The 57671-nt window shown below is 31.2% G+C and carries 54 protein-coding genes (1 of these 54 running past the window's edge); 14 read left to right on the top strand and 40 right to left on the bottom strand.

What is annotated here, in order from left to right:
* Together O3802_RS04670 and O3802_RS04665 are read right to left on the bottom strand one after the other, a co-directional pair.
* Positions 1-349, bottom strand: the 5' end (the start) of a protein-coding gene (locus tag O3802_RS04670; RefSeq protein ID WP_371458501.1) for a GH32 C-terminal domain-containing protein. Its footprint begins 962 nt before the window's first position; only the first 349 of its 1311 coding nucleotides appear in the window; its start codon is at positions 347-349; the stop codon falls past the left edge of the window.
* A complete protein-coding gene (locus O3802_RS04665; protein WP_371458500.1) occupies positions 339-1838 on the bottom strand; it encodes a sucrose-specific PTS transporter subunit IIBC in 1500 nt (499 codons plus the stop codon). The genes O3802_RS04670 and O3802_RS04665 overlap by 11 nt, the downstream gene beginning before the upstream one ends.
* A 253-nt stretch (positions 1839-2091) precedes the next feature.
* Between O3802_RS04665 and O3802_RS04660 the strand changes: the two genes are divergently transcribed.
* The gene (locus tag O3802_RS04660; RefSeq protein ID WP_371458499.1) at positions 2092-3861 is read left to right on the top strand and encodes a glycerophosphoryl diester phosphodiesterase membrane domain-containing protein; all 1770 of its coding nucleotides are present in this window, start codon (positions 2092-2094) and stop codon (positions 3859-3861) included.
* A gap of 146 nt (positions 3862-4007) precedes the next feature.
* Here O3802_RS04660 and O3802_RS04655 read toward each other — a convergent pair whose 3' ends face one another.
* Both O3802_RS04655 and gap read right to left on the bottom strand, forming a co-directional pair.
* Positions 4008-6977, bottom strand: a complete 2970-nt coding sequence (locus O3802_RS04655; protein WP_371458498.1) for a MucBP domain-containing protein — start codon at positions 6975-6977, stop codon at positions 4008-4010.
* A 347-nt stretch (positions 6978-7324) separates the two neighbouring features.
* Positions 7325-8344 (bottom strand): type I glyceraldehyde-3-phosphate dehydrogenase, encoded by a 1020-nt coding sequence (gene gap / locus O3802_RS04650; RefSeq protein WP_111742767.1) that lies wholly within the window; start codon positions 8342-8344, stop codon positions 7325-7327.
* A 461-nt stretch (positions 8345-8805) separates the two neighbouring features.
* On the opposite strand from gap, the gene O3802_RS04645 reads away from it, so the two are divergent.
* Complete coding sequence (locus tag O3802_RS04645; protein ID WP_371458497.1) at positions 8806-11205, top strand: amidase family protein; 2400 nt, start codon at positions 8806-8808, stop codon at positions 11203-11205.
* 63 nt (positions 11206-11268) lie between these two features.
* On the opposite strand, the gene O3802_RS04640 is transcribed toward O3802_RS04645, so the two are convergent.
* The 9 genes from O3802_RS04640 to upp all read right to left on the bottom strand — a co-directional run bounded on the left by O3802_RS04640 (position 11269) and on the right by upp (position 18514).
* A complete protein-coding gene (locus tag O3802_RS04640; protein ID WP_004633123.1) occupies positions 11269-11673 on the bottom strand; it encodes a F0F1 ATP synthase subunit epsilon in 405 nt (134 codons plus the stop codon).
* 19 nt (positions 11674-11692) lie between these two features.
* Positions 11693-13108, bottom strand: a complete 1416-nt coding sequence (gene atpD, locus O3802_RS04635; protein WP_004633124.1) for a F0F1 ATP synthase subunit beta — start codon at positions 13106-13108, stop codon at positions 11693-11695.
* 40 nt (positions 13109-13148) lie between these two features.
* Positions 13149-14018 (bottom strand): ATP synthase F1 subunit gamma, encoded by an 870-nt coding sequence (gene atpG / locus O3802_RS04630; RefSeq protein WP_004633125.1) that lies wholly within the window; start codon positions 14016-14018, stop codon positions 13149-13151.
* 31 nt (positions 14019-14049) lie between these two features.
* Positions 14050-15552, bottom strand: a complete 1503-nt coding sequence (gene atpA / locus O3802_RS04625) for a F0F1 ATP synthase subunit alpha (protein WP_004633126.1) — start codon at positions 15550-15552, stop codon at positions 14050-14052.
* 27 nt (positions 15553-15579) lie between these two features.
* Positions 15580-16119 (bottom strand): ATP synthase F1 subunit delta, encoded by a 540-nt coding sequence (atpH, locus tag O3802_RS04620; protein ID WP_371458496.1) that lies wholly within the window; start codon positions 16117-16119, stop codon positions 15580-15582.
* Positions 16119-16643, bottom strand: coding sequence for a F0F1 ATP synthase subunit B (gene atpF / locus O3802_RS04615; protein WP_004633129.1), 525 nt, complete (start codon positions 16641-16643; stop codon positions 16119-16121). Before atpF ends, atpH begins: the two co-directional genes overlap by 1 nt.
* A gap of 52 nt (positions 16644-16695) precedes the next feature.
* Complete coding sequence (atpE, locus tag O3802_RS04610; protein WP_371458495.1) at positions 16696-16911, bottom strand: F0F1 ATP synthase subunit C; 216 nt, start codon at positions 16909-16911, stop codon at positions 16696-16698.
* 83 nt (positions 16912-16994) lie between these two features.
* Positions 16995-17723, bottom strand: a complete 729-nt coding sequence (gene atpB / locus O3802_RS04605) for a F0F1 ATP synthase subunit A (RefSeq protein WP_371458494.1) — start codon at positions 17721-17723, stop codon at positions 16995-16997.
* Between the two features lie 161 nt (positions 17724-17884).
* Positions 17885-18514: a uracil phosphoribosyltransferase gene (gene upp, locus O3802_RS04600; protein ID WP_371458493.1), complete on the bottom strand. Its 630-nt coding sequence runs from the start codon at positions 18512-18514 to the stop codon at positions 17885-17887.
* A 523-nt stretch (positions 18515-19037) separates the two neighbouring features.
* On the opposite strand from upp, the gene O3802_RS04595 reads away from it, so the two are divergent.
* Positions 19038-19565 (top strand): hypothetical protein, encoded by a 528-nt coding sequence (locus tag O3802_RS04595; RefSeq protein WP_371458492.1) that lies wholly within the window; start codon positions 19038-19040, stop codon positions 19563-19565.
* 51 nt (positions 19566-19616) lie between these two features.
* Here O3802_RS04595 and O3802_RS04590 read toward each other — a convergent pair whose 3' ends face one another.
* The 4 genes from O3802_RS04590 to trpX all read right to left on the bottom strand — a co-directional run bounded on the left by O3802_RS04590 (position 19617) and on the right by trpX (position 22997).
* A complete protein-coding gene (locus tag O3802_RS04590) occupies positions 19617-20096 on the bottom strand; it encodes a response regulator transcription factor (RefSeq protein WP_371458590.1) in 480 nt (159 codons plus the stop codon).
* Positions 20097-20264: 168 nt separating this feature from the next.
* A complete protein-coding gene (locus tag O3802_RS04585) occupies positions 20265-21038 on the bottom strand; it encodes an ABC transporter ATP-binding protein (RefSeq protein WP_371458491.1) in 774 nt (257 codons plus the stop codon).
* Entirely contained in the window at positions 21039-21917 is an 879-nt protein-coding gene (locus O3802_RS04580) for an ABC transporter permease (protein ID WP_371458490.1), read from the bottom strand.
* 78 nt (positions 21918-21995) lie between these two features.
* On the bottom strand, positions 21996-22997 hold the full coding sequence (gene trpX, locus O3802_RS04575; RefSeq protein WP_371458489.1) for a tryptophan ABC transporter substrate-binding protein: 1002 nt from the start codon (positions 22995-22997) through the stop codon (positions 21996-21998).
* A 785-nt stretch (positions 22998-23782) separates the two neighbouring features.
* Here trpX and O3802_RS04570 point away from each other — a divergent pair.
* Complete coding sequence (locus tag O3802_RS04570; RefSeq protein WP_371458488.1) at positions 23783-25000, top strand: MFS transporter; 1218 nt, start codon at positions 23783-23785, stop codon at positions 24998-25000.
* A 42-nt stretch (positions 25001-25042) separates the two neighbouring features.
* On the opposite strand, the gene O3802_RS04565 is transcribed toward O3802_RS04570, so the two are convergent.
* From O3802_RS04565 to mutM, 6 genes are all read right to left on the bottom strand, one after another.
* A complete protein-coding gene (locus O3802_RS04565) occupies positions 25043-25327 on the bottom strand; it encodes a nucleotide pyrophosphohydrolase (protein ID WP_004633160.1) in 285 nt (94 codons plus the stop codon).
* Positions 25328-25342: 15 nt separating this feature from the next.
* On the bottom strand, positions 25343-26203 hold the full coding sequence (gene rsmA / locus O3802_RS04560; protein WP_276766992.1) for a 16S rRNA (adenine(1518)-N(6)/adenine(1519)-N(6))-dimethyltransferase RsmA: 861 nt from the start codon (positions 26201-26203) through the stop codon (positions 25343-25345).
* Complete coding sequence (gene rnmV, locus O3802_RS04555) at positions 26200-26754, bottom strand: ribonuclease M5 (RefSeq protein WP_371458487.1); 555 nt, start codon at positions 26752-26754, stop codon at positions 26200-26202. The genes rsmA and rnmV overlap by 4 nt, the downstream gene beginning before the upstream one ends.
* Positions 26755-26990: 236 nt before the next feature.
* Positions 26991-27152, bottom strand: coding sequence for a hypothetical protein (locus O3802_RS04550; protein ID WP_371458486.1), 162 nt, complete (start codon positions 27150-27152; stop codon positions 26991-26993).
* Between the two features lie 74 nt (positions 27153-27226).
* Entirely contained in the window at positions 27227-28075 is an 849-nt protein-coding gene (locus tag O3802_RS04545; protein WP_371458485.1) for a YitT family protein, read from the bottom strand.
* Between the two features lie 19 nt (positions 28076-28094).
* Positions 28095-28955, bottom strand: a complete 861-nt coding sequence (gene mutM / locus O3802_RS04540; protein ID WP_371458484.1) for a bifunctional DNA-formamidopyrimidine glycosylase/DNA-(apurinic or apyrimidinic site) lyase — start codon at positions 28953-28955, stop codon at positions 28095-28097.
* 192 nt (positions 28956-29147) lie between these two features.
* On the opposite strand from mutM, the gene O3802_RS04535 reads away from it, so the two are divergent.
* Entirely contained in the window at positions 29148-30440 is a 1293-nt protein-coding gene (locus O3802_RS04535; protein ID WP_371458483.1) for an LCP family protein, read from the top strand.
* Between the two features lie 112 nt (positions 30441-30552).
* Positions 30553-31188: a YigZ family protein gene (locus O3802_RS04530; protein WP_371458482.1), complete on the top strand. Its 636-nt coding sequence runs from the start codon at positions 30553-30555 to the stop codon at positions 31186-31188.
* 164 nt (positions 31189-31352) lie between these two features.
* Here the strand turns inward: O3802_RS04530 and O3802_RS04525 are convergent, their stop codons facing one another.
* The 3 genes from O3802_RS04525 to O3802_RS04515 form a co-directional block, all read right to left on the bottom strand.
* Complete coding sequence (locus O3802_RS04525) at positions 31353-31988, bottom strand: NAD(P)H-dependent oxidoreductase (protein WP_371458481.1); 636 nt, start codon at positions 31986-31988, stop codon at positions 31353-31355.
* Positions 31989-32096: 108 nt separating this feature from the next.
* Entirely contained in the window at positions 32097-33404 is a 1308-nt protein-coding gene (locus tag O3802_RS04520; RefSeq protein WP_276766975.1) for an aspartate kinase, read from the bottom strand.
* 68 nt (positions 33405-33472) lie between these two features.
* Positions 33473-34624 (bottom strand): homoserine dehydrogenase, encoded by a 1152-nt coding sequence (locus O3802_RS04515; protein ID WP_371458480.1) that lies wholly within the window; start codon positions 34622-34624, stop codon positions 33473-33475.
* A 294-nt stretch (positions 34625-34918) separates the two neighbouring features.
* Here O3802_RS04515 and thrC point away from each other — a divergent pair, with 294 nt between their 5' ends.
* From thrC to asd, 3 genes are read left to right on the top strand one after another with little or no spacing between them, the layout of a single operon-like run.
* A complete protein-coding gene (gene thrC, locus O3802_RS04510; protein WP_371458479.1) occupies positions 34919-36391 on the top strand; it encodes a threonine synthase in 1473 nt (490 codons plus the stop codon).
* The gene (thrB, locus tag O3802_RS04505) at positions 36391-37272 is read left to right on the top strand and encodes a homoserine kinase (RefSeq protein ID WP_371458478.1); all 882 of its coding nucleotides are present in this window, start codon (positions 36391-36393) and stop codon (positions 37270-37272) included. The genes thrC and thrB overlap by 1 nt, the downstream gene beginning before the upstream one ends.
* 53 nt (positions 37273-37325) lie before the next feature.
* Positions 37326-38402, top strand: a complete 1077-nt coding sequence (gene asd, locus O3802_RS04500; RefSeq protein WP_371458477.1) for an aspartate-semialdehyde dehydrogenase — start codon at positions 37326-37328, stop codon at positions 38400-38402.
* A gap of 65 nt (positions 38403-38467) precedes the next feature.
* Here asd and O3802_RS04495 read toward each other — a convergent pair whose 3' ends face one another.
* From O3802_RS04495 to O3802_RS04480, 4 genes are all read right to left on the bottom strand, one after another.
* Positions 38468-39574 carry a Gfo/Idh/MocA family protein gene (locus tag O3802_RS04495; RefSeq protein ID WP_371458476.1) on the bottom strand — a complete coding sequence of 369 codons (1107 nt, stop codon included), beginning with the start codon at positions 39572-39574 and terminating at the stop codon, positions 38468-38470.
* A 224-nt stretch (positions 39575-39798) separates the two neighbouring features.
* Positions 39799-39975 carry a 50S ribosomal protein L32 gene (gene rpmF, locus O3802_RS04490; protein WP_004633176.1) on the bottom strand — a complete coding sequence of 59 codons (177 nt, stop codon included), beginning with the start codon at positions 39973-39975 and terminating at the stop codon, positions 39799-39801.
* 35 nt (positions 39976-40010) lie between these two features.
* Positions 40011-40520: a YceD family protein gene (locus O3802_RS04485; RefSeq protein WP_371458475.1), complete on the bottom strand. Its 510-nt coding sequence runs from the start codon at positions 40518-40520 to the stop codon at positions 40011-40013.
* A gap of 87 nt (positions 40521-40607) precedes the next feature.
* Positions 40608-41510: a 1,4-dihydroxy-2-naphthoate polyprenyltransferase gene (locus tag O3802_RS04480; protein ID WP_371458474.1), complete on the bottom strand. Its 903-nt coding sequence runs from the start codon at positions 41508-41510 to the stop codon at positions 40608-40610.
* A 174-nt stretch (positions 41511-41684) separates the two neighbouring features.
* On the opposite strand from O3802_RS04480, the gene O3802_RS04475 reads away from it, so the two are divergent.
* The gene (locus O3802_RS04475) at positions 41685-42548 is read left to right on the top strand and encodes an NAD(P)-dependent oxidoreductase (protein WP_276684990.1); all 864 of its coding nucleotides are present in this window, start codon (positions 41685-41687) and stop codon (positions 42546-42548) included.
* An 87-nt stretch (positions 42549-42635) separates the two neighbouring features.
* Here O3802_RS04475 and O3802_RS04470 read toward each other — a convergent pair whose 3' ends face one another.
* The 6 genes from O3802_RS04470 to hrcA form a co-directional block, all read right to left on the bottom strand.
* The gene (locus O3802_RS04470) at positions 42636-43478 is read right to left on the bottom strand and encodes a S66 family peptidase (protein ID WP_371458473.1); all 843 of its coding nucleotides are present in this window, start codon (positions 43476-43478) and stop codon (positions 42636-42638) included.
* A 46-nt stretch (positions 43479-43524) separates the two neighbouring features.
* On the bottom strand, positions 43525-44469 hold the full coding sequence (locus O3802_RS04465) for an HD domain-containing protein (protein WP_281665421.1): 945 nt from the start codon (positions 44467-44469) through the stop codon (positions 43525-43527).
* Between the two features lie 184 nt (positions 44470-44653).
* A complete protein-coding gene (dnaJ, locus tag O3802_RS04460; protein ID WP_371458472.1) occupies positions 44654-45811 on the bottom strand; it encodes a molecular chaperone DnaJ in 1158 nt (385 codons plus the stop codon).
* 72 nt (positions 45812-45883) lie between these two features.
* A complete protein-coding gene (dnaK, locus tag O3802_RS04455; RefSeq protein ID WP_371458471.1) occupies positions 45884-47707 on the bottom strand; it encodes a molecular chaperone DnaK in 1824 nt (607 codons plus the stop codon).
* A gap of 112 nt (positions 47708-47819) precedes the next feature.
* Positions 47820-48383: a nucleotide exchange factor GrpE gene (grpE, locus tag O3802_RS04450; protein ID WP_371458470.1), complete on the bottom strand. Its 564-nt coding sequence runs from the start codon at positions 48381-48383 to the stop codon at positions 47820-47822.
* Positions 48384-48397: 14 nt separating this feature from the next.
* Positions 48398-49411 carry a heat-inducible transcriptional repressor HrcA gene (gene hrcA, locus O3802_RS04445; RefSeq protein WP_371458469.1) on the bottom strand — a complete coding sequence of 338 codons (1014 nt, stop codon included), beginning with the start codon at positions 49409-49411 and terminating at the stop codon, positions 48398-48400.
* A gap of 296 nt (positions 49412-49707) precedes the next feature.
* Here hrcA and O3802_RS04440 point away from each other — a divergent pair, with 296 nt between their 5' ends.
* Entirely contained in the window at positions 49708-50151 is a 444-nt protein-coding gene (locus tag O3802_RS04440) for a DUF1307 domain-containing protein (protein WP_371458468.1), read from the top strand.
* A 158-nt stretch (positions 50152-50309) separates the two neighbouring features.
* Positions 50310-51428 (top strand): peptide chain release factor 2, encoded by a 1119-nt coding sequence (gene prfB / locus O3802_RS04435; RefSeq protein ID WP_371458467.1) that lies wholly within the window; start codon positions 50310-50312, stop codon positions 51426-51428.
* Between the two features lie 203 nt (positions 51429-51631).
* On the opposite strand, the gene def is transcribed toward prfB, so the two are convergent.
* Positions 51632-52186 (bottom strand): peptide deformylase, encoded by a 555-nt coding sequence (def, locus tag O3802_RS04430; protein WP_371458466.1) that lies wholly within the window; start codon positions 52184-52186, stop codon positions 51632-51634.
* A gap of 230 nt (positions 52187-52416) precedes the next feature.
* Complete coding sequence (gene fic / locus O3802_RS04425) at positions 52417-53037, bottom strand: protein adenylyltransferase Fic (RefSeq protein WP_371458465.1); 621 nt, start codon at positions 53035-53037, stop codon at positions 52417-52419.
* Between the two features lie 265 nt (positions 53038-53302).
* Between fic and O3802_RS04420 the strand changes: the two genes are divergently transcribed.
* Both O3802_RS04420 and O3802_RS04415 read left to right on the top strand, forming a co-directional pair.
* A complete protein-coding gene (locus tag O3802_RS04420; protein ID WP_371458464.1) occupies positions 53303-54994 on the top strand; it encodes a M3 family oligoendopeptidase in 1692 nt (563 codons plus the stop codon).
* Between the two features lie 127 nt (positions 54995-55121).
* Positions 55122-55856 carry an HAD family hydrolase gene (locus O3802_RS04415; protein ID WP_371458463.1) on the top strand — a complete coding sequence of 245 codons (735 nt, stop codon included), beginning with the start codon at positions 55122-55124 and terminating at the stop codon, positions 55854-55856.
* 34 nt (positions 55857-55890) lie between these two features.
* Here the strand turns inward: O3802_RS04415 and O3802_RS04410 are convergent, their stop codons facing one another.
* Together O3802_RS04410 and O3802_RS04405 are read right to left on the bottom strand one after the other, a co-directional pair.
* Positions 55891-56817, bottom strand: a complete 927-nt coding sequence (locus tag O3802_RS04410) for a hypothetical protein (RefSeq protein ID WP_371458462.1) — start codon at positions 56815-56817, stop codon at positions 55891-55893.
* 266 nt (positions 56818-57083) lie between these two features.
* On the bottom strand, positions 57084-57671 hold a 588-nt coding region (locus O3802_RS04405), incomplete at its 5' end, for an Ig-like domain-containing protein (RefSeq protein WP_371458461.1).

The raw sequence follows: 57671 nt of genomic DNA, 5'->3' as shown, positions 1-57671 counted from the left end.
TTATAGTATTATGGCCACGTCCAGCATGAACGTAGTCATAATCTCCTTTATATTTCACATTTCCTGTATAGTAGAAAACTAATTTCCCGTTTTCTACATTGGCGCTTCCTGAGTAAACACCATGCGTTTCTTCCGCAATTGTTGGTGATACGGAAACACCTTTATCTTCATAGTTTACTAAATCACTGCTAGTATAATAATACCAATGTTTTAAACCACCGTTTACTTCGTATGAATATTGATGAAAAATATGATATTTCCCATTAAAGTAAGCTAAACCATTTGGATCATTTAACCAACCATGTCTAGGTTCTAAATGAAGATTTTGTTTCCAGTTATTAACTAGCATTGACTAACTCCTTCTTAGTTTTGAAGAAGTATGCTGTTACTGAGAATGCTACGATGAATGATAATGCTAAACCAATTGCAAATGTTGACCAGTGGTTCGCAGGAATTGATATAAATCCTGGAATACCTGCTGCACCTAGTGCTGATGCAAATACTTTGTTAAATCCAATCCATGCACTTCCAACCGCACTTCCTGCAATTGCTCCATAGAATGGGTATTTAAGTCTTAAGTTAACCCCAAACATCGCCGGTTCTGTAATACCTAGTAATGCAGAAATACCTGATGCTGAAGAAATTGATTTCATTTTTGTATTTTTAGAGAATACTAATACTGCAAGAACAGCTGCACCTTGAGCTACGTTTGACATAGATGCTATTGGGAAAATAAATGTAAGACCTGTTGCTGCAAGTAATTGAGTTTCGATAGCTGCGAAGCTTTGGTGAAGACCAGTAATAACGATTGGTGCATATAATAGACCAAAAATACCAGCTCCTACAAATCCACCATTAGTGTATAACCACTGTAATCCTTCTCCAAGAAGAGTACCAGCTTCACGAAGTACAGGTCCCATCCAAGCGAATGTTACAAATCCTGTTACAAATAACGATACTAATGGTGTAGTTAAGTTATCTAACCATGATGGAGTAACACGACGTAAGAATTTTTCAATAGTCGCAAGAACCCAAGCTGCTGCTAAAATCGGTAAAACAGTACCTTGGTACCCTACTTTAGCAATTTTAAATCCAAATACATCCCAGTATCCAAGAGATGTTACTCGTTGCAGACCATCTACAGCTTGACCACTTTGATTAACGATGTCCAAAGCAGGTGCTAACAATTGGTTAGTAGCTGGATCTAATTTACCAAATACATAGAAGTTCATTACATCTGGGTGAACCATTAACATTGCAAGAGCTGCCCCAAGATATGGATTACCACCAAAACGTTTAGTAGCAGAGAATCCAATTAATACTGGTAAGAATACGAACGGTGCATTGGCAAACACGTTAACCATATCAGCTAAGCCAGCGATACTTGGATTTGCCTCAATAACTGATTTTCCAGTATAGAATAAATCTTTTGCTGTAAGAACGTTGTTGATACCCATTAATAGCCCTCCAGCAACAATTGCCGGAATAATTGGTACGAAGATATCACTTAGCATTTTTACAAAACGTTGAAGTGGATTTCCTTTTGGTTTTTTAAATTCATCTTTTTCTGAAGATTCAGTCGAAGTCTCTCCTTTGTAAACTTCGTTATAAGCTGCAAATACTTGTTGAACAAGTCCGCTTCCAAAGATCAATTGAAGCTGTCCGTTGTTAAAGAATACACCTTTAACTCCATCAATATCTTCTAACTTATCTTTATCATATTTTTTCTCATCATTTAATTCCAAACGAAGACGCGTAGCACAGTGGACAACACTGCGAATATTATCGACACCACCACTGTGTTCCACAACTTCATTAACAACTTTTTTTAAATCCATTACTTTGTTTCTCCTTTAAATTTAATTTTTTATAAAAACACCTTTAATTTTAAAATAATAAAAATATAAATGGTAACGTTACTTTTTATATTTTACATTACCTTTACAAAATTGTCAAGAGAAAAAAGTAACGTTACCTAATTTTATTTTAATTTTTTGATTATGCTATTTATTTCTGTTATAATCTTTTTGATTGTACTTTAATACATTTACTTTTTATCGATATTTTCTATAGAATAGAAAGGAATTAAACATGGATATTTCTATTAGGACTCTTTTTAAACGCGTTTCGAATAATATTTACAAACACATCTTTACCCATATCACTATCGCCACACTATTACAACTAGTCATGTTATGCGGAATATGGCTTGTTGGACATATTTTTCAATTTGCACTTAGTATAGCGGGAGAAACAAATCTCAATAAAAATAATGTACTCACTATCCTAGCTAATCCATTGAGTTTAATACTTTTAATCTTATTAATCTTATTTGTTGCATTTTTAATGTTTATAGAATTTTCTGCCTTAACATTTGCTATTTATGCTCAACTCACAGAAAACAATTACTCTGTCAGAAATATTATCTCTAATTCTTGGAATAAAATGCGTAGCCTAGTCAGTGTACAAATACTATTTTTTATTGGCTATTTCATCCTAACCATTCCTGCAGCTAATATCGGTATAAAGTCAATAATCACTAAGAATATATATATACCTAAATTTATCAGTAGCGAAATCATGAAAACTAATACTGGTTTTTTTATATGGAGTTCGGTTATTATTCTTTTTGCTTATATTAACTTAAGATTAATATTTACACTTCCACTTGCTGCAATTGGTAATAAAGAAGTAGGTGCCAGTATTAGAAAAAGCTGGAAACTTACACAAAAAGGAAAATTTAAATTTTTATTAATGCTAGGGGTATTTGAACTTATTTATGGTGTTATCGTTATAACAATTATACTTACTACAACTGCAATTTTTCTTTATATTGATCCTACTGGAAATAATTTAATAATTCAAACTTTATTTTTTACCGTAGTTAGTTCTATGATTTTTTTCTTTGGGGTTATAACTAAAATAACAGTAATCACTTCGCTTATTACCGTACTTATTGATAAAGAAAAAATATCTGATAAGATAGTTATATCACCTGCTGAAGATAAGAAAAAATCAAAATGGTTACTAGCATTATCTTGGTTGTTAGTACTAGGTATAACTTTATATAATGGGACTATTATTTATACAAATGGAGTTAACAATAATATTAAAACTATATCCCATCGTGGTTACATTTCTAAAGCGGTAGAAAATTCTATTGAATCACTTGAAGCTGCAGCAAAAGTGGGTTCTGATTATGTTGAGGTAGACATTCTTTTAACTAAAGATAACAGATTTGTTGTTATGCACGACTACAATCTTAAACGTCTGGCTGGAATCAATAAACGTGTACAAGATATGAACTACAATGAAATTGTAGGTCTTCCTATTAAGCAAGGTGACCACAAGAGTAAAATTCCATCATTTGAAGAATTTGTCACTCGTGCAAAACAACTAAATATGAAACTTGTTGTTGAATTAAAACCCCATGGTGGAGAGCCGAGTAATTATATTGATATTTTAATTAATAAAATTAAAGAACTCCATATTGAAAAAGAGTATAAATATATGTCTCTTAATCTGAAAATAATAGAAGAACTAGAAAATAAATTTCCTAGCCTTAATACTGGGTATGTAATCCCACTTCAACTTGGTGATTTTTCCAATAACAATGTTGACTTTTTCGTTATCGAAGATTTTTCTTACCGAGACTCTTTAGTTCAACAAGCCAGAAAACTAAACAAAGATGTCTACGTTTGGACTATTAATGATTCTACTCTTATTAGTAAATACCTTATGAGCCCTGCCACAGCAATTATAACTGATGAGCCAGAAATAGTAAAAAAAGAAAAACAAGAACTTCAAAATAACAATACTTATCTTGATAGAGTTATGAGGCTTATAAATATAAGAAATTAAAAATCAACCCTAGCTATATAAATTTTATAGTTAAGGTTGATTTTTAGTCTACAACACAATAAATTTTTAAAAAAATATTTAGTGGGGTGATTCTAGAAAATAGTTTCAACAATACTTTCTGGTTCAACCCCACTATCTACTACTTATTATGCTATTTTAAAATTAATAGCTCCATTTGCTTTTATCGTTTGATTTTTATATTTTGCTGAAATTTTATATGTAGCAGTTGAATTTCTTAACTCTTCCGGAACAACAAACTCTAAAACAATTTTATTAGAATCTTCACTGATTACTTTCAAAGTAACATCTTTCCAAGAATTACCATCATGGAATCTAAAGCTTAAATCACTTGCTTTTAGATTTTTTCCCTTAATCATTACCACCAATTTCCCATCTTCTTTTGAAATTATAGTTTTATCTCCTGTATAACTTGTTACCTCTGGTACTTTTTCTTCTGGTGCTGGTAACTCTGGTGTTGTATTTGGTTTCTCAGGTTTATTATTTGCAAGTTTATTTTCTTCTTTCAAAGTTTCTAATGCTCTAGTAAGTTTCCCAACTTGTTCTTCTAGAACTTCTGCCGTAGCCTCACCTTGCAATAATGCTTGCGCTTTTGCTCGAGCTGTTTTCCATGCTTTTTCTTGAAGGCTATCTTTTAATTTATAGTTATCTTCTTTTGTTGGATCTTGTTCTACCAACTTTTGTAGTTCTGTTTTCAACTCGTCTACACTTTTTGTTGGTTTTGTTGTATTTCCTGCGTTACCTTCTTCTTTAGGCTTTTCTTCACTTGGTTTCGAAGCTTCTGTAGGATTTTCTATCGCAGCAATTACTTTTTTAAGGGCTATAATTTGACTATCTACTTCTTCTTTATTCTTACTTTCTGCTAATACTCGATTTGCTAATGCTCTTGCTCTTCTCCAATTTGTTTGTAATTCTGCGCTAGCTTTTTTATAACTATCTTCTAATTTTAAATCTCTATCTATTAACTCTTTTAATTTAGCTTTTGAAGTTACCAAAGTATCTTCTTGTGGAGCAGGTTTTTCAGTCTCTGAAGGTTGAACAACATCTTTATTTGTATAAACAAGAGTTATTTCTTGATCTTTATTACCAAACTTCCCTGATAATGCTTTATTATCTTTAACAATAATATTTTTATATCCATCTATCGTATCTTTTTCTACATTATAATTAAACCATGAATAACCTGTCAGTACTTTATTATCTTTTAATGCTTTTCCATTTTCATCTTGATATTTTACAGTAATAGTTCGTTTAACTACCGGTTTTACATTAGTAGTTTTTTCTACCACCGCCGTTACTTTATGAGTTTCATCGAAGTTTACACCATCTGGGGCAAATACATATGTAAAAGTCATATCTGTATCCAAATTGTTAGGTAAAACTATCTCGACTTCTTGGTAAGTACCGTTCCCAGAAATACCATTTCCTAATTTTCCGATAACCATCATCGGATAATCAGATGCTTCTATATTGCTTCCTGTAGTATGAATTGGCCACTCAACTCCATTTTGGTCAATAATTTTAACTTTTGTAACATTTGCTTTTAAATTTGTTCCATATAAATGAGCCACTGTTTTTTTACTAACATTTCCTTTGTCGGTTGTAGTAGTTGTTAAATCCGTGCTATGATGAGCCTGATAAGAGCTTATTGTTACAAAACTTAATACTGAATCTTGCTTAGTTTTACCAACTGGTAAAACAGTTATTACACGCCCATTTTCTCCGCGTTCTTCCGTATACTTAGTTATAACCTTCATTCCTAATGCATCGGTAAATACCAAATTAAATGATTTTGCTACTGAAGTTGTATTAGCTGGTAACTTAATGGTTGCTATTACATCATCTCCTACTTTTTTATATATAATTGAATTTGATAATTCTTCCTCTTTTGCTGCTGTAAAAGGATTTAAAACTTTAATTTTAACATTCTCAGCAGTTAGGTTTTCTCCTTTGAGAGTAACATTAACTTCTCCCCCAGCTGACTCTATCACTTTATTATCAAAACTATAGCTATTAATTATTGGTTTTGCTGACGGTAGAGGATTATTACCATTCTCATTATTCCCTGGCTTTTCTGGAGTTGTTTCTGGTGTTCCTTCCGGTTTACCTGGTTTTTCCTCTGGTTTATTCGGTGTTTCCGGAATCTTTTCAATTTCTGGCTTAACTAACTCTTTTAATTTTAAAACTTCTCCTAGAGTTTTTGCTTTCCTTAACTTTGGAATTAAATCTAATCTATTTTTTGCTCTTATAAGTTTTTCAACTTTTACTTTTTCACTTCCCAAAGTAGCATCATGTATTTTTTCTTCTAAATTTTTTATAGCTTCTTCCAACTCTTCTTTTGTCGCCAAATCATTTTTCAAAACTTTTTCAGCTTCTGTTTTTGCGTTTATCCATGCATTATTAGCTATTTGATTCCCTTGGTTTGCTATATATCCAGCTTCTGTCCTTAATTCTCTTTTAACTAATTCTTCTAACTTCGTACGTAAAGCTTGATTTGATGGGCCTTCTGGTTTTGTGTCAGGTTTTCCTGGCTTTGTAGAATCTCCCGGTTTTGTGTCAGGTTTTCCTGGCTTTGTATCAGAATTTCCTGGTTTCACCTCAGGCTTATTCGGAACCATTGTTCCTTCTTCAACATCATATGAAACTGCAACTTTCAATATACTGTTATCTATATTTAATATTTTCTCTACATTTTTTCGTACTACTGCTGTATTTGGTAATGTTTTTATTTTCTTAGCTAAGGCTTCTTTTACTTTATCTAATTGTGCTTTTGTTAGCTCTTTTGTTATGCTTTTACCTGCTTTTAATTTATCTATGTGATATGTTGTTACTTTTTGCCCATCTAATGTAATTTTCATATCAACATTGCTTATATCTTTTGTTGCTGTTATTTCTAATAGCGCCCCACCTTCGTGTTCTACCACTTTTACTTGTACATCTTGAGTTGCTTCTGCTTCTATTTTATCTTTTGCTTGTACTTCCATCTTTCCTAATGGCTGCACTCCGCCTAGCATACTAGCTCCTATCATTACCGAAGCTACTCCTACACTTATTTTTCTTATTGAAAATAATTCTTTTTGTTTTAACATATTTCTCATTTTTCTTCTCCATTTTTATAAAAAAATTTTTATTAATATATGTAGCTTATAGATAATTCTCTCACCCCATATCAGACCTGTACACCATACTTATCCCCCTTGAAATTGTTATAATACATATCTATAGTACTATAAAAATATATTGTTTACAATAACCTCTATAAAACTTTAGCACTGATTGATATAAATGATTTTCCTATTATTTTTTTATTAAACCAATATACTCAACATTTATTCCAAATATAATTTTATTATTTATATATTTCAAAAAATAATAATTTTTTTGAAATAAAAATAAATCTGACGCCTATTTCTAAAATAAACGTCAGATTCTTATATCTATAATTCTATTTAACTAGTTTTACAAAGTATTTTAGTGTTTTGATTAATTGAGCAGTATATGACATTTCATTATCATACCATGCAACAACTTTTACCATTTGCTTTTCGCCTTTTCCTATAACCTTAGTTTGTGTAGCGTCAAACAATGATCCATAGTTCATTCCTATAATATCAGATGATACTATCGGATCTTCTGTATAACCATATGAATCATTAGCTGCTTTTTTCATTACGGCATTGATTTCTTCTACTGTTGTAGTTTTTTCAATATTTGCGAATAATTCTGTTAATGACCCTGTTGGTACTGGTACCCTTTGTGCCGCACCATCTAATTTTCCATTCAATTCCGGTATAACAAGTCCAATAGCTTTGGCTGCTCCTGTTGTATTTGGAACAATGTTTTCTGCCGCTGCTCTTCCTCGTCTAAAATCACCTTTTTTATGAGAACCATCTAATGTATGTTGGTCTGCTGTATACCCATGAATTGTGGTCATAAGTCCTTGTGTTATTCCAAAATTATCATGAAGAACTTTAGCCATAGGTGCCAAACAGTTTGTTGTACAAGATGCCCCAGAAATAACAGTCTCCTCTCCTGTTAATATCTCGTGGTTTACATTATAAACTATTGTTTTTACATCAGTTCCACCTGGTGCAGATAACAACACTTTTTTCGCCCCAGCTCTTATATGTGCCTCAGCTTTTTCTTTGCTGTTAAATCTACCACTACATTCTAATACAATATCAACACCTAATTCTTTCCAAGGTAATTTTTCTGGTTCTGGTTCCCCAAATACCTTTATTTCTTTACCATTAACGATAAACGCTCCTTCTCCTTCTTCTACTGTTCCAGGAAAGGGCCCTTGCGTAGTATCATATTTTAACAGATATACTATTTGATCAATAGGTCGCATTCTTGATCTATTAACAGCAACAACCTCAATATCATCTACATGTTGAGCTTGAATTTGTCTCAAGACCAATCTCCCAATACGTCCAAAACCATTAATAGCAACTTTTATTGTCATGTGTTTTTCCCCCTGATAATTATTTTACTTCTACAAGACAACATATAAAATTATCTTAAAATAAAATTTATGACAAATATAACTTTTTAATTTTAATTTTATATTTAATTTTAATAATCTACAAGTAGCCTTGTAGTAAGCGTTTTAAACACCTACCTTGAGTATATCACAATTATATAAAACTAACAATTCTTTATTTAATTTTTCTAAAATTAAATAAAAATAAAATTTCATTTATTTTATCTCTAATTTTTATTTATATTAATATAATATATACTAATATAACATATACTCATCTTTATTTTATTATTACGTCCACTCAATTTTTTTACTATATTGTTCTTTAAAAAATTTAAAATAATTTTTTATATTTTCCTATAAGCTTTATAACTTTAAAATAACGAACTAACGATGTATAATTATTATCAGTAATTATTTTATAAAAACTTAAAGGAGTCAACATGAAAAAAACTAATTTAAAATATGTCCTTATCCCTGCATTTGCAGCGACTGCATTTTTACCTATTTTAGATAATTCTAATTCTGCAAAAGCAAATGAAGAAATTGCAGCTGAACCAACTTCTCAAAATTTGGTAAGCACTAAAAAAGAAAATACTTCTTCCCTTAATAACAAAGAAGTAACTAATAAAATTCCATTGTCTTTAGTTGAATATAAGCAAAAAGGTGCTTTAGAATTAGCAAAACTTATCCGTGAGAAAAAAGTAACTAGCACAGAATTAGTTGATTTAGCTTATAAAGTTATAGAAGAGGAAAATAAAAAATTAAATGCTGTTTTAACTACAGAAAATGGAAAAATCCCACAGGCCATCATTGATGAAGCCTACAAAGAAGCTAAAGAAATTGATAATAGAATTAGCGCTGGGAACGCGTCTGCTAATCCTATTAATTGGGAGGAGCAACCTTTTTTAGGAGTGCCTACTTTAATTAAAGGTTTAGATCAAATAAAAAATGGTGATGCTTCTAATGGAGTTTACTTTAACAAAAATAAAGTTTCTAAGAGTGATTTAATGGTCGCAAAAGAATTTAGAAGACTAGGATTTGTTATTCTTGGGCAAACAAATTACCCTGAACTTGGTACTAGAAATATTACCGACTCAAAACTATTTGGTCCTGCCGGAAATCCTTGGGATTCCACTCGTAATGCTGGTGGTTCATCAGGAGGATCTGCTAGTGCTGTTTCTAGTGGTATGGTCGCTATTGCTAGCGGGAGTGATGCTGGTGGTTCTATCCGTATCCCAGCTTCTTGGACAGGTTTAATAGGCTTAAAACCTACAGGGCATGTAGTAAAATTTCCATTAGTAAAAGATATTAATGACGCAAAAGTATATTTTGATAAAACAAAAATTAATAAACCAAAAACACTTATTGATGCTCCTAAAGATTTAAGAACTTTAAAAATTGCATACTCGTTAAAAACTCCACTTAAAGATGTAGAGTTAAGTGAAGATGGTAAAAAAGCAGTTTTAAAAGCAGTAGCTTTCTTAAGAGAACAAGGATTTACTGTTGAAGAAGTTAATGAATTTCCTATAGATGGCTATGAAGGAATTCGTACTTATACAGTAGGTGCTATAGGGGGGGCTTACACCCAAGCTGCCAAATTAGCAGATGAGACTACTAAATATAATCTTGATCCAGCTACTTATGCATTAGGTACTTCTATAACTAAAGGTCCAAATGCCAACACAGATATCTCTGATGTGAAACCTGCATCTATCTATAAAAAACAAATGGATGAGTTTTATAAAAAATATGATTTATTCTTAATGGCAACTAATGCCGTTACTGCACCTTCAAATGATAAGAAAGTCGACCCTTATGTTGATCCAGAAATAGAGAAGAAACTTTATAATATTAACGACATTAAAGATCCTAAAGAAAGATTTAATCTTCTTGTTAAACAATGGGAGCCTATGATGAAGAGAACTCCATATACATGGCTATTTAACTTAACTGGAAATCCAGCAATCACTCTTCCTGTTTATAAAAGTGCAAATAATTTACCTTTAGGAGTAATGTTTGCCGCTCAAGATAACTCTGAAAAAATTCTTTTGGAGATGGGGAAACTTTTCCAAGATAATAACCAATTCGTTATGCATGAAAATATAAAAAATTCTGCATCAACTATTAATGGAAATAAAATTGCTGAAAATGATTATGGTACTAAATTTGAATATAATATACCTAAAGAAGCACCTAGTGTCCCATCACTTCCTGAATTAAAAATAAATGATTCTACTAATACTATTACTATTAAATTACCTAATGGTATAAGTGTCGAAGTAGGTAACAAACTAGCAAATGGCTTAAATTTTGAAGCACAAGATATTACAAATAATCTTAATTTAAATGAGATAATAAATAAAATTTTAGAGGATAAAAATAACAACATAAAAAGTAGAGCTGAAATTTCTACTATTCGTGTGTTAGATATTAAATTAACTAAAGATAACAATAAATTATCTTCCGATACAAAACGTATAGTTCAAATAAAACTTTTTGAAAATGAAATAGATAAAGATATTTTAGTCTATCACATAAAAGATGATAATTCTTTAGAATTAGTCAAATCTACTGTTTCAAATGGAATATTAACATATACTACTAACCACTTCAGTAAGTTCGTTATTATTGGCAAAACAAAAACATCTCACCAAATAGATTCAAATAGCCCTGATAATGTTAAAAAATTCTCATTATTAGATAATAAAGGTGATAAAAATAATTCAAAAAATAATATTTTACCTAAAACTGGTATAACATCTAGTAGCAATATTTCACTAGGTCTAATTCTTATTTTAATCATTTCTGTACTTTCAAGATTTAAGAAATTATTAAAATAATATAAAAAAAGTAAAAGCTATGTAGAATTGAAATAAATCTTCAATTCTACATAGCTTTTTATTTTATTTCTCTGCAACTTTCAAGCGAGCCATCGCTCTTGCTAAAGCTAGTTGAGCACGACGAACATCAAGAGAATCTTCTTTTTTCTGAAGACGTTCTTCTGCACGCTGTTTTGCTCTTTTAGCACGCTCTACATCTATATCTTTATCTAGCTCAGCAGTTTGAACTATTACAGTGATTTTATCTTTATGCGTTTCTACGAAACCTTTACTTATAGCTAGACTTTCCTCTCGACCATCTGGAAAAACTACCTTCAATGGACCTATTTTCAATGATGCAACCATAGGTACGTGATTTGCCATTATCCCTAGTTGACCACCTGTAGTATCCAGAACTACCATAGAAGCATTTTCAGCGCTATAAGCTTCTCCATTAGGAGTAACAATACTTACATCTAAAGTATTCATCTATTTACCTCCTATTGTATTATACTTCTACTCCCAGTTTACGAGCTTTTTCTAATACATCTTCAATTCCACCTACAAGACGGAAGCAATCTTCTGGAATGTGGTCATATTTACCATCTAAAATTCCTTTAAATGCCTCTACTGATTCTGATACTGGAACGTAAGAACCAGGTTGTCCTGTAAATTGCTCTGCAACGTGGAAGTTTTGTGATAAGAAGAATTGAACACGACGTGCTCTATCAACTGTTTTCTTATCTTCATCACTAAGCTCATCCATACCTAGGATAGCAATGATATCTTGTAACTCACGATATTTTTGAAGAGTTCTTTGAATTGTTGTCGCAACTTTGTAGTGCTCTTCTCCTACGATTTCAGGAGCTAATGCTCTTGAAGTAGAAGCTAGTGGGTCAACAGCTGGATAAATACCCATCTCTGTTAACGCACGTTCAAGGTTTGTTGTCGCATCTAAGTGAGCGAATGTTGTCGCTGGCGCCGGGTCAGTATAGTCATCGGCTGGTACGTAAATCGCTTGGATAGATGTAACAGAACCTTTTTTAGTTGATGTAATACGTTCTTGAAGACGTCCCATTTCTGTTGCAAGAGTTGGTTGATATCCAACGGCTGAAGGCATACGCCCTAATAATGCAGATACCTCAGACCCTGCTTGTGTGAAACGGAAGATATTATCGATAAATAATAGTACGTCTTGTCCTTCTTCATCACGGAAATACTCTGCCATTGTTAATCCTGTTAAGGCAACACGCATACGTGCACCTGGTGGCTCATTCATTTGACCAAATACCATGGCAGTTTTATTAATAACTCCAGAGTCTTTCATTTCATAGTACAAGTCGTTACCCTCACGAGTACGCTCACCTACCCCAGTAAATACTGAAAGTCCTCCGTGTTGTTGTGCTACGTTGTTAATAAGTTCTTGGATAAGAACTGTTTTCCCAACTCCAGCACCACCGAATAGTCCAATCTTACCACCTTTAATATATGGTGCAAGAAGGTCGATAACTTTAATACCTGTTTCTAATACCTCAACATGTGTTGATAATTCTTCGAAAGTTGGAGCTTCTTTATGAATAGATTCTTTTTGAACTTCTGCTCCAGCTTCTTCTCCGTGGTCAACTGCTTCACCTAATACGTTGAACACACGTCCTAATGTATAGTTACCTACTGGCACTGTAATTGGCGCTCCAGTATCAACTACTTCTGCCCCTCTGTTTAATCCATCAGTAGATGACATCGCAATAGTCCTTACGACATTATCCCCGATTTCAAGAGAAACTTCAAGAACTAATTTTTCTTTTTTTCCATCGCCTTTTTCTATATAAACTTCTAAAGCGTTTAGTAGATTAGGCATATGCCCTGATTCGAATTTAACGTCTACTACAGGTCCCATAACTTGGAGAATATAACCTTTATTCATATGTTGTTTGCTAACTTAATAGCTTCTCCTTTCTTATTTACTATTTTGTAGCTGCCGCTCCACTTACAATCTCAGTGATTTCTTGTGTAATTGCAGCTTGTCTTGCACGATTGTATTTAATCGTAAGTGTATCAATAATATTTCCTGCGTTATCAGTCGAATTTTTCATCGCTGTTTTTCTTGCAGAATGCTCACTAGCTTTACTATCCAATATACTTCCATAAATCATACTTTCTGCATATTGAGGTAGCAAGACATCTAGTACAGCTGCCTCACCAGGTTCAAACTCATAAGCACCAAGCACTTTTGTTTCTGAATTTGTAAATTCTTCTGTGTTCTCAACTGGAAGCACTTGGCTTTCCGTTACAACTTGTTGAATCATACTAACAAAGTGATTGTAATGTATATAAATTTTATCGTATTCTTTATCTATATAATATCCCACTATCTTGTTAGTTATTTCTTTAACCTGCGTGAAACTTGGCTCATCTGGTATATCTCTATAACTATCAATTACGTTATAGCCATTTTTTCTAAAGAACTCTGCACCGTAATTACCAATAGCAACTATACCATAATCGCTATCTTTGTGACGGGTACTAACAGTGTTAACAAAATTTCTAATAATATTAGAATTAAAACCTCCACATAAACCACTATCACTAGTAATTACTACATAAAGAGTTTTCTTAGCTTCTCTTTTTTCTAACATAGGATGTTTTATATTAGCATTCCCACCAAAAATAGTTCCCATAACTTCTTGCATTTTTCGCATATAAGGACTAAATTTTTGGGTATTAGTCTGTGCTTTTAAAAGTTTTGATGTTGATACCATCTCCATCGCTTTAGTTATATGACTAGTTTTTTTCGTAGAATTGATTTTATTTTTAATATCTCTAAGTGACGCCAATTAGTTCACCACCTTTACTCTACTTATCATACTAGGCAAAAGTTTTTTTGAATGCAGCTATTACTCCATCCATAACTTCTGTCGCTGGTAAGTCTTTTGTTTCAATTATATGCTTAACTGCTTCTGTTTCATGTGCATCTAAATATGCGTATAATTCTTGTTCAAATCTATGAATATCTTTCACTTCAACGTCATCTAAGAATCCATGAGTTAAAGCATAAAGAATCATTACTTGTTTTTCTACTGGAATTGGTTTATGTAAGTCTTGTTTTAGAACTTCAACTGTACGTTTACCACGTTCTAATTTTTCACGTGTTGCTGGATCTAAGTCTGATCCGAATTGTGCAAAGCTTTCTAACTCACGGTAAGATGCCAAGTCAAGACGAAGTGTCCCTGAAACTTTTTTCATAGCTTTAATTTGTGCAGATCCTCCTACCCTAGATACTGATAACCCGGCATTAATCGCTGGTCTAATACCTGAGAAGAATAAATCTGATTGTAAGAAGATTTGTCCATCTGTAATTGAAATTACGTTTGTTGGAATATACGCTGAAATATCTCCGGCTTGTGTTTCTACGAAAGGTAGTGCCGTAATACTTCCTCCTCCAAAATCTTCATTAACACGAGCTGCACGTTCTAATAAACGACTGTGTAGATAGAATACATCCCCTGGATATGCTTCACGACCCGGTGGACGTTTTAGTAATAATGACAATTCACGATAAGCTGCTGCTTGTTTTGATAAGTCATCATAAACGATTACTACATCTTTGCCATTAAACATGAATTCCTCTGCCATAGCAACCCCTGCATAAGGTGCAATATATAAAAGTGGAGCTGGTTGAGACGCTGATGCAGTAACTACGATTGTATAATCTAATGCACCATGTTCTTTTAATGTTTCTACAACACTACGTACTGTAGATTCTTTTTGTCCTATTGCCACATAAATACAAATTACATCTTGTCCTTTTTGTGCTAAAATCGAGTCAATAGCAACAGCTGTTTTACCAGTTTGTCTATCTCCGATAATAAGCTCACGTTGACCACGCCCGATTGGTACTAAAGCATCAATTGCTTTAATCCCTGTTTGGAATGGAACAGATACTGATTTACGTCCCATAACTCCAACTGCAGGAGATTCGATTGGACGACGTTTTGTAGTATTAATTGGTCCGCGACCATCTACAGGTTGTCCTAATGGATCAACTACACGTCCAATTAATTCTTCTCCAACAGGAACGTCCATAACGCGTCCTGTACGGCGCACTTCGTCACCTTCTTTAATATCAGTAGTTGGACCTAAAATTACGATACCAACATTAGTGTCTTCAAGGTTTTGAGCAAGTCCCATAACCCCTGTTTTAGTGAACTCAACTAACTCACCACTCATTATTTCATTAAGACCGTATACACGAGCAATACCGTCCCCTACTTCTATAACTGTACCGACATCTGTTGACTTAACTTCAAACTGATAATTTTCTATTTGTGATTTTAGTAATGAACTAATTTCTTCAGCTTTAATAGCCATTTATGTCCCTCCTTGTTTCAACTTCTTCTAGATTGTAGAAATTTTTGCCTTTATAGCACTTAATTTTGCCTTGATGCTTGCATCAACTACCTTATTATTATAAGTTAGTTTAAAGCCACCAAGAAGACTTTCATCTACAAAGTTATTAAGTTCTACTTTTTCTAGTTGTAACTCATTCTTAAGTTTTTCTTTTAGATTTTCTAACTGTAATTCAGTTAATGGCGAAGCTGATTCAACTTTTACAACAACGCTATTTGAATATCTATTAAATAATTCAGTAAATTGCTCTAAAACAAAATTTATTAATGAGATTTGCAGATTACCTGCTAATATCTTTACTACATTAACAACGTATTTATTAACACCTGAAAATGAAGCATCAATCAAGTTAATTTTCTTTATTTTTTCTATATTAGGGTTGTTCATCAATGTAACAAAATTAGAGTTTTCATTAATTACTTTTGCAACTTCATTCAACTCGTAAGAAACTTGTTCCAAAGAATTATTTTCTTTTGCAACTTCAAATAATGAATATCCAATTTTATTAGCTAATACTGATTTACTCATTATTTCACCCCTACCTCTTCGATAACTTTATCCACATATTCACTATGTGCTGAGCCATCTAATTCTTTTTCTAAAATTTTCGAAGCTACAAGCACTGATAATTCAGCAATTTGTTTGTTGATTTCTTCAAGTGCTTTTTTCTTCTCATCCTCAATATCTCTTTGAGCATTTACTTTTAATTGTTCTGCTTGTTTGCGAGCTTCATCAAGAATAGCTTGTTTTTCAATTTTCGATTGTTCACGAGCATCTTCCATCATAACTTTAATTTCTTTTTGAGCATTTTTTAATTTTTCTTGATTTTCTTCAAGTAAAACTAATGCTTCTTTTTGATTTTTAGCAGCATCATCAAGTTGCCCTTCGACTAACCTTTGACGCTCATCTAACATATCAATAAGTTTATCCCAAGCAAATTTTTTCAGTAATACTAATAAGATTATTACAGCTATTAAGTTAATAGCCATATTTCCTAGATTAAAACCTTGATGAGAAGCGTGTTCAGTAGCTAAAAATACTAAATTTTCCATTTACTAACTGCTCCTATTCTTCGTAGTTATTTTATTACAGTATTAAACTAAATTATTTTGCTAAAATAATGAATGCTATAACTATCGCTAAGATAGGCACCGCTTCAACAAGTGCGAACATTACGAATGCATTAGATTTTAGTTTAGGTTCAACTTCTGGCTGGCGAGATACACCTTCCATAAACTTACCGAATAAATATCCGTTACCAATACCTGCTCCAATCGCTGCTAATCCTGCTGCTAATCCTGCTCCAATTAATTGTACCATAATTATATTTTCCTCCTTAGGTAATAAATGAATTTTATTAATTTTTTTAATTTGCACTTAATAAAGTGTATTGTTTGTATAAATTAATGTTCATCATTAATTTTATGTGATAAATAAATAAATGATAATATTGTAAAGATGTATGCTTGGATAAACCCTATAAATAGTGAGAATCCTTTCCATACTACTAAACCTGCAATACCTGTAATAGCACCAAAGACACCTGCTGTAGCTAATGTTGCTAGAAGTGCTAACAGTACTTCACCTGCATAAATATTACCGAATAAACGCATTGACAGTGTTAACAGGTTTGTAAATTCTTCAATAATTTTAAACGGTGCAATACCTATACCCGAAGAAGTATAAGTTCCTACATAATGCTTAGGTCCTTTATACTTAAGCCCAGCATAGTGAGTAAATACAATAACTAAGACTGCTAACGTGAAAGTAAATGTTGGATCAGCCGTTATAGAGTTTACATAAACCACCCCATCATAACTTACTTCTATAAGTACGCCTATAGTATTTGCAATAGCTATAAATGATATAAGTGTTAAAGCGGTAGCCCATAGCCCTTTACCATATTTTTTCCAGTCAACATTACCTTTTATAATATTGTCACTAACAAAAAACGCAAGCAATTCTGCCATATTTTGTCGTTTACTATCAGGTCTTAGTTTTATTCTACTAGTAATAAACATAACAAAAATAAAAGTTAAAACAACCGTTATTAGTGTTGTTATTACACTAGGAATATTTACCGTTATATCATATCCAAATAGTTTGGAAATCAGATATGTATGATTTTCCATTTGTGTTTCTCACCTCTTCTCGTAAGATAGTGTTTATAAATACTTCAAAAATCTGTATTATCATAAAATTTAGAAATATCTACCTTACATTATATTACTTTTTTTAGTGATTTTCTAGTTATTTCTAAAATTTTCTACAAATTTATGAAAATGTTTTTATTTTACTTAGTTCCAAAGATTCGATCTCCTGCATCCCCTAATCCAGGCACAATGTATCCATGATTATTAAGTTTCTCATCTAATCCTGCAATATATATATCAACATCTGGATGAGCAGTATGTAACGCATCTACTCCTTCTGGAGCCGCTATTAAACACATGAACTTAATATCTGTTACTCCTCGTTGTTTTAAAGAATCTATTGCAGCAATAGCTGATCCTCCTGTCGCTAACATCGGATCTACAACAATAAATAATCTTTCCTCTGGATTGCTAGGTATTTTCACAAAATACTCATGTGGTTGAAGAGTTTCTGGATCACGGTATAACCCTACATGTCCTACTCTTGCTGATGGAATTAAATTCATTAATCCATCTACCATTCCTAGTCCAGCTCTTAAAATAGGGACAAAAACAACTTTTTTCCCAGCTAGACGTTTACATGTAGTCGTTTGAATTGGTGTTTCTACTTGAACATCTTCTAATGGTAAGTCTCTCGTGATTTCATAAGCCATAAGTGAACCCACTTCATTAGTTAGCTGTCTAAAGTCTTTTGATCCTGTCTTTTTATCTCTTATGAAAGATAATTTATGTTGAATCAATGGGTGATCAAATACATGAACTTTTGACATAATTTTATAGTCTCCTTCTTTATTTTATTATATTTATTTTACTCTAATTATTTCATTTTAACAAGCGTTATCTAAAAATGTTTTTGGGGTATAAAAAATATTTTTTTATAATTTTTTTCTATATTACTAGACTTACTAATCAGAAAATATTACAATAAATAGCATACTATATTTATGGAGTTATTATTATGAACAAAAAAAGTCTACTCACCACATTTATTTTAACAAGTATTTTGTACTATATTATACCCTTAATTTTTCTAAAATTTTATTCAGGAGACACTGGTAAAGCAGGATTTATTTTGATGCTTTTTTATATTTTTTCGGCTTTTTCAATTACCATGTTAATATCCTACTTTGTAGAAAGAAAAGTATATATCCCTATTTTTAGCATTATTTTATCAATACCACTAATTTATGTTTTTAATTCTAGTGCTGTAGTTATAATCATTCTAATAACTATTTTCTCTTTCTTATCTTACGGCCTAGCCACTATACTAAAATAAAATTATAAGGAGCTTATATGTCTATATTGAAAAGAAATTTTTTAATCGCCAATATTATTTATATACTATTCTATTTAGGACCAATTTTAACTAATCCTCTAGCTATTTTAAACTTGGCAGAAGCAGGTGCTATTGGTCTTTTAGTATACGGTGGATTTTACCTTAGCTACATCTTTTTATACACAAATAAAAGTAAGCTTGATGAACGAACTAAAAATACAATTATAACGCTTATAGTTATGCTCATCGCCCTATTAATTTATTTTAATCCGATAAAATTTCCGACATCATTAAATGTTGTAATCAATAAATATTTAGCTATTATTCTTTTAGTCGGAATTTTAATAGGATTAATCCTTATCACAAAAAATATAAAGAATTCTATTATATTTATTATTTTATTTGCCCCTTCTATTATCCAAGGAATATTAATGCGTATTTCATACAAAGCTATGATTTTTTATCTAGCTAATCCTAATGTTACACTTTATATTATCCTTGGAGGTTGTATTATATATTATATTTATAATCAGAAAAATAAATGATAAAAAGGTCTATTGAAATTTTCTCTTCAATAGACCTTTATTATTAAAATATTAGCTATCAATTTTCACTTTCAAGACTTTTCCTGTTAAAACTATACTTTCACCAGATCGCGTTACCTGCTTTTTAGAAATATCTAAAACAACATCATCTACTTGAATAATATTTGTTGCAAACCCATAATTTCTACGTATAAGTACTCTTATATGTGCTAAAAGTTCATCAAATTCAAATGGTTTTACAATATAATCATCAGCACCACTATCTAGACCTAAAATTTTATCATCTAAACTATCTTTTGCTGTAAGCATTATTACCAGTGTTGAATTCTTGTCATTTCGTAACTGTTTTATAAACCCATAACCATCTATCTTTGGCATCATAATATCAGTTATAATCAAATCATACTCTCCATATGAAATGTAATCTAATGCTTCTTCCCCATCAAAGCAACTATCAACACTATAATTATTCTTTTTCAAATGTTTTGTTATTACTCTATTCAAATCTTTTTCATCTTCAACAACAAGTATTTTCGTAATTCTCTCCTAGCACTAAAATTCTATTTTATTTTACTCAAGATATATATAAATATAAAATGTTTTATAGCAAATTATATAAACTATAAATAGATATAACATGAACGATCTTTTACTTAGAAAAAAAATCAGTTTTGACTTGTATCAAAACTGATCTTTATTTTATTCACTTTCTTCTAAATTATACAATAACTCGTATAATTCTTTAGCATTTAACTTTTCTTTTTCTTCACGACTTATATCTCGAACTAGTTGACCTCGATGAAGAATAATGATTCTATTACCATATTTTACGGCATCTTGAATATTATGAGTAATCATTAACGCTGTTAGATTTTTTTCTTCAATCTTTTCTCGAGTTAACTCCATAATTTTTTTCTGCGTTTTTGGATCTAATGCTGCAGTATGCTCATCAAGAAGCAAAAGTTTTGGAGTAGTCATCGTTGCCATAAGAAGTGCAATTGCTTGACGCTGTCCACCTGATAATAGTCCCATCTCGCTATCGAGTCTATCCTCTAGCCCTAAATCTAATGTTGCAAGTAATTCTTTAAAAAGTTTTCTATCTTCTTTTGTAGTTCCTAGTTTAAAACCTCGACTTTTCCCACGACGTAGTGCTAATGACATATTTTGAGCGACGGTCATACGCGGTGCTGTCCCATCTAAAGGATTTTGAAAGACACGACTTATAAATTCCGCTCTCTTATGCTCAACAATATTACTAACATCTTTTCTCTCAATTAAAATCTCACCATTATCTAGAGAAAAAGAACCCGCAAGCGCATTTAGAAAAGTAGATTTACCCGCTCCATTTCCTCCAAGAATAGTAATAAAATCGCCATCCTTAATATCCAAACTAACATTCTTTAGAGCATATTGTTCTCTATTCGTTCCGGAAAAAAAAGTTTTATCTAAATTTTTTATTTCTATAAAGGTCATCTACTTTACACCCTTTCTCTTAGTTCTAAGTTTCAGCTGTGGTAATGTTAAGAACAACGCAATAACTAATGCAGATACTAATTTAAAATCATTTGCACCAATAATGTTCAATTTCAGTACTCCTACTAGTAGTAAACGGTAAATAATCGCGCCAAAAATTACACAAACTAGACGCTGAGTAAAACTCATATCTTTAAAAATAACTTCACCTATAATAATCGCTGCCAGTGCTACTACAATAACACCAATACCACTATTCACATCAGAATAGCCGTTATTTTGTGCCAAAATAGCTCCAGCTAGTGAAATAATTCCATTCGCAAGCATAAGACCTAAAATAGTCATAGCTTTTGTTGAAATACCAAGTGCCGTTGCCATTTTCTGATTGTCTCCTGTAGCTATTAAACTTTGACCAAGCTCTGTAGAGAAAAATAACGACATTAGTGCAATAATAATCACTGAAAGTACAAACCCTAATAATACAGTATTGTAATGATTAGGTAAATTTAGGCTTTGAAATTTGCTGAAAATAGTCTCCTTATTCAATAAACTTAAATTAGGCCTTCCCATAATTCTTAAGTTAACAGATAATAATGCTGTCATTGTCAAAATACCTGCTAATAAACTTGGAATTTTGCAAATAGTGATTAAAAAACCTGTAACTAATCCTGCCATCATTCCTGCAACGATAGCTATTATTGTTGCAAGAATTGGATTAATTCCATTGTGAATGCATATAACACAGACACCTGCTCCTAACGGGTAAGCACCCTCTGTTGTCATATCTGCTATATTTAGCACTCTAAAACTTATAAATAACCCTAATGACAATAATCCCCAAAGCATACCTTGGGCTATTGCCGAAATAATCAAATCCATAAAACACCTCTTTTATTACTTTTTGCATTACTGCAAAATAATAATTTTTAATTATCATTCATAATAATATCAAGAAAATTATTTTTTATCTACTACTTTTGCTTTATCTTTAATATCTTGCGGAATTTCTATTCCTAATTGTTTTGCTTTTGCTTCATTTAGATAGATAACCCCTTCATTAGCAAGAACAATCGGCATTGTTTTAGTATCTGCACCTTTTAATACTTTAGTTATTACTTTTGCAGTTTCAATTCCTATTTTATATTGATCTACTCCTATTCCAAGTAATCCACCATCTGCAACCATTGTATCAGAAGACGGGAATACCGGAACTTTTTTCGCATCAGTTACTTTTACAACGGTAGCCATTGCGCTAGCAATTGTGTTATCAATTGGCACAAATATTGCATCAGTTTCTGCTGCAAGAGTCTCAGTAACTTGTTGAATATCATTAGTGTTCGCCACTGTTGAAACTTTCACTTCTAATCCTAATTCTTTTGCTAGCTTCTCAGCTTCTTGTGCTTGTTTTACAGAATTGTCTTCACTTGCTGTATAAAGAATACCTACTTTTTTCATTTTTGGTAAAATTTGTTTCATAACTTCAAGTTGTTGCTTAATCGGTGTTCTATCGCTCACCCCTGTAATATTATTTCCTGGGTTATTTTCACTTTTAATCAACCCTGCTTCTACAGGATAAGTGATTCCCGCCATAATTATTGGTTTATCTTTTGTCGCATTTGATAATGATAATGTTGCTGGCGTAGTAATTCCAACTAAAAGATTGTTATTATCACTTACCAACTTTTGCCCCATACTTACAAGGTTACTTTGGTCTCCTTGAGCATTTTGAAGATCTAGCTGTAAGTTTTTCCCAACTATATATCCTTCTTTAGCCAATCCATCTTCTAACCCTTTATAGATTTGATCTAGTGCTGGATGGCTAAGTAATTGTAAAACACCAACTTTAACTTTCTTTTCTTCTACATTCTTTTCTTCACCTTTATTACTTGAATATAATCCATACCCTAAAACACATACTAATAATACTATAAAACTGATAAAAATTTTATTAATTTTCATTTTAAAATCTCCTTAATATATATACATTTATTTGTTTAATTGATAATAATCACTAATAATTTTAGAAGCGTATCTATAATATAAAAAAACCACTAGTTTTATCTCTAGTGGTCTTAAATTTTTAAATTTAAATTATAATAAAATAAATATAAAAGACCACCTAGATAACTCCATGTGGTCATTTCTTAATCATCACAAATAATCCACATAGATACTAACTTCTTGAAGTCGTATCTATGCTAAAAGAACAAGATCGACTCCGTATCTAGTGGCTTTGCCAACGAATATTCAGTTGTAATGTGTCAACTTGATACAGTTTCATGAATTTGTTCTCCTTTACTTTTATTACTTGAGTACAATTATAGCAACTATTTTTTTTATTGTCAAGATATTTTTTTACAAAAGAAAAGAAAATTCTGACAATTTAATTTTTATTAGCATGGTTGCTTGAACTATAGCCTTTATTATATAGAAAAAATAATTAAAAATATATTAGGCTCTTTCTTATTTTTATTATAGATATTTATTAATCATTATCTTACTATTTCCAACACATGAAAATAATTCGTTTTCATTTTTCTCATAAAGCTATTTTAAAAAAATTTAATTTTAAAAAGATAATAAAAATACTGATATTTTAACCTTTAATATGAGTATATCTATTTTATTTAATTTTGAAAATAAAATTGAAAATATATCATTTATTGAAAAATTTTCACTTGAAAATGTATTTTCATAGGAGTATCATAATAATATATAATTTAAATTTATGTTAGGAGATTCTTATGGATAGTCATTCAGACCTCAAAAAAGAAGAAAAATTATTTAACTCAGGTTTTATTACAATAACTACAATTAACTTTATAGTATTTTTAATATATTACTGCTTCGTTGTCATTACAGCAAAATTTGCAACAAGCGAACTTGGTGCTACCGCTGCACAAGCCGGATTTGCCGCAGGTATTTATATTATTGGTACTCTTATTGCTCGTCTTTATATCGGAAAAAAATTAGAATTAATTGGACGCAAACAAATTTTACGTTTTGGAGCAGTAATTTATTTACTTACAACAGCTGCATATTTAATTTCAGCTAATATTATTATTTTAGACACTGTTAGATTTTTAAATGGTTTTGCATACGGAACTATTTCTACTGCAGCAAACGCAATTGTAACAACTTATATTCCAAAATCACGCAATGGTGAAGGAATTAACTATTACGGTTTAAGTACAAGTTTAGCTGCTGCTATAGGTCCATTTATCGGGATGTTACTTCTTCCTATTACTGGATTTAACGCAGTAATTATTTTAGCAATAGTGTTATCAGTTGCTGTAGCCATAGCTTGTTTCTTATTCCCTGTTCAAAATATCGAATTAACTGACAAACAAAAACAACTTCTAAATAGTTGGTCATTGAATACATTTATTGAATACAAAGTTTTATTTATTTCAACAGTAGCTTTCCTTATTGGTCTTGCATATTCTAGTGTTCTTGGATTCTTATCTATTTACGCTGACAGCCTAGGTCTTGCTACAGCGGGAGCATTCTTCTTTGTAGTATATGCTCTTATTATTACAGTAACTCGTCCTTTTGCTGGACGTATATTTGATGCACGTGGAGAAAATGCCGTAATGTATCCTAGTTTTATATTTTTAACTTTAGGTTTGCTAATGTTAAGTTTCACTAACGGTAGCTTCATGTTATTATTCTCTGGTGCCTTAATCGGTCTTGGTTATGGTACATTTATGTCAAATGGTCAAGCTGTTTGTTTAAAACTTGTAGAGCCTGAAAAAGTAGGTATCGCACTATCTACCTACTTTATCGGACTTGATTTAGGCTTAGGATTTGGTCCTTATGCATTAGGAACCTTACACGGCATTTTATCTTATAGCGGAATTTATATTCTTTGTGCTGTTTTAACAGTCGGTGTTACAGTACTTTATGCAATGTTTTATAAAGAAAAAAATATTAAAGTATTAAAACCAAAAACTACTAGATAATATAAAAAGGAAATCTTAAAAAATTAAGATTTCCTTTTTATATTATCTTTTTTCTGGATAACGACGAGCAACGTCTTTTAGCTTTTCTTTTATAATTTCTTTAGGGTCTTCTCCAAGATGATAACACATTGCTAATGAATAAATCAGTACATCTGCAAGCTCATCTTTTATCTCCTGCATATTATCTCCACTTTCATCCCATTGAAAATGTTCTAATAATTCTGCCGCTTCTATTGAGATGCTTTTAGAAAATCTTTCCAAAGTATCGTACTCTCCCCAATCACGTTTAGCTCTGAATTCTGTTATTATTCTTTTTAATTCTTCCATGATTTTCCCCTTTTACTAAATTAAATTATTATTCTTTAGATTATTATACAAATTATAAAACTCTGTTAATGTTAAAGTTTCACTTCTACGTGTAGCTTCTATTTCACTATCAAAACACGACGCTTGAAGATCTTGCTTTTTATCTTTTCCATAGCTTGAGATAAGATTATTAAGTAAAGTTTTTCTTCTTTGAACAAAACATGATCGAACAAATTTAAAGAATTTTTGATCTACTTCAAATTCTTTTTTCTCCTTTGTCATAATTTTCACAACAGCACTTTCTACATTTGGTGCTGGCACAAAAACTTTTTTTGGTACAGTAAATAAATATTCTACATCCGTATAATAATTTAATAAAATAGTCAATGAATTGTAGTCTTTTGTTCCTACTTTTGCATTTAACCTATTAGCTACTTCTCGTTGCATCATTACAACATAACCGTCTATTTTCTCGGTATTTTCTATCAAATGAGTAAGTATCGGTGTCGTAATATAATATGGCAAGTTAGCCACTACCATAATTTTGTCGCAATCACTCATTTTTTCAGCAATAATATTATCTACATCAACCTTTAATATATCGTTATTAATAATTTCAACATTATTATAATCCGCTAGTGTCTCTGCTAAAATCGGTAATAATCTTCCATCTATTTCAAACGAAATAACTTTTTTAGCTTTTTTAGCAAGTGCTTCTGTTAGTGAACCAATACCAGGTCCAATCTCAATAACACCAACTGTTTTATCTACACCGGCACCATCTACTATTCTATTCAAAATATTTGAGTCTATTAAAAAGTTTTGTCCTAAACTTTTCTTAAAAGTAAATCCATGTTTTTTTAGTATTTCAAAAGTTTTTTTAGGTGTTCCTATCATCTCTTATGTCCTTTATTTATTTTATTCATTTCATCTAATAAGCGTTCACGGCTTATATTGTACATATTCAATTTATTTAGCAACTGTTTAGCATTAGTATAGCCTATATTTAATCTTTCACAAAGCTCTTCTCTTAAAATTTTTGAAGTATTGCCACCGACTAAACCTAACTCTAACAATAAGTCATTAGTTATATCATTTTTAACCTCTATCATTGGAGTATAATAATTTTCTAATGCTTTAATAATGTCTTCTTTACTAGCTGCTTCAATCCCGATTTTCCCTTTACTATCGACAGCTTTTTTATTAGAAATATAAGCATGTTTTACAGTCGGGATATTTTTTTCAATAATATTTCTTATTCTTTTCCCAGCATAATCAGGATCTGTTAAAACAATTATCCCTCGTGTCTTTTCTAAATAAATTAATCTTTCAATTTTTTTCTTTGTTAAGGCAGAACCATTAGTTTCAAATGTATCACAATCAACGGCTTCTTTAACCCTATTCGTATCATCGCGTCCTTCCACGACGATTATTTCTTTAATCTTCATTTTTGTATCCTTTTAAAAAAATTCATCAGTCTATTATAACATATTTAAAAAATTTTTGCTTATACTAGCATGAATGTATTAAATAATCTAGTAAATTGTAGGTGATTTCTTGATAAAGACTATATGGATGGCCATCACACACAAATTTATTTTTCAGCTCAAATTTATCTTTAAGTTTTATTAATTCTATCTCCTTACCTTTTTTACAAACTATTATTTCCCAACAATTTTTAAACTTAGCCAAATAACAAGTATGCAGTATCTCTTTCCTGCATTTTCCAAATATAAACAAAAACATTATTATCTCTAATAGTATATACCACCATAGAAGCTTTTTTCCTTCTCTCTACTAAATATACCTTATCTGCTTTGCTTAAATAATTGTATAGCTCTTCCATAACTTTTCTCTCTTTTATACTATAATACTATAAAAAAAGACCTCGCAGAATAATTCTGTGAGGATATTTTTTTTCTAGTGAATATCTTTTTTCTTAAAGTTTCCACCACTTACTTCACTAACTGTTCCAATTGATAGAAAAGCACTTCTATCATTTTTGAATACAATTTTCTTTAGTTTTGATTCTTCTATACGAGTAATAACACAGAAAACTATTTTAGTTTCGTGCCCTGAATAACCCCCTTCTCCATGAAGAAGTGTTACCCCTCTTCCCAATCTGTCCTGAATTTCTTGACTTATTACTTGATAATTACTTGAAATAATCATAACAGATTTAGAATCATTAAGTCCTTCAATAACGATATCCATTACTTTAGAAGCGATAAAATAACTTATCATAGAATAAAGCGCTGCTTCCCATGTGAAGATAAATCCAGATACGATAAAAATTACAACATTTATCCCAAGAACCATCTCACCTACTGAAATTGGTAGTTTTTTCGTTGCGTAAATAGAAAAAGCTTCACTTCCATCAAGAGTTCCACCATTTCTTATAACAAGTCCTACTCCAACTCCTAAAATAATTCCACCAAAAATACACGCTAAAAACGGATCAGTTACAAGTGGTGTACTATCATGAAGCCATACTGTAGCAAGAGATAATACCAAAATACCAAATATAGAAGCAACAGCAAATCCCTTACCTATTTGCTTATATCCTAAATATAAAAATGGAATATTTAGAATAAAGATAAATATCCCTAATGGCAATCCTAAATAATGGCGAGCAATAATAGAAATACCGATTACCCCACCATCAAGAATATTGTTTGGAATTAGGAAAAATTCTAATCCCGCTGCAAAAATTAATGATCCTATAATTATACTTATATACTTTTTCAAAAATTCAATTGTATTTTCCATACAATCCCCCCTTCTTATCTTATTTTCTCTTTTGACAAATCGGACAAAAATGACTAGCACGTGTTTTTATAACAACGTTATCGGTCTTGTGCCCTAAAGGACAAGTTTTTTTACCATAGATTTGATGAAAGTTTTGCATATTTCCTTCACCACCATCAGAATGGACAAAATCTGAAATAGTGGAACCTCCTTGCTCTATCGCAAAAGTTAATATATTTACCAATTCATCAAAAAGTTTTTCTTTTTGTTTTTTCGTAAGCTCAGAGGCCTTAGTTAACGGATGAATCTTTTGACGATATAAAACTTCGCAATCATAAATATTTCCACAACCACAAAATACATTTCCTTCCAGTAACAATGCCTTTATAGGTTGATCTTTATACTTAGGTAATTCTAGTTTTTCTAAAAAATAACTTTTTGCAGTCTGTGAAAAAGGTTCTGGTGCTAAGTCAATAAATGGCTTAAACTTATTTATTTCATCTATATATCGTAATTCTCCAAAACGGCGTATATCACTGTAAACCAATTTTTCTTTAGTATCTAATTCAAAAATAATATGGCGATGATTATAGTAGTTTTTATTTGTAATTTCTGCAATATCTTTTACTACAAAAAATGCTCCCGTCATACCGAAATGCGTAATAATATAACCATTATTTAATATAAAATATAGATATTTCCCTCTACGAGTTAATCCCTCTATATTTTTATTTATAACATTATTAGCAAAATATTCTAACTCTTGCTTTACTATAGTCATTTTATTTTGACTATGTCCTAATTTTACTATTTCTGAATAACTTACTCCTACTATTTTTTTGTTTAAAACTTGGTCTACAAGCCCTAATTTTATATTTTCAACCTCTGGTAATTCTGGCATAATATACTCCTATTTTTAAAAGCTATTAATTATATTTTAATATATATATATGAAAATTTCAAAAATTTTTCTTTATTCTCCTCTAATTTTCATTAAATTTTATTTTATTATTAATGTTTTTTCTAGCATAAAAGAAAAATATATAGTATAATGGAAAAGTTAAATGTTTTTACAAATGAGGTTTAAAATATTATGGACGAAAGAATGTCAAGAAGAAACAGAGTAAGCCGCTCTCGATATCCTCATAGCGGTCGCTCTCAACGAAATAACAACAATAATAATAATAAAAATAGAAGTACACTTAAAACTATTCTGTTATCAGTTTTAGGATTTGTCCTTTTAGGGACTATCGCTTTTGCAGGATATACACTATATAATTTTTCATCTTCTGCTAAAAAAGGATATAAAGAAACTGATTACCTTGCAGAAGTAGATCCAAATTTCAAAAAATTCTCTATTTTAATTCTGGGAATTGATGAGAATGATCAACGTAAAGCTGAAGGACAAACACGTCAAGATAGTCGAACAGACTCGATTATTCTTGCAACAATAAATAAAGAAAAAAAACGCATGGATATGGTTAGTATCCCTCGTGATTCACTTACACTTATGCGTGAAAAAGCTGATGACAATAAAAACAATGCTTATTTCTATGATAAGATTACTCATGCTCATTCTTACAATGATGTAAAAGGTACGGTAAATGCTGTTGAAAATCTACTTAATACACCGATTAATTTCTACGTGTTAATTAACTTTAAAGCATTTGAACAAACTGTTAATGCTTTTGGTGGTATTGATCTTTATGTACCTTTTGATATGAATGAACAAAATGCTAACGGTGAAATGCATACTGTAAAACTTACTAAAGGTTGGCATACATTAAATGGTGAACAAGCCTTAGCCTTTGCTCGTAGTAGATATTATGACAGTGATATAGAACGCGGACAACGTCAGCTACAAGTTATTCACGCCCTTATCGACAAAGCTAAGAGTTTAAACGCCTTATCAAAAATTAATGATGTTATAAATATTGCTGGAGATAATGTAGAGCATAATCTTACTACTACACAAATCTCTACTGCAATAAAAATGTTTATTAACGAGAATATTGAAATAGTATCACATAGAATTAATGGATATGATGTTATGTATGGTGGTGTTTACTACTATTATCCTAAACCATTATCACTTCTATATGTGTCTTCTGCATTAAGAAGTAATTTAGACTTAGAATTACCTAAAGCAACAGATTTACTTAATATTTACTATCAAGGACATATTAATATAGGATTGAAAACATATAGAATAAATAATCTTCTACCTGCAACAAGATTCCCAGCCGTTAATCTCGTTGCCATGGAGCCAGCAGACTTATTAGCTAACTTACCTGATCAATTAACAAAAGAAGATTTGAAAAATGACATCACAGTAAGTAATGAAAATCGTCCATCGGATAATTCATCAAATAACAAACAACAATAATATAACTTAACTCAGAGAAATAAACTTTTCTCTGAGTTTTAGTAATTTATTGACTTTTTATAAATCATATATAATAATTATAACTGGAAATAAAATCCAAGGAGGTTTTATAATGAAAAAATTTATCACTATAAAAGAAGATAGTTGTGATGAATTTGTAGAAAAGAAATCTACTTTTATAACACATCTTGTCAGAGTAACTAATGAAGAAGAAGCCAGAGAATTTATACAAAAAATGAAAAAGAAACATTATGACGCTACTCATGTTTGTTCTTGTTATGTTGTTGGTGATAATAATGAAATAACACGCGCTAACGACGATGGTGAACCTAGCGGGACTGCAGGGGCTCCGATGCTTGATGTTCTTGTTAAAAATGAAATAAAAAATGTTTGTGCTACTGTTATTAGATATTTTGGTGGTACTAAACTTGGAACAGGTGGGCTAGTTCGTGCTTACGGCGGTGGAGTTATTAACGCCTTAAAAAATGCAACGTTAGTCGAACGTAAGGACGCTCTTGAAATAAGATTAGAATTAGACTATAGCCTTAATGGAAAAATAGAATATGAAATAGAAAAAACAAATTTTATCGTAAATAATTTAGAATATACCGACAAAATAATTTATACTATTTACGTTATGGAAGAAGATTATGAATCTTTCCAAAGTTGGATTGCAAATTTGACTAATGGACAATTTAAAATACTATCAATACATGAAAAGCAACTCGAGTTTGACATAAAGAACTAAGTAAAAACACTCTTTCTCTTATAAAGAAAGAATGTTTTTTATTTTATCTATAAAACTTTGACTATATTTTTATTTATTCTTATATTCTTCGATACATTTACCCTCCATTAATAGAATATAAAATTACTAATCATAATTTTTTAATAGTTTATCCCAAATCAAATCTAATTATTTTTCTTTGAAAATTCAGCTATCCAAGATTTTAGTTCTTCTTTTGATTTCTCTACTATTGCATCTTTGTTATTATGCGCTAAGTCCAGACCTTGAACACGAATTAACTTCATTTTTTCAATACCTAAAAGGCTTAATATTCCACGAACATATTGAACTGTAAAATCTAGATTAACATATTGTATATGACTATCAAATTCCCCTCCACTAGTTAAAACAAACGTCACCTGCTTATCAGGATTATCTAGACCTAACATTGTTTCTATTTCGCATTTAAAAGTTTCATTAACTATCATAATATTATCAATATAATCTTTAAATTTCGACACTACATTAAAATTATGAAGCGGCATATAAATAAAAATAGCTTCCGCATTTTTCCACTGTTTAAGCAGTTCCTTTTGACGAAGTTTGTCCTGTTGCTCGCCTTTAGTTAGCTCCTTGCCATCATAATTAAACATATTTTTATCCATTATAGGAATATAGCATTCTGGATTGTATAAGTTTAAAGCTTCAATATTCGTAAAATTATTTTTTCTAAGTTCTTTTTCTCCAAGATTTGCTAATAAATTAGCTATTCTATTGTTATTATCATAATCCGGATGACAAAGTATTTGTAATATTTTCATAAAATCTTCCTCACAAAATTTAATAGAGTTCTTAATAATCTTTACTTTTTCATTATATCATGTTCTAAAAAAACTTCCCAACTAAATCTAGTTAGAAAGTTTAAAAGTTTACTTAAATTCTTGATATATAGTATTTATTGTTTTTTCATAGTCACTATTATGAACGCCGACAATAATATTAATCTCATCGTTAGTTTGTGAAATTAGTGCGATATTTACACCCGCTTCTCCTAATGCTTTAAATAAACGCCCAGATAATCCTTTAGAGTTTTTCATATTTTCCCCTACTGTCGCAATTAACGAAATATCATGGGTAACATTTATTTCATCAGGTTTTATAACACTTTTTATTTTTGCAACAAGCTCATAGATAAACGGACGTATATTACTAGTCTCTACTACAACCGAGAATGAATCTATTCCACTTGGAATATGCTCAATACTAACATTAAAGTCTTCAAAGATTTTCAACGTTCTCGCGATTAAGCCCACTTCATTAGCCATATGATGCTTTTTAATTGTTATAATTGAAAAATCTTTTTTCCCTGCAATTCCCGTAACAATCTGTTTATCTCCGATTTGTTTGTTATCACTAATAATTGTTCCTTCAACATGAGGGGCATTTGTATTTTTAATTTGGATAGGAATATCTTTATCACGAACCGGGAAAATTGCTTCTTCATGTAGCACGCTTGCTCCCATATATGATAATTCGCGAAGTTCTGAATAACTAATCACCTTGATTTCATGTGGATTAGAAATAATACGAGGATCTGCCATCAAAATACCAGAAACATCTGTCCAATTTTCATAAACTTTTGCATTGGCAATATTTGCTATAATAGCTCCACTAACATCTCCCCCACCACGTGTCATTATCTTCACTTCTCCATTTGGAAGACTACCATAAAACCCTGGAATAAGAACTCTGTCGTACTCCCTAACAATTTTATCAAATGCCTCTTGTGTTTTTGGAAAATCAATCTCACCTTGATAATTGTAGAAAATTAAATCTTTTGCATCAACAAAATGATAATCCAAGTATTCAGCCATTAGGAGCCCTGTCAAATACTCTCCACGGCTAACCAAATACTCTTCATCAATACCTTTACCAATTTCTGATTTTAACTTCGCTAGTTCTCCTTCTATATCAAAATTAAGTCCTAGCTCTTCTTTAATGCCTATAAACTTATCTTCTATCATCTTGAAAATATTATCGAAGTTAATATTATATTTTGTATGTGCATAGCAAAGATATAATAAATCTGTAACTTTATTATCTTCTTTATTTGCCTTTCCTACCGCACTTACTACTACAAAACGGCGTGCATCATCTAATCCTACTATATTTTTAACCTTTTTAAACTGTTCAGCGCTAGCTACCGAACTACCACCAAATTTTGCTACTTTTACCATCTTATCTCCTCTTTAAAGTTATCACTTATTGCATATTCCCCATAAACTATCGTTAATTTAAATAATTATTAGTGGAATTTTGCTACTAAATATCTCTCATCTTTAGCTTCTACTTCTGCTACTAAAGATTTAAGTTGTTTTAATGTAATTTCTTTAGTTTCCATATAGAAGTTTCCTTCATATTGTTCTACTTTTTCTATTAATTCATTATTAAGCTGAACTTCTGATCTAATTAGATATTTTTTCTTAGTAAGTTCATCTGAATAACTCAATTCATTTTTTATAACCATATCTCTTCTTGGCACATCTAAATAAATATCTACTATATCTTGTACAATCGCATTACCAGTTGGAAGTTTGCCGGCACCTTGTCCAAAGAACTTCAATTCACCAATAAATGAACCGTCTAACGTTATAATATTATTATTAAGCGGCACAGCTGCTTCTTGAGAATCTTTGCCGAAAATAGATAGCATAACAGAAGTTTCATATTTATTATCTTCTACATTAGTCTCACCGATATACTTAACCGCATAATCATATTTTTTCAAGTAATCTATATCATTTTTCACAATATTTCTCATAGAATATGTTGGAAAATTACTATCTATATGGATATCAAAAGCCAAAGCGTTGCTTAAAATTATTTTGTTAACAACATCCCCACCATCAATATCAGCACTTGGATCAGCTTCTGCGTAACCTAACTCTTGTGCAGTTTTTAGTGTAGAAGCAAATTCTGCATTATTTCTATACATATTATCTAAAATGTAATTGCTAGTTCCGTTAAAAATTCCATAAACACGTTTGATTACATCAACACGACGTGTTCTTTCCAAATTAACTAACCACGGAATACCTCCACCAACACTTGCCTCAAAAATAAATTTCACATTATTTTCTTCTGCTAATGTTAAAAACTCGTCCAAATACTTCGCAGCTACTGCTTTATTTGCAGTAACGACATGCTTTTTATTTTCTAATGCTTTTTTAATAAACTCATAAGCTGGGTTAATTCCACCTAAGCACTCAACAACAACAGAAATTTCATTATCTTCTATAATCTCATTGTAATCGTCTGTTGCTAAATGCATCTTATCACGACTTCTCGCAAAGACACTTTTTACTTCAATATTTTTTAATTCCGCTGTTTTACCGTTAGTAATAATATCGTAAACACCACTACCAACTGTTCCATATCCTAATATCGCTATTTTCATAATATTCTTCCTCACTTCCCAAAAATTTTCTAACTAAATTTTAAGCAGCATTAATTAAAACTCTACTCAGTTTTTAAAGAAAAATTATTTACCTATAAAAATTATTTACCTATAATTATATAGTTTTTATTCAATAAAAACTATAACCTTTTACAACTTTCTGCTGTTTTTATTATAAAATTTAGTGTAAAATTAATGTTATATAATTTTTTTATGTTCTTTTTACAAAAAACACTTGTATTTTTACAAAGAACATTGTATCATATATACAACGATAAAGCAAGGAGATTTTATATGTTTTACGAAAGTACGAGAAATAAAAATAGGAAAATAAATCCTAGTGAAGCCATTCTTCAAGGACTTAGCGAAGAAGGTGGTTTATTTGTTTTAAGAGACCTAGGAGAAAAAAAATTAGATTTAAACAACTTAATAGATAAAAATTATTATCAAGTGGCAGAAGCTGTATTAAAACTTTTTGTTGATTTTACAGATGAAGAAATTAAAAATTGTGTAGAAAATGCCTATCGTGGAAAATTTTCTCATGAAAAAATTACACCATTAGTAGAACTAAGTGATGGATATGTCCTTGAGTTATTCAAAGGACCAACAAGTGCTTTCAAAGATGTTGGATTATCACTTTTACCACAACTTACTAAAACAGCCTTAACAAAAGTTAACGATAAAAATGACATACTTATCTTAACGGCAACAAGTGGCGATACTGGTAAGGCTGCATTAGAAGGTTTCAAAGATGTAGACAGAACAAAAATCATGGTATTCTACCCTAACGACGGAGTAAGTGTAGTTCAAAAGACTCAAATGCAAACACAAGAAGGAAAAAATACAAAAGTTTGTGCCATTCATGGAAACTTCGATGATGCTCAAAGTGGTATTAAAGAATTATTTGTAGATAATGAGTTCAAAAAACAACTACTAGAAAAAAATATAAAACTATCTAGTGCAAACTCAATCAATATCGGTCGACTTATTCCTCAAGTAGTTTACTATGTAGTGGCTTATCTTGATTTAGTTAATAATAAGAAAATAAACCTAGGAGATAAAGTAAATTTCGTAGTACCTACCGGAAACTTTGGTAATATTTTAGCTGGTTACTACGCAGAGCAAATAGGCTTACCTATTAATAAACTAATTTGTGCAAGTAACAATAACAACGTACTATACGACTTTTTAACTACAGGCGTATATGATAAAAATCGTGATTTCCTTAAAACAGTTTCGCCAAGTATGGACATTCTTATTTCAAGTAACTTGGAAAGACTACTTTACTATGTAAGTGGCCGTGATAATGAATATATAGCACATCTTATGAAAGACTTAAAAGAAACTGGACGTTTCGAAGTTACACCAGAAATTCTTTCTATTATAAAGGAAAAATTCCAAGCAGGATATACTACTGACGAAGATACAAAAGAAATTATTAAGAAAATATACAGTAAAGATAATTATCTACTTGATACACATACCGCTGTTGCTTATAAAGTATTATTAGACAATTTGGATAAAAATCATGCTAATGTCGTCTTATCAACAGCATCTCCATATAAATTCACAGAAAGTGTTTATTCTTCATTAAACGCACCTTCTAACGAAGATGAATTTACTTTAATGGAAAAATTACACAAACAAACTAAAGTAGATATTCCTGAAAATCTACAAGGTTTAGATAAAAAAGAAATTAGACATAAAGATGTAATTAATAAAGAAGATATGAAAAAATACATATTAGAGAAATTAGGTGAACTATAATGGCAAAAGTAAGAGTACCTGCTACATCAGCAAATGTTGGTTGTGGCTTTGATAGCTTGGGTATTGCATTAAATCTTTACACAACCTTTGACTTCGAATTGCTAGAAGATGGTGTCGAATTCGTTGGGTTTGAAGAACGCTTTGCCAATGAAAACAATTTAGTTTATACATCACTTCTTACCACATTAGATAGACTTGGAAAAAATATTTCTGGTGTAAAAATTTCTATTCAAAATGATGTCCCTATTTCACGTGGTTTGGGTAGTAGTTCAACTTGTGTTGTCGGAGGTATTTATGGAGCATACTTACTTACAAATACACCAATAGATAGACAAGAAATCTTTACTATAGCGAACGAGATTGAAGGACATCCTGATAATGTATCACCAGCAATCTTTGGTAACTTAAGCGCTTCTTGCACAACTGATAATAACGAGGCTGTAACCGTTACTTACAATGTAGATGAACGCTTTAACTTTTTAGCACTTATTCCAAACTTTGAAACTTCGACAGAAGAAGCTCGTAAAGTTATGCCAAAAGAGATTTTACTAAAAGATGCATTGTACTCACTATCACGTTTAGGTGCAGTAATTAAAGCATTTGAAACTTATGATCTTCCCTTACTAAAAAAAGTTATGGGAGATAAGATTCATGAACCATATCGTAAAGAAATTATTCATGAATATGATAAAGTACGTAATATCTGTCAAAAAATAGATAGTGCAGCATTCTTTATTTCAGGAAGTGGCTCAACACTTATGAATATAGTTGCTGATGAAAATAATATAGAAAAAATTAAAACGGAACTTGCCAAACTTAAGTATAAATGGCAACCTATACTATTAAAAGTAGATACAAAAGGAACTCTAGTAATAGATTAATCTATTTCAAAAGAGTTTTTCAAAAAACTATTCGATATAAAGGAGAAATTAAAATGAAAAAATCAAAAGTAGCTGTATTAGGAGCAACAGGAATGGTAGGCCAACGCCTATTACTATTATTAGAAAACCACCCATACTTTGACGTAGTTAAATTAGCAGCATCACCTCGTTCTGCAGGAAAAAAATACGCAGAACTAATGGACGGACGCTGGAAACTAGACCAAGCTATTCCAGAATATGCAAAAGAATTACTGGTAGAAGACTTATACAAAATTGATGAAGTTGCTGATGGTATCGACATGGTATTTTGTGCAATCAACTTAGACAAAGAAGCATTAATTAAACTTGAAGAAGATTACGCTAAACGTGAAGTAGTTGTTGTATCTAACAACTCAGCAAATAGAAATAAAGACGATGTACCGATGATTATTCCAGAAATCAACTCAGCACACCTTGATGTTGTACCAGCTCAAAGAAAACGTCTTGGAACTGAAAAAGGATTTATAGTAACAAAACCTAACTGTTCAATTCAAAGCTACGTACCTATCTTTGAAGCAATTAAAGAGTACGGTGTTAAAGAAGCATCTATCTGTACATATCAAGCTATCTCAGGAAGTGGAAAAACTTTCAACGAATGGCCTGAAATGGTAGAGAACATCATTCCTTATATCGGTGGCGAAGAAGAAAAAAGTGAAAAAGAACCACTTAAAATCTTCGGTAAAGTGGTTGATGGAAAAATCGTTCCAGATAATTCTATGAAACTATCAGCTCAATGTATTCGTGTACCAGTTCTTGATGGACACCTTGCTTGTGTATCATTCAACTTAGAAAACAACCCAGGATTAGAAACTTTAGTTGAAAAAATTAAAAATCATGTTCCTGAAATTGCTAAATACGACTTACCATTAGCTCCAACTCCATTTATTAAATACTATGAAGAGAACGATCGTCCACAACCGGTACTTGATCGTGACAACGAAAAAGGTATGCAAATTACTGTAGGTCGTCTTCGTGAAGATAACCTATTTGACTACAAATTCGTAGGACTTTCTCATAACACATTACGTGGAGCAGCTGGTGGAGCTGTTTTAACTGCAGAACTAATTAAAAAATTAGGATACTTAGATTAATATTATAAAATAATACTCCAGGAGAACTTCTCTTGGAGTATTTGTTATTATTGGTCTCTTAGTTTCTATTTTACTATTTCTCTCAACTTTACTTTTCTATTTTCTTTTAAAGACAATGTGCATGCATCAGCAGTTGCAATTGACTCTAGAGCTGCGACACCATTTAATAGTTTTTCATATTCTTTTGATACTTTTTCTCCATTCAAAATATTATGCAAATACAACATTTCTTTATCTATACAGCTTTGTAACCAAAGAGGACAACGTACATTAGGATTTCCATAAGCTATTGCTCCGTCCATTCCTCTACCTGTATAAATAGCCGTTCTGTCATCATCTTCTTCTTTTGATTCATGGATTAAGAAATAACTCTCTCCTTCTCCTACTACTCTTAAAGTACCTTTAGTATTATATAAATCTAATTTTATAGCTCCTTTTGTACCTTCTATAAGGACATAGTGTTCACCCCATCTAAAAGCATTCCCATATTCAAGTACTGCGTATCGTTTATTAGAAAATTCCAAATTAACTATTAAGAAATCATCTTCATCACCAAAATTTTCACCAACATGACATACATTTCCACCTATCATAGTTACCTGTTCTGGTAGACCATCCATAATAAATTGAATACAATCAAGTTCATGAATGTGATGGTATAAGTGTCCTCCAGACTGTGATCGGATTTTTTTCCAAGAAACAGTTTCTTGTTTTTCTTCCCATCCTATTCTTGCAGCATGACAAAATATTACATCTCCTATTTTCCCTTGCTTAATCAATTCTTTTGCGTGACGTACTCCATTAAAAAAGTTCATAATATGACCTGCCATAAAAATCACATTATTTTCTCGACAAATTTCAACCATAACCTTACAATCTTCATAAGATAAAGCGATTGGTTTTTCACAGAATACATGTTTACCATTCTTAGCGGCTAATAATACTGGCTCACGATGTAAATTACTCGGTGTTGCGACGATAACACAATCTACCTCATCTAGACCAACCAACTCTTCCAACGACAAACAATTTTTTGCATTAAGCTCCTTAGAAACTTTCTCTCCATTTTCCGGATCAAAAACTGCAGTTACCTTCGCATCTTTTATTTTCTCTAATGAACGAGCTAAGTCTGCACCAAAATAACCTGTTCCAACAATTCCATAATTTGTCATAATAAAATCCTCTTTTCATATTCCTAAACAATTAAGAAATAATATTCTATACCCTTATATTTATTCTACAACTCACTAATACAAATGTAAAGATTTATTTTCTTTTCATTTTTAATATAAATTTAAATCTTTAAATGCAAATCTCATATATTTCATTTACTTAACTTAATTTTAAACATAAAAAAACCCTAAGGACACCTCCTTAGGGTTTGGTAATATTTAAATTATTTAACGTCTAGAACTTGTCTACCTTTATACATACCAGTTTTTCTATCAACGCGGTGACCCATTACGTAGTTACCAGTTGCTGCATCGATAGTGATTGATGGTGCAGATAGTTTTTTGTGAGTTCTTCTTTTTCTTTTAGCTGTTTTTGATGTTCTTCTAAAAGGAACTGCCATAGTTAATTTCCTCCAATTATTTTAAATAATTCTTATTATTCTTTGAATAAACCATTAAGAGCTGCAAATGGTGACTCTTTTGTTTCTTCTTTAACACTAGTTAAAGACTCTTCAGAAAGGAGTTCCCAATCTTTTCCAGAAACAAGTTCTGCCTCTTCATCATCTAATGACGATGTAATTGGTATATTCAAAATTATAAGCTCATTTACTAAAGGTATTAAGTCAATATACATGTCCATAAGACTAACATCGAATGCATCTTCATCTGCAAAAACAGATTTATCAATGTATTCTTCTTTTTCTTCGATTTCAAATGGGATAACTACATCTTTAAGTGTTTTCCCAGAAATCATCTCAAAAATACCATTAATCTTTAAGCTGACATATATTTTATCTTGGCCACCTCGAGTTAATACTCCACTCACAACAACATCTCTAATATCTTTTAGAGAGTTATCATAGTGTTCTACTTTAACATTTATTTTTTCTTCAAAAATAAAAGTATCGCTATTATTTTTGAATAACGAAGATCTTAACCATTTCATTAAATATCACCTCATAAACACATTATTTATTATATATCTTTTATCCTAAGATGTCAACAAAAAATGTTGACATTATTTGGTATTTTTTTAATACAATATAAATTTTAATATATTAGCAAGCGCCATAATAAATCCTACAAAAATAGTCAATTTGGCCGTAAGAACCATAAATGGTGCCATCGTTTTTTTGTCAGTATTTCTTCTAAAACCTTTTATTATTTTAAGCGCTAATGGAATAGTAAGCAACACTAATAAATTAAATAAACTACCTAACTTAGTAAAGGCAAAAATAATATTTAATATATACATAATGCTTATACCTATAGCTAATGATTTAATCGCACATTCTCTACCTACTAATATTGCATACGTTCTTCTTCCAGAAACTTTGTCATTTTCCAAATCTCTAATATTGTTTGCTAGAAGTATCGCTCCTATCATTAGAAATAGTGGTAGTGAGACAATTATTATATCGAGATTAATATATTCCGTCTGGAAATAAAACGATAAAGCAATTATAACCGTACCCATAAAAAATCCTGAAACAATCTCACCAAATGGCGAATAAGCTATCGGATAACTACCACCAGTATAAAAGTAGCCAGCCAGCATACAAATAAGCCCTATTATTAAAACATAATAACTAGTTAGCATAGTTAAAACAATTCCTAAAACAAAAGCCAAAAAATACAACAATATCGCCCCTTGCATAACTTCTCTACTGCTTAAATGTCCTTTAACTATCGAGCCGGAAATCCCTTCAGAATCTATTTTGTCCAGACCTTTTTTATAATCATAATACTCATTAAACAAATTTGTTGCAGCTTGTATTAATAAACATGCTACTAAAAATAAAATAAATTTCAAATACGAAAATTGCACATTATAACCTAAAGCAAATGTCGTTCCAACTAGAACCGGTGCTACTGATGCCGGATAACTATGTGGTCTTGTGCATAAGAAAAATTCTTTTAGTTTACTTTTATCCACTACTGCCTCCTAAAAATTTTCTCTGTCTCAAATATTATATCATAAGTTATATCGTTTTATATAGTTTGCGTTTGATACATCACTTATTTTATTTCTTATTATATTTCAGTAGAACGCTTACAGAGCTTATGGTATAATAAAATAAACAGTAATTTATAAACGGAGGAGCGAATTATGAAAATTGCATGGATTGGTATTGGTGTTATGGGAGAAAGCATGGCAGGACATTTGTTAGATGCTGGTCATGAACTGTTTGTTTACAACAGAACTGTGTCTAAAACTGACGGTTTAGTTAAACGTGGTGCTACCTTACTAAAAGAAGTAAAAGATGCTCCACTTAATGCTGATGTTATCTTCTCTATGGTCGGATATCCTAAAGATGTTGAAGAAGTATATCTTGGAGAAAATGGCCTAATAAAAACTGCAAAAGAAGGACAAGTTTTTGTGGATATGACTACATCTTCTCCTACATTAGCAAAAAAAATAAGTGAAAAATTCGCAAAAGTTGGTGCCGCTGCATTAGACTTACCTGTTACAGGTGGTGATATTGGAGCAAAAAATGGTACTCTATCTATTATGGCCGGTGGTGACAAAAAAGTTTTCGAAGAAACTGTTTTACCTCTAGTGAAAAACTTCGGGAAAAACATCACATATTTTGGTGAAGCTGGCAAAGGGCAATATACAAAACTTGCAAACCAAATCGCTATTGCTACTACAATGATTTCAGTAGCTGAAAGCTTCAAATTTGCAAAAGAAGTAGGACTTAATTTAGATGATTTCTTCAACATTGTTTCTACTGGTTCAGGTGGAAGTTTTTCTATGACTTCTTATGGCCCACGTATTCTAAAAGGTGATTTCAAACCGGGATTCTTTATTCATCACTTTATAAAAGATATGCGCCTTGCTCTAGAAGAATGTGAAAAAATGAATATCAAATTACCAGGTTTAGAAACTGCTTATGAAGTTTATAATGAACTTGAAGAAGAAGTTCGTAACACTAACGGTACTCAAGCCATTTCTAAATGGTATAAACTTTAAGATTTTTGCGGAAAATCTGTTATAAAAAACTCTATAAAATTAAAGCTTTCAAAGGAAGATATACCTCTCTTTAAAAGCTTTTTAATTTTATAGTTTTATTTTTTGCCCGATAACAAGAATTTTAGAATCTTTACTATGGCCTACTTCAGTAGTTTTTGCGATAGGGATATTTTCAGGAACAAAATCTTTTAATATCTCACAAATATCTTCGTTCCGCAAATTCTGTTCTATTTTGGTAAATGTCCCTAATAATAATCCTGATATTTTATTAAAAACTCCTATTTGCTTTAACTGTGTTAAAAGAGTAATTAGCCCCTCAATCGTAGTGCCCATTCCTTCTAAAAACAAAACTTTATTATCCAGATTTGGAAAATATTCTGTCCCAGCAAGTTTTAAAAAACATCTAATATTTCCACCAACTACAATTCCCTCAATACTTTCTCCTTGAAGAAAGTGCCAAGAAATATCAGTTAAATTATCTTTATTATGTATTAGTGTTTCTTCAAAATCAACACATCTTTCTTTATTATCAATTATATTCATAATTTGATACAAATATGTTGCCTTCTGAGTTTTTGTCGTTATAGCGTTAAGAACAGTCGTTAAATCACTATAACCGAAAAATGGTTTATTATTCTTACAAATAATATCATAATCCAAATAATCAAGTACCTCATTAGCGAGATCCCCACCAGAAATATCGAAAATAGCTTTTATACTATCATCTTCATAAAATTTCATAAGTTCATTTGCTCGCCATTTAGCTAAAGCACTTCTTCCGAATTTCTCTTCGTAGACATAGGTACTAAAAACAGGAACTAAGCTCATTTCTTTTAATACTACTCCTAGCTTTTCTAATCGTGCTCTGTCTTCTATTTTTTTGCCATTAGAACACACTACTAAGGCAATTTTATCATTTTCACTAATCATTTTTTATACTTCCTAGTTTGCAGTATTACTATTGATAAGAGAATAATTATTCTTCTTTATCAAAAGTCGGTACATAGAAATGACGCCCTTCTAAACCAAATAATTTATCACTAAATGTTCCGGGTTCAACGTTAGTCAGATTTTTTTCAAACATCATCATACGAGCATCTATATTATCGATAAAATTGATAATCTCCGCTTCTTTTATCATCGGTAACTTTGGAGAACCAAATTCATACTTACCATGATGCGCCAAAATAATATGACGTAATAAAATAATTTCTTCCCCATCTATACCAAGCTTGTCAGCAGTTTTTGCTACTTCGTCACTCATAATAACTATATGTCCAAGTAATTCTCCTTCTAACGTATAAGACGTCCCGATAGGCCCGCTTAACTCAATAGTTTTTCCTAAATCATGAAGAATTATTCCACTGTATAATAAATCTTTATTTAATGATGGATAAATCTCTAACAACGCCTTAGCTACTTTCAACATCGTTGTAGTGTGATAAATAAGGCCTGAATAAAAATCATGATGCATAGATTTCGCCGCTGGATAACTAACAAACTGTTTTTTATATTTATTTAAAAGTTCTATCGTGACAGCTTTTAGCTTTTGATTGCCTATTTCCTTTAAAAACTGATTAAGTTCACTTATCATAACTTCTTTAGGAATAGGTGCGGTTTGAATATAATCTTGGATATCTATTTCATCATTTTCTGTAGCCATACGATAATTTTTTATCTTAAGTTGTAACTTTCCACGATAATCTAACACCGTTCCATCTATAAAAACCATATTCCCTGGTTTTAAATTTTCAGTGTCTTCGTCCTTTACTTCCCAAATTTTCCCATCAATACTTCCTGTCTTATCTTTTAAATATAATGTTAAATAAGGTTTCCCGCTAGTCGCAATACCTCTTACCACATTATCTAATAAGAAGAACATACTAACTTCTTGATCTGTTTTAAATTCACTAATAAACATTTTATTCTCCTTTTCAATAAATTTAATCCACTATGCTTTTCATATACTATTTTACTAGGGATTTTCAAAAAATTCAAATGAATTTAATAAAAATAAAAAAACCTTAAGTATTTTAAACTACCTTCAAAAATCTATATAATCTAAACTCTAAAGGTTAGTTTTCTTCTACTTAAGGTTTATTATTTTAGTCAAATAAATCTTTAGCTTTTCTACTTACTTTATCTAAAAAGCTCTCATCTTCATTTACTTTTTCATTTTTCAATTTTGCTAGTTCCATATATAGTTCTCTTTCACGTGTTGAAAGATTTTTAGGAATTTCGATTGATACTACGATGTAATGATCACCCTGACCATAACCCATAACATTTTTCACACCTTTTCCTGCTAAGCGGAATTTTCTTCCGTGTTGCGTTCCTGCTGGAACAGTTAGTTCAATCTCTCCTGTTAAAGTACGAACGTCTATTTTTGTTCCTAAAGCAGCTTGCGCTGGTGATAATGTTAATTTTGTGTAGATATCATCATCTTCTCTTTGGAAATATGAATCTTCAGGCACACTTACTTCGATAAATAAATCTCCTGCTGGTCCCCCATTTTCTCCTGCTCCACCTTTACCTTGAAGGCGAACACGTTGACCAGAACTGATACCTGCTGGAATCTCTACTTCATACTCTACTTCACGGTTATTATATCCTTTACCAAAGCAATGAGCACATTTGTCTTTTATAATTTTACCACGTCCTTGACATTCCGAACATGTTCTTTGACTTTGCATTCTTCCAAATGGTGTATCTTGAATAACAGCTTCTTGTCCAGTTCCGTGACATCTTTGACAAGTAGTAACAGATGAACTATCTTTCGCTCCTGTTCCGTGACAATGATCACACTCAACATCTTTACGAAGTTTAATAGTTTTTTTCGTACCAAAGACAGATTCTTCAAAACTAATATGCATTCTATGAAGTAAATCTTCCCCTTGACGAGGTGCATTAGGATTACGACGTCCACCGCCTCCTCCAAAGAAACTTGAGAAAATATCTCCCAAATCATCAAATCCACCAGAGAATCCTTGGAATCCTCCTCCAAAGCCTCCTGCTCCGCCGAAGCCTCCTTGACCTCCATTACCGAAAGCAGCATGGCCGAATTGATCATATTGAGCTTTTTTATTGTCATCACTTAGAACTTCATATGCTTCTGTGATTTCTTTGAATTTTTCTTCAGCACCTTCCTCTTTATTTATATCCGGATGATACTGTTTTGATAGCTTACGATATGCTTTTTTTATTTCTGCTGCACTTGCTCCTTTACTAAGACCAAGCACTTCATAATAATCTCTTTTAGCCATTATTACCTCTCCTATAATTTCAAATGAGGGAGCGAACCTAAGTCCAGCTCCCCTCTTTTACTTTATATTCTATTATTTTTTCTCAGTGAAATCTGCATCGATTGTATCATCATCTTGTTTTGATGAAGTTGCTCCTGCATCTGCACCTTGAGCTCCTGCTGCAGCATTAGCTTGTTCATAAAGTTTCATTGTCATTTCTTGAACAGCTTTGTTTAAATCATCTTTTGCTGCTTTGATTTCTTCTAAGTTGTTGTTTTTAATAGCTTCTTTTAGAGCTTCATTTTTTGTTTTGATTGTATCGATTAAAGCTTGGTCTACTTTCCCTTCTGCTTCTTCTACTGCTTTATCAGCTTGGAATGAAAGTTGATCCGCTTCGTTACGAATATCAGCTTCTTCTTTACGTTTAGCATCAGCATCAGCATTAGCTTCTGCTTCTTTAACCATTCTATCAATATCTTCATCACTTAATGAGCTACTAGATTCAATAGTAATTTTTTGTTGTTTTTGTGTTCCTAAATCTTTTGCAGTAACATTTACGATACCGTTTTTATCGATATCAAATGTAACTTCGATTTGAGGTACTCCACGTGGTGCTGGTGGTATATCTGAAAGTTGGAATCTTCCTAGTGTTTTGTTATCAGATGCCATTGGTCTTTCACCTTGAAGTACGTGGATATCAACAGCTGGTTGGTTATCTGCTGCAGTTGAGAATACTTGAGATTTAGATGTTGGAATAGTAGTATTTCTTGGGATTAATACTGTCATTACAGATCCCATAGTTTCAATACCTAATGATAAAGGTGTAACGTCTAATAATACTACGTCTTTAACATCTCCTGTAATAACTCCACCTTGGATAGCAGCACCCATAGCTACCACTTCATCTGGGTTTACTCCTTTGTGAGGTTCTTTACCCATTTCTTTTTTGATCGCTTCTTGAACAGCTGGAATACGAGTAGATCCACCAACTAATATTACTTGGTCTATTTCACTTGGGTTAAGCCCAGCATCACTTAATGCTTGACGAGTTGGTACTAAAGTTTTTTCTACTAAATTACGAGTTAATTCATCAAATTTAGCACGTGTTAAAGTATTTTCTAAGTGAACTGGTCCATTAGCTCCTGCAGAGATAAATGGTAGAGAAATTTGTGTTGATGTTACACCAGATAAATCTTTTTTAGCTTTTTCTGCTGCATCTTTAAGACGTTGCATTGCCATTTTATCTTGTGACAAATCGATACCTTGTTCTTTTTTGAATTCTGCTACTAAGTAATCGATAATAGCTTGGTCAAAGTCATCTCCACCTAATAGGTTATCTCCTGATGTAGCTAATACTTCGAATACACCATCTCCTAATTCAAGAATAGATACGTCAAATGTACCACCACCAAGGTCAAATACTAATACTTTTTGATCAATATCTGTTTTATCTAAACCATAAGCTAGCGCTGCTGCTGTCGGTTCGTTAATAATTCTTTCTACTTCTAATCCAGCGATTTTACCAGCATCTTTTGTTGCTTGACGTTGAGCATCGTTGAAGTATGCAGGTACTGTGATTACTGCTCTGCTAACTTTTTCCCCAAGATAAGCCTCAGCTGTTGCTTTTAAGTTTTGTAAAATCATAGCTGAAATTTCTTGTGGAGAATAGTCACGACCATTTACATTTTCTTTATAATCTGTACCCATGTGACGTTTGATTGAAATCACTGTATTTGGGTTAGTAATTGCTTGACGTTTCGCTACTTCCCCTACTTGAATTTCATCACCTTTAAACGCTACTACAGAAGGAGTTGTTCTGTTACCTTCTGGGTTAGGGATGATTTTAGCTTCCCCACCTTCTAAAACTGCTACTGCACTATAAGTTGTACCTAAGTCGATACCAATAATTTTTGACATATTTTTGTCCTCCGTTTTCTATAATTTATTCAAAAAATTCATGTCTATTTGTTAGAATAATTTTATTCTAACAAAATTTCTAATTGCTTAATTTAATCTTTAATCCATCTGCCTATTGGTTAACTTTCACCATTGCTGGACGAATTACTCTATCTTTTAATTTATATCCTTTTTGGAAAGTATCTAAAATTACACCACTTTCCTTATCACTTTCTTCACCTTGCATTACCGCATGGTGAATATTTGGATCGAACTGAACATTTTCAGTTTCTACTTCTTCTACACCTTCAGTTTTTAAAACATTTAATATTCCTTCGTAGACCATTTCTACACCTTTACGAAGAGCTTTTACTTCTTCATTATCGCTGTCTACTTGTAATGCTCTTTCCAAATTATCTAAACTTGGTAAAATTTCTGTGATAACTTTTTGACTTTTATAAATATTATTCGTTTCAATTTCTTGATTTTTACGACGTTTAAAGTTTTCAAACTCCGCATAAAGTCGTAAATATTTATCTTCAGAAGCTTTTACCTCTTCTTCTAATTTTTCTATTTTTTCTTGAAGCAGTTCTTCTGCTGTTTTTTCTTCTACTACTTCTGTAGTCTCTTCAGCATTTTCAGCACTCTCTTCAACTACTTCTTCTTGTAGATTTTCATTTTTTTCTTCAGTAGTCATCTCTACCTCCTAAATTATTTCAAATTATTATTTAAATTATCTCTGACACAACCAATTAGTGTCATAATTTTTGAATAGTCCATTCTCTTCGGCCCGAACACGGCGATAACACCTTGACCTTTTGATGTATTATATTTACTAGATACCAGCGATAAATCTGCCAAATTATCTAATGCAAGTTCCTTTCCTATTTTTATACAAGTATCTGAACTATTAGCATCTATGCTACTATCTAGCAATTCGACTATTTTATCATCTTCTAAGAGCGATACTACTTCTTTTAATTTTTCTACATTATCTATATCAGGTTGTTTTAATAAATTATACTTACCACCCAACGCTACAGTCTTCTTAATTTTATGTTGAAGTAATCTATTCAGTGCAACAACTATCATATCATAATTATTAACTCGAGTTTTCAAATATTTTTCTAGCTCTCCATGAATAATTACATGAGCTGTTGCCATATCAACATCATAAAAATAACTTTGAAGAAGTTTATTAACCTCTACTATATCATTTTCTGTAAAGTCTGCATCCAGTTTATAGTTTTGTTGAAAAACTTCTCCTATATTAGTTATCAATATAACAAGAATACTTCTACTACTAAGGAGTATAACTTCTATTTTATTTATCCGCCTATCTGTCTTTGTTGGAGCGAGTATAACCGCCGTACAATCAGTTAAATCAGATAAAATTATAGCATTTTTTTCTAAATAGTTATCCTCTGAAACATAATCACCGCTTATAAGTTCCTTTAATTTTTCATTATCATTATTAGTAAGCTCATATTCTTTTTTTATATAATCTACATAATAACGATAACCTTTTTCCGACGGAACGCGCCCTGATGAAATATGTGTTTTCTTTATCAACCCTTCTTTTTCTAGTTTGCTCATATCGTTTCTGATAGTCGCCGAACTAAAATCAATATTCTCAGCTAGTTGCTTAGATCCAACAGGTTGATTAGTAGTTATAAAATTTTCTACTATAGATTGAAGAATAAGTACTTGTCTGTCTATTAACATTTTTATCACCTATCTTCATTTGTGATTTTAGCACTCAAGATACTCAAGTGCTAATCACATTATTAATATATCATTTTAGTCAAAAAAAGTCAATAGTTTTTCGAAAAAAATTTTTGACTTTTTTTGACTTTTGTTTTTTATGCTATTAAACCTTGAAATAATTGCTTTTTGTAATTTTAACCTATATCATTAAATTAGAGTTAAAAAATAAAATACCGTTTTAACTTATTATTTTCTCTTATTATCTTAGTGTGATATAATGTATACTAATATAAATAGAATAGGAGATTATTACAATGAAAAAAATATTAAAATTAATTACACCACTACTTGCAACACTATTCTTACTTACAGCATGTTCTAGTGAAAAAACAAAAGTATACAATACAACTTTTGGAAATGGTCAGGAAAATGAAACAACTATTATTTATAAAGGAGATGTCGTAAACAAGATAAAAACTATATCTAATATTAAAGATCTTGGCGCAGATAGCAATTTAGCTTTTGAATCTATCAAAAAATCAATTGATGAACAAAATAAAGATATCAAAGGTCTCACATATAATGTAGAAAAAAAAGACGACAAAGCAGTAATTACATGGGATTTAGATTTTTCTAAAGTAGATTTTAATAAAGATAAAGATCGTCTACATCTTAAAGGTTCTTCTTTAGATGAAGAAAGAAAATTAAGTTATGTTGAGGAAAATATCAAAAAAGCTGGTGGCGTAGAGAAAAAATAACAATTTATTTGCGTTTAAAAAGTTAGAATTAATAGTCTAATTTTTTGAACGCTTTTCTTATTATTGTATAAGCAAAAATAGTTTTTATTCTCAGCTTTCTTGTATATTCAGAAAAATTCTTGTATAATATTAAACGAAATACAGTGAGGTAAACAAATTTGGAACTTATAGAACTTAAAAAAGAATTGGAAGAAGTAAATAAACAAATATCAGAGTTCAAAACTTCATTAAAGATAGAAGAAAAAGAGCAAAGAGTAGCTGAAATAGAAAATATGATGCTTGATGCTGATTTTTGGAATGATAGCGAGACTGCTAGCACATTAGTTACTGAATCAAAAAGCATAAAAAAAGAACTTGACGAATTTAGTGCGATGATTGACTATCTAAATCACTCTGAAGAAATGGTAGAATTTTTAAATGATGAAGATGATGAAGAAATTTATCAAGAACTTATAGAAACTGTTCGAGACTTGAAACAACAGGTTGAAGATTTTAGCTTTAGGTTGTTATTTGCCGAAGAATATGATAACAATACTGCTATATTGGAAATCCATGCTGGAGCTGGTGGAACTGATGCTACAGATTGGGCAGAAATTATGCTCCGTATGTATGAGCGATTTTTCACAAAACAAGGTCTTTCATACAGCTATTTAAACTATCAATCTGGAGATATTACCGGTGTAAAATCTGCCACATTAAAAATAGAAGGTGATTTTGCCTATGGTTTATTAAAAGGAGAAAAAGGAGTTCACCGTGTAGTACGTATTTCTCCTTTCGATCCATCAGGCAAACGTCATACATCATTCGCCTCAATTGATGTTATTCCAGAATTTTCTGATGAAGAAGCAAATATTGAAATTAATATGGAAGATTTAAAAATAGATACCTATCGTGCACAAGGTGCTGGAGGTCAGCATATCAACACGACAGACTCTGCTGTTCGTATTACTCACCTACCTACTGGTATCGTAGTCCAATCCCAAGCAGAACGGAGCCAAATTAAAAACCGTGACTTTGCGATGAAAAACCTAAAATCAAAATTACATCAACTGGAATTAGAAGAAAAAGAACGCGAACTTGCATCTATCCGTGGTGAACAAAAAGATATTGGTTGGGGCTCGCAAATACGTTCTTATGTATTTACTCCATATACAATGGTGAAAGACCATAGAACTAACTATGAAGTATCTACCGTAGATAAAGTTATGGATGGAGAAATTATCGATTTTATCGATGCTTATCTTCACTACAATATGAAACAAAAGGAAATATTATAAAAATAGACCTCTCTAATATTATTGAGAGGTCTATACTTTTATTTTTTCTCAGTGAACCCTTGCTCTTTAAGCCATTCTTCTGATTTTTTCATACTCACATCTTGCCCATCTTCAGCATTTACAGTTATACCAGGTATACCTTTTAGTTGACATAAAAGAAGAACGATATAAAATAACTCCTTTATATCGTCCTTTAATATTTATTATAGTTTTTCGTATTCTGCTGGTACGTCGAACGGATTTTCTTTATTAATATGATCATAAAACATTATTCCATTTAGATGGTCTATTTCATGTTGGAAACAAATTGATGGTAAATCAGTTAATGTTAAAGTTACTTGCTCATCATTTTCATTATAACCAACAACCTTAATCTTAGAATATCTTGGTACATAACCTTGTATTTCTTTATTAACTGATAAACATCCTTCTCCACCTGCCAAATAACATTTAGCCACAGAATTTGAAATAATTTTTGGATTATACAAAGCATACGACACTGTATCTTCAGGGTTTTCATCATCCGGTATATGAACAGCAATCATACGTTTAGACACATTTATTTGGGGAGCAGCCAAGCCTATCCCTGGTTTTAAGCCCAATTTCTCTGCTTTTTCATCATCTTGAGAAGCAATAACATACTCCAATAAACTTCTCAAAGTCGCTTTATCTTCGTCCGAAATAGGCGCTCTTACTTCTTCAGCTCTTGCGCGCAAAGTATCATGTGGATCTATAATTATATCTTTTGTTGTAATCAAAATTTTTCTCCTTTATTTCTTTTTACTATACTAAATACTTCTTTATATCATAGTACAATTATTTCATAAATAACAATGAATGTCAAAAAGCAAAGATTTTATCATTAAATTCCATTAGTATTCAACAACTTTAAAAGTTGAAATTCTATTTTTGACTATAAAAAATCAAAAATATAATCCCAACTTCAAAACTTATTTTATATGCTTTTCTACCCTGAAAGTTTATTATCCTAGTTATTATTAATATCTAAGTTCTCTGCATTAAAAGTAGTGTAACCCTCATAATAATAACTCGTATCTAATCCTTTTATAAAAATTTCCCTACTATCGACTTTAGATGTTAAAGCACTACCCAATACATGTTTTATCTCTATATCTCTTATTGGACTTTTTTTCATAGTAAGCAAATAGTCCTCTTTGTCCACTTTATTCCAATCTACTACTTTTCCTAATTCACTTTTTAAAATATGGTCAAGCCAAAGTCTCATACTACGTCCATTACCCTCACAAAAAGGGTGAGCTATATTCATCTCAACATATTTTTCTATTATTTGTTCAAAAGTATTTTGAGGCATCTTATCAATATTATTTAATGCTGCATTTAGAAACATTACAGGAGCAAAACGAAAATTATCTTTCGCAATATTTTCTGTCCTAATCTTCCCAGCAAATTTATAAATATCACTAAATAAAAATTCATGGATATAAGATAAAGTATCAAATGTTCCCACTTTTTTATCAACTAAAATATTTTTATTAAACAGCTCTATTGCTTTTATTTTACTAATACGTTCTTCTTCACGGGCTAATTTTGCTGATTCAGTTATTCCTAGTTTGTTTTGAAGTACCATAGGCCTCCCCTTCTTATCTTATTCTCTAATTTTCTAGTAGTACTTTGCTTAAAATACTTTTCTCTAGATAATCTTAACATAAAAAAATAGAGGTTTAAAGCACAGAAAAACTATTACCGCTATTCTTATATCAAAAACTTAATCCTTTATTTTCATTGTAATATCGCTCTTTATCTCTAAATTTACTAAAAGCTATTTTTGTATTTTTTTACCTTTCATGTTATCATATTGTTATTGATATTAATAATTTTTTAGGAGATTGAGTATGACTTTTGAAAACTACCAATATACTAGACCCAATGTAGACAATACAAAAAAACAGTTATCTAATCTTGTAACTCGACTTGTCGAAGCAAACAGCGCCAAAGAAACTTTTGAGATTTTTAATGAATATAACAAACTTCGTGAACACTTAGAAACTATGTCAACCTTAGTAGAAATTCGTGCTACTATTGATACAACTGACAAATTTTATGAAGGAGAAAGAGAGTTTTGGGATGAATTTGCTCCTGAACTATCTTCACTACAAAGCAAATTTGATAAAGAAATATACAATTCTAAATTTAAGTCTGAGCTAGAAAAAGAAATCGGAGAACACTACTTTAATCTAATCGAAGCTACATTAAAAGTATTTAGTGACGAGATTATCGATGACCTGAAAGAAGAAAATAAACTATCTTCAGAATATACAAAACTTACATCAAGTGCAAAAATTCCATTTGATAATGGCGAACATAACCTTAGTGGAATGGCTAAATATACACAAGATGCTAATCGCGAAGTACGCTTAGCAGCAGCTAAAGCAGTTGCTAAATTTTTCAAAGACAATTTAGAACAATATGATAGTATTTATGATCGTATGGTTAAAGTTCGCACACGTATAGCAAAAAAACTTGGCTTTGAAAATTTCATTGAAGTAGCCTACCTACGCCTACGTCGTACCGACTATAATGCTAAAGATGTTGCCAATTATAGAAAACAAATTTTTGAAGAAATAGTTCCTTTAGTAGAAAAAATTAAAAAAGAACAAGCTAAACGTCTAGGACTTGAAAAACTTTCATTCCATGACGAAGGCGTCAACTTCAAATCAGGTAACCCTAATCCTAAAGGAGACCGCCCATACCTAGTTAATGCAGCAAAAACTATGTATAAGGAATTATCACCAGAAACAGATGAATTCTTCACATTTATGACTGAAAATAATTTATTAGACCTTGATACTAAGCCTGGAAAAGCAGGCGGTGGATATTGTACCTTCCTTGCAGACTATAAAGCACCGTTTATCTTTGCAAACTTTAACGGTACTCCACATGATACCGAAGTATTAACCCACGAAGCAGGGCACGCATTCCAAGCTTATGAAAGTCGTAACTATATCCCAGACTATGTTTGGCCAACATTCGAAGCTTGCGAAATCCACTCTATGAGTATGGAATATTTAACTTGGCCTTGGATGAACTTATTCTTCAAAGAAGATGCAGAAAAATTCAAATATTATCATCTTACAGGCTCACTTAAATTTCTGGCTTATGGCGTAACAGTAGATGAGTTTCAACATATAGTTTATGAAAATCCAGAACTTACACCATTAGAACGTCGTAAAAAATGGTTAGAAGTCGAGAAAAAATACCTTCCATCTCGTTACTATGAAGACATTCCAGAACTTGATGAAGGATTATTCTTCTATCGTCAAGGGCATTTATTCAGCGTCCCATTCTACTATATTGACTATACCTTAGCACAAGTTTGTGCCTTCCAATTTTGGAAAAAAGCAAACGATAATCGTGAAAAAGCATGGCAAGAATACTTGCACCTATGTAGACTTGGGGGAACTAAGCCATTTACAGAGCTTGTTAAAGAAGCAAACTTAGAAAATCCATTCGAAAGTGGAACAATCTCAAATATTGTTCCAGAGCTAAAAAAATATATTGACTCTGTCGATACATCAAAATTCTAAAACAAACATGGGGATGGTATTAATCTTGCCATTCCCTTAACTATAATTAAATTAACTGAAATAAAATAGAAGATATAAAAAGTTAACACTTGATATATTTAAAACTTTTTATTAAGGAGATGAAGATATGAATGATAAAAAAATAGCTGCTTTTTTTGATATAGATGGCACATTATATAGGGATTCATTAATGACTGAACATTTTAAAAAACTAATCAAATATGAAGCAGTTGATGAACGTTACTGGATAAATGGGGTTAAAGATACTTATATTAACTGGGATAAGCGTTTTGAGGACTATGATAATTATTTATTTGATGTCTCAAAAGCATATGTAGAAGCTATAACCGGACTAGATAAAAAATATATCGACTTTGCCACTGAACAAGTAATAAAACTAAAAGCAGATCGTGTTTACAAATATACACGAAGCGTTATAGAAAAACATAAAAAAGAAGGGCATCTGATTATCTTTATTTCAGGAAGTCCTGACTACCTTGTAGAAGCAATGGGGAAAAAACATCATGCTTTCTTAGCCATCGGTAGCACATATATAATGAAAAATAATAAATTTACCGGCGAAGTAATTCCAATGTGGGATTCCGACAGCAAAAATAAAATGATTGATGAACTTGTTAGTAAATATAATATCGACCTTGACCAATCCTTTGCATATGGAGATACAAACGGAGATTACAATATGCTTAGAAGAGTCGGAAATCCAGTCGCTATGAATCCTAGTCATGAGCTTCTTAACAAAATAAAAGATAATGAAGAACTATCAAAAAAAGCTACTATTTTAATAGAACGAAAAGATGTAATCTATAAATCAAAAGCTGATATAGAAATATTAGAAGTATAAAAAATAACCTCGAGAGTTTTTCTCGAGGTATTTTTTACGTTCTATAAAGCAATTCTGAACCTTCGCTACTTGACAAGCGAACTGCTGTTACTAGTCTATCTGCTACTCTTGCATAAAGTTGTGGTTGTGCTGTAAATCTCACTGATTTCCCATTTGCTCTTATAAGAGTAAATGACTTCCCAGAAGAATCCCATTCTATAGAATTACCGTCATATTTTCTTAACAAATATCCTTGATAACGGTTAACCATTTCTTTATTCAACTTAAGAATTCCTGCTTCATCAATTGCTCCGCCTATTCCTTGCGCATTTGCTGGTAATGAGTTACTATCATTTAATAAATCAGGATTAGGCCCACCTAACTCAACATCTGATTTTTTCTTTTTAGCTCTTTCGGCAGCTTCTTTTTCTTTTTTAGCTTTCTCATCAACCTTTTCTTGAATCTTATTTCCAAGTTCTTTTAACGCTTGTTCTAGCGAATTATAGTTAAATTTATATTTTTCTAGAATTTGATTAACATTTTTGCTAAAGTTAGAATCTTGTTTTAAATTATTTATTTCATCCTCAGCTTTTTTATAATTATCAATATCACTACGAAGCCATTTTTCTGCTTCAGCAAATGTCTTTGCTGTATCTAGCTTTTCCGCTCTATCCAAACTTTCTTTTGCATCATCAACCTTTTTATCTTCCAAACTTATAGCTGTATTTTTTAACTCTTTAGATACTTTTATATCTGTTTTTATAGTCGGAATTAATTTATTAGCAGCATCTGTCGTCATCTTATCCAAACCTTTGCTACCAGCATCAAAATTATGATTTATATTAATCATATCGACATATTTTTGATACTCTTCTTTAATTTTCTTATCACTACCTCCACCAAACATAAAGTAGTAACCTATAGCACAGGCGATTAAAAAAACTGCTATCGCTGAAATTTTTCCTATCGTTGCCTTTCTCATAAAAACCCCCCTTAAGAGTAAATTTTTCTTATAATTTCATTAATTACCAACATTATCTCATAAATTAAAAGAATTTACTAGCGGAATATTTTAATTGTTTTTTAGTTCTTATCACAATAAACCCGAAATATAAAAATCTATACTTCGGGTTTATTGAATATCTTAATATATTTTTCCATATCCCTTACTTGACATAAAGTCCTTAACAACAAACAAACGAATATGTAAAAGAGTATAGATCTAAAATCTATACTCTTTTAATTACTTTATTTAGCTCTTCTTCTTAATACTAATGCTAAGAATGTAAGTCCTAAACCTAAAATTGTAGTTTCTGTTGATCCCATTCCTGTATTTGCAAGACTTGAACGTTTATTAGATTTTTTCTCTTGTTTTTCGTCCGGATTAGCTGGTGTTTTTTCAACTGGTCTTGTTGTGTCTTTAGCAAGTATCTTACTTTCTGAACCATCTGGATATTTAATAGTTACATCACCATTATTATCAACTACTATCTTAGTTCCATTTGGTAGTGTAGGATTTGCTTTCTTAACTGCATCAGCTATTTTATCTTTTTCGTCTTGTGTTAAGTTTCCTGGGTTAACAACATCTGTTACATCAGGTTTATTTGGTTTTATTGTTTGTGCAGCAGTTTCTACTACTGTTGTTGTTGCTTCCGCACTAACTTTCTTATCTTCTTCTTTTTGTGTTGCTTTCACTACTGCATCTTTTGATAATGTTGTATCTAATGATACTTCCCATTTACCTTCTGGGTTTACTGTTGCTGTTTTCTTAGTTCCATCTGGTAATGTTACTTCGATTGTTGCTCCAGCTACCCCTGTTCCTGTTACTTTCTTATC

It is taken from the genome of Gemella sp. 27098_8_92 (genome assembly GCF_041433685.1).
Taxonomy (GTDB): domain Bacteria; phylum Bacillota; class Bacilli; order Staphylococcales; family Gemellaceae; genus Gemella.
Note: the sequence above shows the minus strand (reverse complement) of the source record. Positions and strands in the feature narration are given on the sequence as shown.

Coding starts and splice junctions, on each gene's coding strand:
- O3802_RS04665 (WP_371458500.1), bottom strand. CDS start 1,838: ATGGATTTAAAAAAAGTTGTTAATGAAGTTGTGGAACACAGTGGTGGT.
- O3802_RS04660 (WP_371458499.1), top strand. CDS start 2,092: ATGGATATTTCTATTAGGACTCTTTTTAAACGCGTTTCGAATAATATT.
- O3802_RS04655 (WP_371458498.1), bottom strand. CDS start 6,977: ATGAGAAATATGTTAAAACAAAAAGAATTATTTTCAATAAGAAAAATA.
- gap (WP_111742767.1), bottom strand. CDS start 8,344: ATGACAATAAAAGTTGCTATTAATGGTTTTGGACGTATTGGGAGATTG.
- O3802_RS04645 (WP_371458497.1), top strand. CDS start 8,806: ATGAAAAAAACTAATTTAAAATATGTCCTTATCCCTGCATTTGCAGCG.
- O3802_RS04640 (WP_004633123.1), bottom strand. CDS start 11,673: ATGAATACTTTAGATGTAAGTATTGTTACTCCTAATGGAGAAGCTTAT.
- atpD (WP_004633124.1), bottom strand. CDS start 13,108: ATGAATAAAGGTTATATTCTCCAAGTTATGGGACCTGTAGTAGACGTT.
- atpA (WP_004633126.1), bottom strand. CDS start 15,552: ATGGCTATTAAAGCTGAAGAAATTAGTTCATTACTAAAATCACAAATA.
- atpH (WP_371458496.1), bottom strand. CDS start 16,119: ATGAGTAAATCAGTATTAGCTAATAAAATTGGATATTCATTATTTGAA.
- atpF (WP_004633129.1), bottom strand. CDS start 16,643: ATGGAAAATTTAGTATTTTTAGCTACTGAACACGCTTCTCATCAAGGT.
- atpE (WP_371458495.1), bottom strand. CDS start 16,911: ATGGTACAATTAATTGGAGCAGGATTAGCAGCAGGATTAGCAGCGATT.
- atpB (WP_371458494.1), bottom strand. CDS start 17,723: ATGGAAAATCATACATATCTGATTTCCAAACTATTTGGATATGATATA.
- upp (WP_371458493.1), bottom strand. CDS start 18,514: ATGTCAAAAGTTCATGTATTTGATCACCCATTGATTCAACATAAATTA.
- O3802_RS04595 (WP_371458492.1), top strand. CDS start 19,038: ATGTCTATATTGAAAAGAAATTTTTTAATCGCCAATATTATTTATATA.
- O3802_RS04585 (WP_371458491.1), bottom strand. CDS start 21,038: ATGACCTTTATAGAAATAAAAAATTTAGATAAAACTTTTTTTTCCGGA.
- O3802_RS04580 (WP_371458490.1), bottom strand. CDS start 21,917: ATGGATTTGATTATTTCGGCAATAGCCCAAGGTATGCTTTGGGGATTA.
- trpX (WP_371458489.1), bottom strand. CDS start 22,997: ATGAAAATTAATAAAATTTTTATCAGTTTTATAGTATTATTAGTATGT.
- O3802_RS04570 (WP_371458488.1), top strand. CDS start 23,783: ATGGATAGTCATTCAGACCTCAAAAAAGAAGAAAAATTATTTAACTCA.
- O3802_RS04565 (WP_004633160.1), bottom strand. CDS start 25,327: ATGGAAGAATTAAAAAGAATAATAACAGAATTCAGAGCTAAACGTGAT.
- rsmA (WP_276766992.1), bottom strand. CDS start 26,203: ATGATAGGAACACCTAAAAAAACTTTTGAAATACTAAAAAAACATGGA.
- rnmV (WP_371458487.1), bottom strand. CDS start 26,754: ATGAAGATTAAAGAAATAATCGTCGTGGAAGGACGCGATGATACGAAT.
- O3802_RS04550 (WP_371458486.1), bottom strand. CDS start 27,152: ATGGAAGAGCTATACAATTATTTAAGCAAAGCAGATAAGGTATATTTA.
- O3802_RS04545 (WP_371458485.1), bottom strand. CDS start 28,075: ATGGAAAATACAATTGAATTTTTGAAAAAGTATATAAGTATAATTATA.
- mutM (WP_371458484.1), bottom strand. CDS start 28,955: ATGCCAGAATTACCAGAGGTTGAAAATATAAAATTAGGGCTTGTAGAC.
- O3802_RS04535 (WP_371458483.1), top strand. CDS start 29,148: ATGGACGAAAGAATGTCAAGAAGAAACAGAGTAAGCCGCTCTCGATAT.
- O3802_RS04530 (WP_371458482.1), top strand. CDS start 30,553: ATGAAAAAATTTATCACTATAAAAGAAGATAGTTGTGATGAATTTGTA.
- O3802_RS04525 (WP_371458481.1), bottom strand. CDS start 31,988: ATGAAAATATTACAAATACTTTGTCATCCGGATTATGATAATAACAAT.
- O3802_RS04520 (WP_276766975.1), bottom strand. CDS start 33,404: ATGGTAAAAGTAGCAAAATTTGGTGGTAGTTCGGTAGCTAGCGCTGAA.
- O3802_RS04515 (WP_371458480.1), bottom strand. CDS start 34,624: ATGAAAATAGCGATATTAGGATATGGAACAGTTGGTAGTGGTGTTTAC.
- thrC (WP_371458479.1), top strand. CDS start 34,919: ATGTTTTACGAAAGTACGAGAAATAAAAATAGGAAAATAAATCCTAGT.
- thrB (WP_371458478.1), top strand. CDS start 36,391: ATGGCAAAAGTAAGAGTACCTGCTACATCAGCAAATGTTGGTTGTGGC.
- asd (WP_371458477.1), top strand. CDS start 37,326: ATGAAAAAATCAAAAGTAGCTGTATTAGGAGCAACAGGAATGGTAGGC.
- O3802_RS04495 (WP_371458476.1), bottom strand. CDS start 39,574: ATGACAAATTATGGAATTGTTGGAACAGGTTATTTTGGTGCAGACTTA.
- rpmF (WP_004633176.1), bottom strand. CDS start 39,975: ATGGCAGTTCCTTTTAGAAGAACATCAAAAACAGCTAAAAGAAAAAGA.
- O3802_RS04485 (WP_371458475.1), bottom strand. CDS start 40,520: ATGAAATGGTTAAGATCTTCGTTATTCAAAAATAATAGCGATACTTTT.
- O3802_RS04475 (WP_276684990.1), top strand. CDS start 41,685: ATGAAAATTGCATGGATTGGTATTGGTGTTATGGGAGAAAGCATGGCA.
- O3802_RS04470 (WP_371458473.1), bottom strand. CDS start 43,478: ATGATTAGTGAAAATGATAAAATTGCCTTAGTAGTGTGTTCTAATGGC.
- O3802_RS04465 (WP_281665421.1), bottom strand. CDS start 44,469: ATGTTTATTAGTGAATTTAAAACAGATCAAGAAGTTAGTATGTTCTTC.
- dnaJ (WP_371458472.1), bottom strand. CDS start 45,811: ATGGCTAAAAGAGATTATTATGAAGTGCTTGGTCTTAGTAAAGGAGCA.
- dnaK (WP_371458471.1), bottom strand. CDS start 47,707: ATGTCAAAAATTATTGGTATCGACTTAGGTACAACTTATAGTGCAGTA.
- grpE (WP_371458470.1), bottom strand. CDS start 48,383: ATGACTACTGAAGAAAAAAATGAAAATCTACAAGAAGAAGTAGTTGAA.
- hrcA (WP_371458469.1), bottom strand. CDS start 49,411: ATGTTAATAGACAGACAAGTACTTATTCTTCAATCTATAGTAGAAAAT.
- O3802_RS04440 (WP_371458468.1), top strand. CDS start 49,708: ATGAAAAAAATATTAAAATTAATTACACCACTACTTGCAACACTATTC.
- fic (WP_371458465.1), bottom strand. CDS start 53,037: ATGGTACTTCAAAACAAACTAGGAATAACTGAATCAGCAAAATTAGCC.
- O3802_RS04420 (WP_371458464.1), top strand. CDS start 53,303: ATGACTTTTGAAAACTACCAATATACTAGACCCAATGTAGACAATACA.
- O3802_RS04415 (WP_371458463.1), top strand. CDS start 55,122: ATGAATGATAAAAAAATAGCTGCTTTTTTTGATATAGATGGCACATTA.
- O3802_RS04410 (WP_371458462.1), bottom strand. CDS start 56,817: ATGAGAAAGGCAACGATAGGAAAAATTTCAGCGATAGCAGTTTTTTTA.